The sequence below is a fragment of the Serratia sp. CY56464 genome (genome assembly GCF_052168435.1).
Taxonomy (GTDB): Bacteria; Pseudomonadota; Gammaproteobacteria; order Enterobacterales; family Enterobacteriaceae; genus Serratia; species Serratia marcescens.
In genome coordinates, this window is record NZ_JBJNMV010000003.1 from 338,534 (window position 1) to 396,204 (window position 57,671).

Below are 57,671 nucleotides of genomic sequence, written 5' to 3' on the forward strand. Positions count from 1 at the left end.
CCGGTGGCGCTCAATGACCACATCATTCAAATCTACACGCAGGTGCTGCCCGAAATGGGGCTGGCCCGCGGCGACGGGCCGGACATGACGGTGTTCAGCTATTCGCTGAGCGGGAAAGAGGAGCTGCACCTGGAGCTGCAACATCTGGTGCCGGTGGTGCCGCTGCACTGATCCCGTCGGCGGCCGGCCGCCGGTTTTTTTGCTGCACGATCGCCGCCATCACCGCCAGAGCGATCTCCGCCGGGGTTTTGCTGCCGAGCGGCAGGCCGATCGGCGCGTGAATGCGTTCCAACTCCTGCGGCGTGAATTCGGCGATCTGCTGCAACCGCTGGCGCCGCCGCGCGCTGTTTCTGAGCGAGCCCATGGCGCCGATGTAAAACGCCGGGGTGTGGATCGCTTCCATCAGCGTCAGATCGTCCATACGCGGATCGTGGGTCAGCGCCACGACGGCGGTATTGGCGTGGCAACCGCCGTCCTCAATGAACTTGGCCGGAAACTGGCGCAGCAGCGTCACGCCCGGTTTTAACTCGGCGGCGAAGTTATCCAGCGCCTCCGGGCGGTTCTCGCACACCAGCACCTCAAACCCCAGCGCTACGGCGAAATCGGCGCAGTACAGCGCCACGCTGGACAGCCCGGCGATCAGCAGGCGCGGCGCGGCCGCGATATGCAGGGTAATCTGTTCGAGCCGGCGTTCAACCTGAGTGGCGCTGGTGAAATGGCTCTGCTCAAGGCTATGGCAGGCGTTGGGCAACGTCAGGCGTTTGAGCAACGCATGATGCCCTTCCAGCGCGCCGGCGATGCGCCGCAGGTAAGCGACGCTGGCTTCTCCCGCCGGCAGATACTCGATCAGCACGTCCAGCACGCCGCCGCACGGCAGCGCCACATTGGGCGTCATGCCGCCTTCGCCGTAGCGGATCACCTGGCTGGCCGCTTGATACTCCCCGGCGGCCACGCGCCGCAGAAAGTCCTCCTCCACGCACCCGCCCGACAATGAGCCGCTGTAGCGGCCGTCGCGGGTCGCGGCCATCAACGCGCCCGGCGACCGCGGCGAAGAGCCATAGGTGCTGAGCACGGTGCATAACCAGACCGGCTGTTGTTGCAGCCAGCTTATCGCCTGGCTGACCACGGTGACATCAAGATGTTGCATAGGTGAATTTACTCGCTGGCCGGGAGTTGCGATGGAAGATCAATATCCCGCACGACGCCGGGGTGTTCAAGCGGCAGCAGGTGCACCGCTGCGCCTTGCAGCAGTTCACGCGCGCCATTATCGCCGCGCAGTTGGCAAAGTGGTTTGCGCAATCGGGCGGAAAAGCCGACCGGGTGGCCGGGCTGTTGCGCATAGCTGGGGCGCACGATCGGGTGCTGCCGCAAGGCATCCGCCACCTGTCGGAAAACGTCGGCGCCGACGAACGGCATATCGGCCAGGTGGATCAGCCAGCCTTGCCAGTGCGGCGTGGCCGCAACGCCCGCGGCGATTGAGTCGCCGAGGCCCGCGCTGGCGAGCAGGGTGACCGGCACCTGGTTGGCGGCGCAGGCTGCCAGCACCGGCAGATTATCCGGCCGGGCCACCACATGTACCGGCAGGCCGGAGGCCAATGCCCGGCGCAGGGTGTGTTCAAACAGCGATCTCTGCTCGCCCGCCGCATCGGCAAATCCGGCGTTCAATTTGTTGCCCTGGCCGCCGGCCTGAATAAAGCGCTCTCCGCGTCCGGCGGCGGTAATGACAATGCCCGTGGTCATGGTTGAAGTCCGCGTTTGCGCAAATTATTTATTAGCCTACAAACTACCTGTGTTTTGTAAATGTTTTTTTGTTGAAAACAACCTGTTAATCATCACATAATTTTAGTTATAAGCATATGCTTATGACGTCTACGGCAAGGTCGTCAGCGTTTGCGCAACAACACCGCGAACAAAAACCAATTACAAGAAAGACGTGAAGGACTTATTTATGAGCAATTTCAACCCGTCGCGGCGCCGCTTTATCAAAAGCGCCGTGATTGCGGGGGTCTCCGTGTACCTCGCCCCCCTGTACAGCCGTGCCTACGCCGCGCTGTTCGAGCAAAAAATCCTCCAGTCGCCCAACTGGGATCCGCAGGCCAAGCGCGTCCGTTTCCGTATCGATGGCCGCGCCAAGGTCATGGGGCAGAAGGTGTTCGCGCGCGATATCCGCGCGGTGGACATGCCGCACTGGCCGCAGAAACAGGCGCACGCCTTCATTCTGCGCGTGACCAAAGCCGACCGGCTGTTCGAAGGCGTCGATCTGTCGCTGCTGGGGGACGATCTGCAGCCCGATCGCCTGGTGACGGCGGAAGATCTGGCGCGCGACGGCCTGGCCTTTCCGGCGTTCTACGGTGACGACATGCTGCTGCCGAGCGGCAAAACCCCGGCCTACCTCGGCCAGGCGGTGGCGATCCTGATCTATCACGACTTCGCCCGTTTCCGCTTCGCCAAGGACAGGCTGAAATTCCGCGAAGAAACCATCAAATACGGCGCGGTCACCGGCCCGCTGGAGCGCGATCCCTGGGGCAGCTTCCGCTATGTGCGGGTGGGGGGAGAACAGCCGTTCGACGACGACCGCTTCTCCAGCCTGAAGGACACGCCGATCTTCCCGGTGTCGATGAAAAAACACCTGCCGGTGTGGCCGGAAGGGCGTGAGGGCGGCAAGCTGGATCAGGAAGGCATGCGCTATGCGGGGATGATCGCCGACGAGATGGCGAACCCGCCGGCCGACTGGCTGGTAATGTCGCGCCGCTACACCACGCAGTCGATCGACACCTCGGCGCTGGAGCCGGACAACGCCAACGGCTGGTTCGACGCGCAGACGCAAACCCTGCATCTGGTGGTACCGACTCAGTCGCCGCAGGAAGTGGCCGACGAGATGCCGCGCATGCTGGCCAAGCGCAACCCGCCGGTGAAACAGCTGATCCTGCACCCGTGCTACACCGTGGGCTACGGCTCGAAAGACCACTACAACTTCCCGTATTACGGCGCGGTGGCGGCGATGTATGGCGACGGCCACCCGGTGCGCCTGGCCAATGATCGCTTCGAACAGTTCCAGACGGCGTTGAAGCGCCACGCGTTCGACATGAACTACCGCATCGCGGTGAATAAGCAGACCGGCGTCATGCAGTCGTTCCTCGGTGACATGACCGCGGACGGCGGCGGCCGCAGCAACTTTACCCCTTCGGTGGTGATGGTCGGCGCAACCGCCGCCCAGTCGATTTACTACTTCCCGAAAAGCGATCTGTCGTCGGTCGGGTTGGCTTCACGCGCCATCGACGCCGGTTCGGCGCGCGGTTACGGCACGCTGCAAAGCATGGCCGCCACCGAGATGATGGTGGATGAGCTGGCCGCCGAGCTGAAGATCGACCCGATCGAGTTTCGCCTGCGCAACGTGCTGAAATCCGGCATGAAAAACACCCAGGGGGCGATCCCGGCCGGTGCGATCCGCGCCGATGAAGTGCTGGAGAAGGCGGCGAAGCACGAGATGTGGCTCAAGCGCGCCGAACGCAAGGCCGAGTTTGAGAGCCGCCATCCCGGCAAGCGCTATGGCGTCGGCTTCGGCTGCGTGCAGAAAGACTTCGGCACCGGGGCGGAAACTTCGTTCGCCCGGGTGGAGCTGAGCGAAGATGGCCGCATCACCCTGCATCACAGCGGCGCGGAGATGGGCACCGGCATGTCGACCTCGCAGTCGGTATTGTGCGCGCAGTGGCTGGGCAAACCGGCCGACGAAGCGCACTTCTCGGTCACCGACTGGTCGGTATTGCCGATGGTCACCAGCGGCGATCCTTACCTGATGTCGCAGGAAGAGCAGGACAAGCTGCAAACCAACCCCAACTGGACGCCGAGCTACTGTTCGCCGTCCAGCGCCAGCAACTCGGCCTATTACTTCTCGCACAGCACTCGCGAAGCGGCGCGCCTGATCTTCGATCACGGCCTGTGGCCGGCGGCGATGGCGCTGTGGCAGGCCGGTATCGGCGGCGGCCAGGCGGCGCCGCTGGTGGTGCGGCGCGAAGATGCGCGTTGGGTCGAAGGCGGCCTGACGGCGGCGGGCATGTCGGTGCTGAGCCTTGAGCTGCTGGCCAAGACGGCTTATCAGATGGGCGGCGTCACCGGTGCCGCGGTGCACGTGTTCAACCGCTGGCAGTGGGCGGAGGCCGATTTCACGTTGAACGGCAAAAGCGAACGCCTGCCGATCGACGGCATGGCGCTGCGCAACGCCGGCGGCGAATTCAAACCGCTGGCGCGCGGGCAGGTCTACTACCCGCCGACCCAGCGCAACAATGCGGCGGTGACCTACTACAGCGCCGTCGGCACGTTGGCGGAAGTGGCGGTGGATATCGCCACCGGCCAGGTGGAGTTGTTGAATCACCACTCGATCATGGAGTGCGGCAACCTGATCGTGCCGGAACTGGTTTCCGGCCAGCTGCAGGGCGGGCTGGCGATGGGCATCGGCCATGCGCTGCACGAATATTTACCGCTGTACGAAGACGGCCCGGGCAACGGCACCTGGAACTTCAACCGTTACCACCTGCCGCGCGCCAGTGATGTGGCGGTGTGGAAACAGAGCGGCGACATCCTGCCGGCGCTGTCGGAAACCGATCCGCCGAAAGGCATGGCGGAGGTGGTGATGATCCCGATCGTGGCCGCGCTGGTCAACGCCATCGCCGACGCCACCGGCCACCGTTTCCGTGATTTGCCCGTTCGTGCAGAAAATATTCGTGAGGTATTACAATGAGCATTAAAACCCAGCCGATTTCCCTGACCATCAACGAAAAGCAGTACGGCCCGATCGAGGTGCCGGAAGGCCTGATGATGATCGATTTCCTGCACGAGTATCTCGATTTGACCGGTTCGCGCCTCGGCTGCGGGCAGGGCATTTGCCACGCCTGCGTGGCAATCGTCGATCACCCGAGCGGCACCAGCGAAGAGGTGCGCACCTGCATCACCGGCGCGCATTTCTTCAACGGCAAGAAAGTGCGCACTGTCGAAGGCCACGCCAGGGTGGACGAGCAGGGCGAGGTGGTTGAGCTGTCGCCGATCCAGCAGGCGTTTCTGGAACACTACAGCTTCCAGTGCGGCTACTGCACGCCGGGCTTCGTCAACGCCGCCACCATTTTCGTGGAAAAGCTCAAGCGTGAGCCGATCGCCCGCGATCAGCTGGAGAATGCCATCGAGCAGGCGCTGGATAGCCACATCTGCCGCTGCACCGGCTACGTGCGCTACTACGAAGCGGTGCGCGACGTAGTGCTGAAAACGCCGGGCCTGCTGAAGGAGACGGCGCAATGAAAAAACGTCTCGCAGTGTTGATTGTGCTGGTGGCGATCGTGGTGATTGCGCTGCTGTGGTGGCGGGAAAACCGCCGTTACGACGGCCCGGTGCAGCAGGTAACCGCCAGCGCCGAACAGATCGCCCGCGGCCGCTATCTGGCGCAGGCCGCCGACTGCGCCGCCTGCCATACCGCCAGCGGTGGGGCGCCGTTGGCCGGTGGCTATCCGCTGGACACGCCGTTCGGCACGATTTACGGCAGTAACCTGACACCGTCGGCCGACCACGGCATCGGGCGCTGGAGCAAGGACGACTTCTTCCTGGCGTTGACGCAGGGCGTGGCGCCGGGCGGGCGGCACCTGTACCCGGCGATGCCTTACACTTCGTATAAGGGCATGTCGCGTCAGGACGCCGACGACATCTACGCTTACCTGATGACGCGCCCGGCGGTGGACGTGGCCATTCCGGCCAACGACATGCCATTTCCGTTTAACCAGCGCATGGCGCTGATCGGCTGGAATCTGTTGTTCCGCAGTCAGGATCCGTTGCCGGCCAGCTCGCACGGCAGCTCGCCGCAATGGCAGCGCGGCCGCTATCTGGCCGACGTGCTGGGCCACTGTGGCGAATGCCACACGCCGCGCGGCGCGCTGGGGCAGATGGATCTCGGCAAACCGATGCAGGGCGGCGATCTCGGCCGCTTCATGGCGCCGGACATTACGCCGCACGGTCTGGCGCAGCGCGGCTGGACGCCGCAGGACGTCAGCCGCTTCCTCAGCACCGGCCTCGCACCGCAGGGTTCCGCCTTCAGCGAGATGCACATGGTGGTGGATCTCAGCACCCGTCATTTGACGCCGGAAGACCATCAGGCGCTGGCGCTGTATCTGATGGGCGAGCAGCCGCCGGCGGCAGTGCCGGTGAAAATGGGGCAGGGCAGCGATGCCGGGCGCATGACCTATCTGGATCAGTGCGCCGGCTGCCATGCGCGCGAAGGCGAAGGCAAACCGCACGTCGCACCGGCGATGCGCGATAACGCCACGCTGCGCCAGGCGGACGGCAAGAACCTGATCGTGTCGGTGCTGGACGGCCTGCCGGCCCAGCAGTTCCCGAACGGTGAAAGCATGCAGAGCATGCCGGGCTTCGGCGAGCGTCTGAGCGATGCTGAAGTGGCGGAACTGGTGAATTACCTGCGGGTGACCTGGGGCGGTTTGCCGGCGGACGTCACCGCCGAGCAGGTGAAAGCGCTGCGCAAGTAAGCGGCGTTCAGGCGAAAAAAATGGCCCGCATCTGCGGGCCATTTTATTGCGCGGTCACGGGGTTCAACGGCTGGTGACGCCGTCGACGCGCTGGCTGCGCTGTTTGATGGCGTAACCGACGGCCAGGATCGCTACCCACACCGGGATCAGCAGCACCGAGATTTGAATGCCCGGCGTCAGGTACATGATCACCAGGATGCCGGCCATGAACAGCAGGCACAGGTAGTTGCTGAACGGATACCAGAACGCTTTGAACTTCGGCACCACGCCTTCGCGATTTTTGGCGGCGCGGAACTTCAGGTGCGCCAGGCTGATCATCGCCCAGTTGATCACCAGCGCCGATACCACCAACGCCATCAGCAGTTCGAAGGCGCGGCCCGGGATCAGGTAGTTAATCAGCACGCACAGCGCGGTGGCGAGGGCGGAAATGCCGATGGCCACCACCGGCACGCCGCGGCCGTCGACCTTAAGCAGGCTTTTCGGGCCGTTGCCCTGCTGCGCCAGGCCGTACAGCATGCGGCTGTTGCAGTAGACGCAGCTGTTGTAGACCGACAGCGCGGCGGTGAGCACCACGATGTTCAGCACGGTCGCCACCAGGTTGCTGTTCAGCGCGTGGAAGATCAGCACGAACGGGCTGCCGCCTTCGACCACTTTGCCCCACGGGTACAGCGACAGCAGAATGGCCAGCGAACCGATATAGAAGATCAGGATGCGGTAGATCACCTGATTGGTCGCTTTCGGAATGCTTTTTTGCGGGTTGTCGGCTTCGGCTGCGGTGATGCCGACCAGCTCGAGGCCGCCGAAGGAGAACATGATCACCGCCATCGCCATCACCAGGCCCATGACGCCGTTCGGGAAGAACCCGCCCTGCGCCCACAGGTTGGTGACGGTGGCTTCCGGGCCGCCCATGCCGCTGAACAGCAGGTAGGCGCCGAACACGATCATGCCGATAATCGCCACCACTTTGATGATGGCGAACCAGAACTCCATCTCGCCGTAAACTTTGACGTTGGCCAGGTTGATGGCGTTGATCGCCAGGAAGAACACCGCGGCGGAAACCCAGGTGGGGATCTCCGGCCACCAGTACTGCACGTAGATGCCGACCGCGGTCAACTCCGCCATCGCCACCAGGACATACAGCACCCAGTAGTTCCAGCCGGAGGCGAAGCCGGCGAAGTTGCCCCAGTATTTGTAGGCGAAGTGGCTGAAGGAGCCGGCGACCGGCTCTTCCACCACCATTTCCCCCAGCTGGCGCATGATCAGAAACGCGATGAAGCCGCCGATGGCGTAGCCGAGAAGCACTGACGGGCCGGCCATTTTTATTGTTTGAGCGATACCGAGAAATAACCCGGTGCCGATTGCGCCACCTAAGGCGATGAGCTGAATATGGCGGTTTTTCAGGCCGCGTTTCAGCTGGTCACCATGCTGTTGACCATCCATCAATCTAACCCTCTGTCGTTGTGAATGCCCATCTGCTTGTAAAGCAGTGGTTACGATGTGTGTTTTGTTTTATTTACGGCGTTATAGCTATTAATTCCACGGCGCCGCTACCGTTTGGCAGAGAATAATGTTATGTGCGTCGGTTTGCACCTGCTTTGTCGTGTGAGTGATTAAGATTGCAGCAGTTTAGGAAACAAAATGCGGGTTGTGTGACGGCGGGGGGGATTCAGTGCATGAAATAAGCAACAAATCACATAATGCGCAAAAATAACGTAGATCTGAACGGTGGGGCGCATTCAAATAATGAACGAACCACCGTTGCGCCGCTCGCCAAATAGCCATTCATTAAAGCGTCATAACCATGCAATAAAACTCGGGCAAAAAGTTTGCACTCTGCCTTGCGTAAGGTTTGGTAAAAGTTAAATCCCCAACCCGCCGCGTAAATGGTAATACCATCACGGCGTTACCGGTTTGCAGCGGGGTTTTCAGCGGGGTGTTAAAATGTGCGGGTAACCTGATTTCGATCAAGGCCCGTATGGACAGGAGGTGAATACTTTGTTACTTTACCGTCACGTTTTTGAAATTGGTATTACCAATTGACTCCGCGCCATTCGCAGAGAAGAATTCACTCATGGCCTACAGCAAAATCCGCCAACCCAAGTTGTCAGATGTTATCGAGCAACAGCTCGAATACCTGATCCTCGAGGGGACACTGCGCCCAGGCGAAAAACTGCCTCCGGAGCGCGAGCTGGCGAAACAATTTGATGTCTCCCGTCCTTCTCTGAGAGAGGCCATTCAGCGCCTTGAAGCGAAAGGGCTGCTCCTGCGCCGTCAGGGCGGCGGCACCTTCGTGCAAACTAATCTGTGGCAGAGCTTCAGCGATCCGCTGGCCGAGCTGCTGGCCGACCATCCCGAATCACAGTTCGATCTGCTGGAAACCCGTCACGCGCTGGAAGGCATTGCCGCCTATTACGCGGCGCTGCGCGGCACCGATGAAGATCTGGCGCGCATCCGCGATTGCCACATCGTGATTCAACAGGCTCAAGACAGCGGCGATCTCGACGCCGAAGCCGATGCGGTCATGCAGTATCAAATCGCCGTGACCGAAGCCGCTCACAACGTTGTGTTACTTCACCTGCTACGCTGCATGGGGCCGATGCTGGAACAGAACGTGCGTCAGAACTTTGAATTGCTCTACTCGCGCCGTGAGATGTTGGCAAAAGTGAGCAGCCACCGCGCCGGAATTTTTGAGGCGATTGTGGCACGCGAGCCGGAAAAGGCCCGTGAAGCCTCGCATCGCCACTTGGCGTTTATCGAGGAAATCTTGCTGGATCTCAGCCGGGAGCATACTCGGCGCGAGAGATCGCTACGGCGTCTCCAGCAACGCAAGGATTAAGAGCTGTCCTCTTCAGGGTACACCAGCCTGCGGGGGTTAAGTTCGAGGTACTTAGTTAAGTACTTAAGCGGCAACTAAACTGATGGGCCTGTCTTCGTGTGTTTTTGCACAGAACACAGGAAGACAGGCTCCAAACAAACCATTAGACAGATAAGGAATACCACCATGTCAGAACGTTTAAACAATGACGTGGATCCGATCGAAACCCGCGACTGGCTGCAGGCGATCGAATCGGTCATCCGTGAAGAGGGTGTTGAGCGAGCTCAGTTTCTGATTGATCAGGTATTGGGAGAAGCCCGCAAAGGCGGCGTTAACGTTGCGGCCGGTGCTGCAGCGCACAACTACGTCAACACCATCGCGGTAGAAGACGAACCGGCTTACCCAGGCAACCTGGATCTGGAACGCCGCATTCGCTCTGCGATCCGTTGGAACGCGATCATGACCGTTCTGCGCGCATCCAAAAAAGACCTGGAACTGGGCGGCCACATGGCTTCCTTCCAGTCTTCCGCGACCTTCTATGAAGTCTGCTTTAACCACTTCTTCCGCGCACGCAACGAGAAAGACGGCGGCGACCTGGTGTACTTCCAGGGCCACATCTCTCCGGGCGTTTACGCGCGCGCCTTCCTTGAAGGCCGCCTGACCGAAGAACAGATGAACAACTTCCGTCAGGAAGTGCACGGCAACGGTCTGTCCTCTTACCCGCATCCTAAGCTGATGCCGGAATTCTGGCAGTTCCCGACCGTATCCATGGGCCTGGGCCCAATCAGCGCCATCTATCAGGCGAAGTTCCTGAAATACCTGGAACACCGCGGCCTGAAAGACACCTCTGAGCAGACCGTTTACGCCTTCCTGGGCGACGGTGAGATGGATGAGCCGGAATCCAAAGGCGCCATCACCATCGCGACTCGCGAGAAGCTGGACAACCTGGTGTTCGTCATCAACTGCAACCTGCAGCGCCTGGACGGCCCGGTCACCGGTAACGGCAAGATCATCAACGAACTGGAAGGCATCTTCTCCGGCGCAGGCTGGCAGGTGCTGAAAGTGATCTGGGGCGGCCGTTGGGATGAGCTGCTGCGCAAAGACACCAGCGGTAAACTGGTTCAACTGATGAACGAGACCCTGGACGGCGACTACCAGACCTTCAAATCCAAAGACGGCGCTTACGTGCGCGAGCACTTCTTCGGCCGTTACCCGGAAACCGCGGCGCTGGTCAAAGACATGACCGACGACGAAATCTGGGCGCTGAACCGTGGTGGTCACGATCCGAAGAAAATCTTCGCTGCACTGAAAAAAGCGCAGGACACCAAAGGCAAACCGACCGTTATCCTGGCCCACACCATCAAAGGTTACGGCATGGGTGAAACCGCGGAAGGTAAAAACATCGCTCACCAGGTGAAGAAAATGAACATGGAAGGGGTTCACCACTTCCGCGATCGTTTCAATGTGCCGGTTGCCGATGCTGACATCGAAAAACTGCCGTACATCACCTTCGAGAAAGATTCCGAAGAGTACAAGTACCTGCACGAACGTCGCCAGGCGCTGAAAGGCTACGTGCCTACCCGTCTGCCGGAGTTCACCCAGAAGCTGGAAATGCCGGCGCTGGAAGATTTCAGCTCGCTGCTGGAAGAGCAGAACAAAGAGATCTCCACCACTATCGCCTTCGTGCGTGCCCTGAACGTGATGCTGAAGAACAAGTCGATCAAAGATCGCCTGGTGCCAATCATCGCCGACGAAGCGCGTACCTTCGGTATGGAAGGTCTGTTCCGTCAGATCGGTATCTACAGCCCGAACGGCCAGCAGTACACCCCGCAGGACCGTGAGCAGGTTGCTTACTACAAAGAAGACGAGAAAGGCCAAATCCTGCAGGAAGGCATCAACGAACTGGGCGCAGCCTCTTCCTGGCTGGCCGCAGCGACCTCCTACAGCACCAACGATCTGCCGATGATTCCGTTCTACATCTACTACTCGATGTTCGGTTTCCAACGCATCGGCGACCTGTGCTGGGCAGCGGGCGACCAACAGGCGCGCGGCTTCCTGATCGGCGGGACCTCGGGCCGTACTACCCTGAACGGCGAAGGTCTGCAGCACGAAGATGGCCACAGCCACATTCAGTCTCTGACCATTCCTAACTGCATCTCTTACGATCCGGCTTACGCGTACGAAGTGGCGGTGATCATGCACGACGGTCTGGTGCGCATGTATGGCGACAACCCGGAAAACGTGTACTACTACCTGACCACGCTGAACGAAAACTACCACATGCCTGCGATGCCGCAGGGTGCGGAAGAAGGTATCCGCAAGGGTATCTACAAGCTGGAAACGCTGGAAGGCAGCAAAGGCAAGGTGCAGCTGTTGGGCTCCGGCGCCATCCTGCGCCACGTGCGCGAAGCTGCGCAGATCCTGGCGAAGGACTACGGCGTGGGTTCCGACACCTACAGCGTGACCTCGTTCACCGAACTGGCGCGCGACGGCCAGGATTGCGAGCGCTGGAACATGCTGCACCCAACCGAAACGCCACGCGTGCCTTACATCGCTCAGGTGATGAGCGACGCGCCTGCGGTAGCGTCTACCGACTACATGAAACTGTTCGCCGAACAGGTTCGTACTTATGTGCCGGCCAGCGATTATCGCGTACTGGGCACCGACGGCTTTGGTCGTTCGGACAGCCGCGAAAACCTGCGTCACCACTTCGAAGTCGATGCATCTTACGTGGTGGTTGCTGCTCTGGGTGAACTGGCTAAACGCGGTGAGATCGAAGCTTCTGTGGTTGCTGATGCAATCAAGAAATTCGACATCAACCCGGAAAAAGTTAACCCGCGTCTGGCCTAAGAGGTACTGAATAATGTCTATCGAAATCAACGTACCGGACATCGGTGCAGATGAAGTCGAAATCACCGAGATTCTGGTGAAGGTCGGCGATAAAGTTGAAGCGGAACAATCGCTGATCACCGTGGAAGGCGACAAGGCTTCCATGGAAGTGCCCTCCCCGCAGGCGGGCGTGGTGAAAGAGATCAAAGTGTCGGTCGGCGATAAAACCGAAACCGGCAAACTGATCATGATCTTCGAAGCGGCAGGCGCAGCGGAAGCTGCACCGGCGGCGAAAGCGGAAGAAAAACCGGCAGCAGCGGAAGCTGCCCCGGCTGCCGCTGCGGCCAAAGACGTTGCCGTGCCGGACATCGGCGCCGACGAAGTCGAAGTGACCGAGATCCTGGTGAAAGTGGGCGACAAGGTGGAAGCCGAGCAGTCCCTGATCACTGTGGAAGGCGACAAGGCTTCCATGGAAGTCCCTGCGCCGTTCGCGGGCACCGTGAAAGAGATCAAGATCGCGACCGGCGACAAAGTGAAAACCGGTTCCCTGATCATGGTGTTCGAAGTGGCTGGCGCCGCTTCCGCTGCGGCCCCGGCTGCGGCTGAAGCATCGGCTGCCGCTGCAGCGCCTGCGGCCTCTGCGGCCAAAGACGTCGCCGTGCCGGACATCGGCGGTGATGAAGTCGAAGTGACCGAGGTGATGGTCAAGGTGGGCGACAAGGTTGCCGCCGAGCAGTCTCTGATCACCGTGGAAGGCGACAAGGCCTCCATGGAAGTGCCAGCGCCGTTCGCGGGCACCGTGAAAGAGATCAAGATCGCGACCGGCGATAAAGTGAAAACCGGCTCCCTGATCATGGTGTTCGAAGTGGAAGGCGCTGCGCCTGCCGCTGCCGCCGCTCCAGCCGCTAAAGCGGACGCTGCGCCGGCGCCGGCCGCCGCTAAAGCCGCCGCGCCGGCTGCGAAAGCTGAAGACAAAGGCGAGTTCGCCGAGAACGCGGCCTACGTGCACGCGACTCCGGTCATTCGTCGTCTGGCGCGCGAATTCGGCGTTAACCTGGCGAAAGTGAAAGGCACCGGTCGTAAAGGCCGCATCCTGCGCGAAGACGTTCAGGCTTACGTGAAAGACGCGGTGAAACGCGCTGAAGCGGCTCCGGCTGCTGCCGGCGGCGGTCTGCCGGGCATGCTGCCATGGCCGAAAGTGGACTTCAGCAAGTTCGGCGAGATCGAAGAAGTCGAGATGGGCCGCATCCAGAAGATCTCTGGCGCGAACCTGAGCCGCAACTGGGTGATGATCCCGCACGTGACTCACTTCGACAAAACCGACATCACCGATCTGGAAGCGTTCCGCAAGCAGCAGAACGAAGAAGCGGCCAAGCGCAAGCTGGACGTGAAGTTCACGCCTGTCGTGTTCATCATGAAAGCCGTCGCTGCCGCTCTGGAGCAGATGCCGCGCTTCAACAGCTCGCTGTCCGAAGATGGCCAGAAGCTGACGCTGAAGAAATACATCAACATCGGCGTGGCGGTAGATACCCCGAACGGCTTGGTGGTTCCGGTGTTCAAGGACGTGAACAAGAAGAGCATCACCGAGTTGTCTCGCGAGCTGATGACCATCTCCAAGAAAGCGCGCGACGGCAAGCTGACCGCGGGCGAGATGCAGGGCGGCTGCTTCACCATCTCCAGCCTGGGCGGCATCGGGACGACTCACTTCGCGCCGATCGTCAACGCGCCGGAAGTGGCTATCCTGGGCGTCTCCAAGTCTGCGATGGAGCCGGTCTGGAACGGTAAAGAGTTCATGCCGCGCCTGATGATGCCGATGTCGCTGTCCTTCGACCACCGCGTTATCGACGGTGCCGATGGTGCGCGCTTCATCACCATCATCAACAACATGTTGTCCGACATTCGCCGTCTGGTGATGTAATGCAAAAGGGGCGCAGCATGCTGCGCCCCTGACGATTCTGTAGCAGTTTTGTCGGATTTTGCATAACTCGACAAAATTGTTGAGACACGGGTCACTCGAACACGCTTTGCAGATTATTAACAATTCTGTAAACTGCTCGCGGTGTAAGCGTCCCGGTGGATGAAGGGCGTTATGAGATCGATTAGCAATAAAAATGACGTCTGACCCGCCGGACAATCAATTAAGAGGTCATGATGAGTACTGAAATTAAAACTCAGGTCGTGGTACTTGGGGCGGGCCCGGCAGGTTACTCTGCAGCCTTTCGTTGCGCTGACTTAGGTCTTGAAACCGTTCTGGTTGAACGTTATTCCACTCTGGGCGGGGTTTGCCTGAACGTGGGATGTATCCCTTCCAAAGCACTGCTGCACGTTGCCAAAGTGATCGAAGAAGCCAAAGCGCTGGCCGAACACGGCATCGTTTTCGGCGAGCCGAAAACCGACATCGACAAAGTGCGCGTCTGGAAAGAAAAAGTCATCACTCAGCTGACCGGCGGTCTGGCTGGCATGGCGAAAGGCCGTAAAGTGAAAGTGGTCAACGGCCTGGGCAAGTTCACCGGCGCTAACACCCTGGTTGTGGAAGGCGAAAACGGCCCAACCACCATCAACTTCGACAACGCCATCATCGCTGCAGGCTCTCGTCCGATCCAACTGCCATTCATTCCTCATGAAGATCCACGCGTGTGGGATTCCACCGATGCGCTGGAGCTGAAAACCGTCCCAGAGCGTCTGCTGGTTATGGGCGGCGGCATCATCGGCCTGGAAATGGGCACCGTATACCATGCGCTGGGTTCACAGATCGACGTCGTTGAAATGTTCGATCAGGTTATCCCGGCGGCAGATAAAGACGTGGTGAAAGTCTTCACCAAACGTATCAGCAAGCAGTTCAACCTGATGCTGGAAACCAAAGTGACCGCGGTAGAAGCCAAAGAAGACGGCATCTACGTCACGATGGAAGGTAAAAAAGCGCCGGCAGAACCACAGCGTTACGACGCGGTGCTGGTGGCGATCGGCCGCGTGCCGAACGGCAAACTGCTGGATGCCGGCAAAGCCGGTGTGGAAGTTGACGAGCGTGGCTTCATCAACGTCGACAAACAGCTGCGCACCAACGTGCCGCACATCTTCGCCATCGGCGACATCGTCGGGCAGCCGATGCTGGCGCACAAAGGCGTGCACGAAGGCCACGTTGCCGCAGAAGTTATCGCCGGCATGAAGCACTACTTCGATCCGAAAGTGATCCCATCCATCGCTTACACCGAGCCGGAAGTGGCGTGGGTGGGTCTGACCGAGAAAGAAGCGAAAGAGAAAGGCATCAGCTACGAAACCTCCACCTTCCCGTGGGCGGCTTCCGGCCGTGCGATCGCTTCCGACTGTGCAGACGGCATGACCAAACTGATCTTCGACAAAGAAACTCACCGCATCATCGGTGGCGCGATTGTCGGCACCAACGGCGGCGAACTGCTGGGTGAAATCGGTCTGGCCATCGAGATGGGCTGCGACGCGGAAGACATCGCGCTGACCATCCACGCTCACCCGACCCTGCACGAATCCGTGGGCCTGGCGGCGGAAATCTACGAAGGCAGCATCACCGACCTGCCTAACCCGAAAGCCAAGAAGAAGTAATTCTGCTGGCTTGACCGGTTAACAAGCGGCTCCTGAGAAGGGGCCGTTTTTTTTTGCCCAGATGCACAAAACGGTTTTTTGTGGCCGCTGCGCCAAATTCCGATCCTCATGCTTATATCCGTTTTAATTATGTGGATATAATACCCTGTTTGTCCGGCAGCCGATTACGCTGCGCTCAACGATTCAGCAAAGATTTAATGTTGCTTTTATGTGAACGAATTAACAACCGTTTCAAATCCTGATATGCTGGCTGAGCGGAACCGGGCACTGTACCTTACAGTCCAGGACATCGACAGCAGTGCCCCGTCAGGATAGATGGCATCAATATCGCCGTGCGCTCTACCCATCAGTCTTTCATGCTGTAACGCTGTTTGACCGCGCTTGTTTGCCCCAGTCACCGTTTCGGGGCCTTTACGGGCCGATCGCCTAGCCACAGAGTGAAACCCAAAGGGTATAAACCCGGTTTGCATATACGCCAGGCACAATAAATGACAATGAGAGCGAGGAGAACGTCGTGCTAGAAGAATACCGTAAGCACGTAGCCGAGCGTGCTGCTGAGGGCATCGCCCCTAAGCCGCTAGACGCCACCCAAATGGCCGCGCTGGTCGAACTACTGAAGAATCCGCCAAAAGGCGAAGAAGAATTCCTGTTAGACCTGCTGATTAACCGTGTTCCACCGGGCGTCGACGAAGCCGCCTACGTCAAAGCAGGTTTCCTGGCGGCCATCGCCAAAGGTGAAGCGACATCCCCCCTGGTTACCCCCGAGAAAGCCATTGAATTGTTAGGCACCATGCAGGGCGGCTATAACATTCATCCGCTGATCGAAGCGCTGGACAACGAGAAGCTGGCGCCGATCGCCGCCAAAGCGCTGTCCCACACGCTGCTGATGTTCGACAACTTCTACGACGTGGAAGAGAAGGCCAAGGCCGGCAACCCGCACGCCAAGCAGATCATGCAGTCCTGGGCTGACGCCGAATGGTACCTGTCGCGTCCGGAGCTGGCGGAAAAGATCACCGTCACCGTGTTCAAAGTGACCGGCGAAACCAACACCGACGACCTTTCTCCGGCGCCGGACGCCTGGTCGCGCCCGGACATCCCGCTGCACGCGCTGGCGATGCTGAAAAACGAACGTGAAGGCATCGTGCCGGATCAGCCTGGCAGCGTCGGCCCGATCAAACAGATCGAGCTGCTGAACAAGAAAGGCTTCCCGCTGGCCTACGTCGGCGACGTGGTCGGCACCGGTTCCTCCCGTAAATCCGCCACCAACTCGGTGCTGTGGTTCATGGGCGACGACATCCCGCACGTGCCGAACAAACGTGGCGGCGGCGTGGTGCTGGGCGGCAAGATTGCGCCTATCTTCTTCAATACCATGGAAGATGCCGGCGCCTTGCCGATCGAAGTGGACGTGTCCGAGCTGAACATGGGCGACGTGATCGACGTTTACCCGTACAAAGGTGAAGTGCGCAACCACGAAACCGGCGCGCTGATCGCCAACTTCGAGCTGAAAACCGACGTGCTGCTGGATGAAGTGCGCGCCGGCGGCCGTATCCCGCTGATCATCGGCCGCGGCCTGACCACCAAGGCGCGCGAAGCGCTGGGTCTGCCGCACAGCGACGTGTTCCGCATCGCCAAACCGGTAGCCGCCAGCAGCAAAGGCTTCTCGCTGGCGCAGAAAATGGTCGGCCGCGCCTGCGGCGTCGCCGGCATTCGCCCAGGCGAATACTGCGAACCGAAGATGACCTCCGTCGGCTCTCAGGACACCACCGGCCCGATGACCCGCGATGAGCTGAAAGACCTGGCCTGCCTCGGCTTCTCCGCCGATCTGGTCATGCAGTCGTTCTGCCACACCGCCGCGTACCCGAAACCGGTCGACGTGACCACGCACCACACGCTGCCTGACTTCATCATGAACCGCGGCGGCGTATCGCTGCGTCCGGGCGACGGCGTGATCCACTCCTGGCTGAACCGCATGCTGCTGCCTGACACCGTCGGCACCGGCGGCGATTCCCACACCCGCTTCCCGATCGGCATCTCCTTCCCGGCCGGTTCCGGTCTGGTGGCGTTTGCCGCCGCGACCGGCGTGATGCCGCTGGATATGCCAGAGTCGGTGCTGGTGCGCTTCAAAGGCAAAATGCAGCCGGGCATCACCCTGCGCGATCTGGTGCACGCCATCCCTTACTACGCGATCCAGCAAGGGCTGCTGACCGTCGAGAAGAAGGGCAAGAAAAACATCTTCTCCGGCCGCATTCTGGAGATCGAAGGCCTGCCGGACCTGAAGGTCGAGCAGGCGTTTGAGCTGACCGATGCGTCCGCCGAACGTTCCGCCGCCGGTTGTACCATCAAGCTGGACAAGGCGCCGATCGAAGAGTACCTGAACTCCAACATCGTGCTGCTGAAGTGGATGATCTCCGAAGGCTACGGCGATCGCCGTACGCTGGAGCGCCGTATTCAGGGCATGGAAAAATGGCTGGCGGATCCGCAACTGCTGGAAGGCGATGCAGATGCGGAATACGCGGCGGTGATCGACATCGATCTGAACGAGATCAAAGAGCCGATCCTGTGCGCGCCGAACGATCCTGACGACGCGCGCCTGCTGTCCGACGTGGCCAACAGCAAAATCGATGAGGTATTCATCGGTTCTTGCATGACCAACATCGGCCACTTCCGCGCGGCCGGCAAGCTGCTGGATCAGCACAAGGGCCAGCTGCCGACCCGTCTGTGGGTGGCGCCGCCAACCAAGATGGATGCGGCTCAGCTGACCGAAGAAGGCTACTACAGCGTCTTCGGCAAGAGCGGCGCGCGTATCGAGATCCCGGGCTGCTCGCTGTGCATGGGCAACCAGGCGCGCGTGGCGGACGGCGCGACGGTGGTTTCCACCTCAACCCGTAACTTCCCGAACCGTCTGGGCACCGGCGCCAACGTCTATCTGGCGTCTGCCGAACTGGCCGCGGTAGCGTCCCTGCTGGGCCGCCTGCCGACGCCGGACGAGTACCAGACCTATATGGCGCAGGTCGACAAGACGGCGGCGGATACCTACCGCTACCTGAATTTTGACCAGCTGGGTCAGTACACCGAAAAAGCCGACGGCGTGATCTTCCAAACCGCCGTGTAAGCCGCTATATTGCGCAACTGTTTAACGGGAGGCCTTGGCCTCCCGTTTTATTTTGCTCAGTTGCCAACTTTGCGAGCGCTCACTGAGTTAGTCAGCCATTTATGTTTACACTAAGAAAAAGGGCTCAGGAGGGCATGCTATGGATTACGAATTTCTGCGTGACGTCACCGGTCAGGTGATCGTCAGATTTTCGATGGGGCATGAAGCGATTGGCCACTGGATCAATGAAGAAGTCAAAGGCGATTTTAACCTGCTGGACCGGATTGAAGCCGGTGCGGCCGAGGTCAAAGGCAGCGAGCGTCAATGGCAGCTGGAAGGCCATGAATATACGCTGCTGATGGACGGTGAAGAAGTGATGATCCGCGCCAATCAGCTGGAGTTCGAGGGCGATGAAATGGAAGAGGGGATGAACTACTACGATGAAGAAAGCCTCTCATTCTGCGGCGTTGAGGACTTCCTGCGGGTGTTGAAGGCCTATCGTTCTTTCATGCTGAAGTACTAAGCATCAGGGCGCGGCGTGCCGCGCCCTTTCCATCATAGATGCGGAATATTGCGGCCGTAATAGATTTCCTGCATCTCTTTCCATAACAGATCGGTGATCTGCTTGCGCTCGGCGGCGCTCAACGCCTCCGGCTCCGCGTTAAACAGGTAGTGCTTCAGATCGAAATCCTTCAGCAACATCTTGGTATGGAAGATATTTTCCTGGTAAACGTTCACGTCCATCATGTGGTACAGCGCCTTGATGTCTTCCGACATAAAGTTCTGGATCGAATTGATCTCATGATCGATGTAATGTTTCACGCCGTTCACGTCGCGGGTAAAACCGCGCACGCGATAGTCCATGGTGACGATGTCGGATTCCAACTGGTGAATTAAATAGTTCAGCGCCTTGAGGGGCGAAATGACGCCGCAGGTCGAGACCTCGATATCGGCGCGAAAGGTGCACAGCCCGCCTTCCGGATGGCTTTCCGGGTAGGTGTGTACGCAGATATGGCTTTTGTCCAGGTGCGCGACGACCGTATTCGGCAGCGGGCCTGGGTGTTCCGACGTATCGACGTCTTTCGGATCGATCGGCTCTTCGCTGACCAGGATGGTGACGCTGGCGCCCTGCGGCTCGTAGTCCTGACGCGCGATGTTCAGAATATTGGCGCCGATGATCGAGCAGGTTTCGCTCAGGATCTCGGTCAGCCGGTTGGCGTTATATTGTTCGTCTATGTAGGCGATATAGCCATCGCGATCGTCCGCGGTTTTGGCGTAACAAATATCGTAAATACAAAAACTCAGGCTCTTGGTCAGGTTGTTGAAGCCGTGCAGTTTTAGCTTATGCAATTTGGGCCACCTCCTTTATCTTCTCGCTTAACGTGTTACGTTCAGGGCATTGAGCAAATATTGCGGCAGGGCAAAGCTGCCGACGTGAATTGCCGGGTTGTAATAACGGCAGTGTAGGCCGCTTTGGTTAAAGCGCTGTTGCAGGGTAGGCAGATCGCGCTGGCGCAGCGCCGGGTTCTGGCTCGCCCAGGCAAAGGTCATGATGCCGCCGTAATAGGTCGGGATCGCCGCCTGATAGAAGCTGACGTCGCTAAAGTAGCGGCTCAGTTTGGCGTGGCTGTTGACCGCCTCGTCCTGTTGCAGGAAGCAGACGCCGTTCTGCGCAACGAAAATGCCGCCCTCATTCAGGCAGCGGGCGCAGCCTTCATAAAACGCCGAGGTGAACAGGCTTTCGCCGGGGCCGATCGGATCGGTGCAGTCGGAGATGATCACATCGAACGTTTCGTCGGTTTGATTCACGAAGTTGACGCCGTCGTCGATCACCAACTTGAAGCGCGGATCGTCATAGGCGCCGGCGCTGTGGTTGGGCAGGTATTGGCGGCAGAACTCGACGACGCCGGCGTCGATCTCGACCATGGTGATCTGCTCCACGCCAGGGTGCCGGCTGACTTCGCGCAGCATGCCGCCGTCGCCGCCGCCGATGATCAGCACTTTCTTCGCCTGGCCATGCGCCAGCAGCGGCACGTGGGTCAGCATTTCGTGATAGATGAACTCGTCACGCTCGGTGGTTTGCACCACGCCGTCGAGCGCCATCACGCGCCCCAGCACCGGGTTCTCGAAGATCACCAGATCCTGATGATCGGTCTTCTCGCGGTACAGCACCTTCTCTACCGAGAAGTACTGGCCGAAGCCCGTATGCAGCGTTTCGTACCAAATTTCTTTCTGGGTCATGTGCGGGAAACTCCGTAATAACAGCCATGAAAAATCGGCGCAACATCATAGCTAACTCTGTCTGGCGATGCACGGTTGAATTTCAGACAGAGAGAGCGAAAGGCGGGTGGGGGAGAGGGGCGGAATTAGTTGGCGTAGGCCAGCAGGCTCAACGAGTCGCGCGCCAGCGATTTGCACTTCTTAGGCGTTGGAATGGCGATGCCGCTGAGATCGCGATAGCTGTCTTCGCCCAGCGCCTTCATGTTAAAGCTGTTGTAGTTGCTCAAATCCCAGCGGTTTTGTTGTGCGAAATAGACGATAGCGCGTTTGATTTGCACATTTGGCAAATCGTTGTAGCCGCAATCATTTTTCAAATAAATAAATACCGCCGTCAGATCGGCCAGATCTTCCGCCTCGGATTCATTCAGCGCCAGACTGGCGTTGGAGAAGCCCAGCATCGCCAGCAACAGCATCGATAACGTTGTTTTTTTCATCATGAAATAGGCCTGTTTGTCGTCTGTTGACGTTACCACACTTGCCTGTAAAGGCACCAAATTTTATTGCTGCCGGGCCGGCGTCGCGTGTGTCAGTCACACTCTCTGATTGTGAGGCATAGCTTAAAATACCGCCAGGAAAGGCTTGACCTTCCGCCTGGGGGAAGGTTTAGGCTGGCGGCATTGAGTTATGTCACTGAGAAAAGGGAGTCAGCGATGTTACGCCGTGATTTTATTAAATTAACCGCTGCGCTGGGCGCGGCGAGCGCATTGCCGTTATGGAGCCGGGCGGCTTGGGCGGCCGATCGGCCGGCCCTGCCGGTACCGCCGCTGTTGACGCCGGGCGCGCAGGGAAAGATTGCGCTGGCGCTGCAGGCGGGGGAAACCCGCTGGTTGCCCGGCGCTGCCACCAAAACCTGGGGATTCAACGGCGCGCTGCTCGGGCCGGCGGTGAAGCTGCAGCGTGGCCAGCCGGTGACGGTCGATATCAAAAACAGCCTGGCGGAGGCCAGTACCGTCCACTGGCACGGGCTGGAAATTCCCGGCGACGTCGATGGCGGCCCGCAGGCGCTGATCCACCCCGGCGCGACGCGCACGGTGAATTTCACCGTCGATCAACCGGCGGCCACCTGCTGGTTCCACCCGCACACGCACGGTAAAACCGGCAGCCAGGTGATGATGGGGCTGGCGGGGTTGGTACTGCTGGAAGACGATGAAAGCGCCAAACTGCCGCTGCCGAAAACCTGGGGGCAGGATGATATTCCGGTGATCCTGCAGGATAAGCGGCTGGATAAAGACGCGCAGATCGAATACCGCCTGGACGTGATGAGCGCGGCGGTGGGCTGGTTTGGCGATCGCATGTTCACCAATGGCGCGCAGTATCCGCAACATCTGGCGCCGCGCGGCTGGTTGCGTCTACGTTTTCTCAACGGCTGCAACGCCCGCTCGTTGAATCTGGCGGCCAGTGACAACCGTCCGCTGTATGTTATCGCCAGCGACGGCGGTTTCCTGGCGGAGCCGGTGAAGCTGACCGAGCTGCCGATGCTGATGGGCGAACGCTTTGAAGTGCTGGTCGATGCCTCCGACGGGAAAGCGTTTGATATCGTGACGCTGCCGGTGAAGCAGATGGGCATGACGTTGGCGCCGTTCGATCAACCGCTGCCGGTGCTGCGCATTCAGCCGTCGTTGGCGCAGGGTATCAAAACCATGCCGGACAGCCTGGTGAAGCTGCCGACATTGCCTGCCACCACCGGCATCCAGGAGCGTTGGCTGCAGCTGATGATGGATCCGCAGCTGGATAGGCTCGGCATGCAGGCGCTGATGGATCGCTATGGCCACCAGGCGATGGCCGGCATGAGCATGAATCATGGCGCGACGGGCGCTGGAGACATGAAAGGCATGGAGAAGGGCGGCATGCAGGGCATGGACCACGGCAACATGAAGGGCATGGATCATGGCAAGATGGCCGGGATGGATCACGGCGGCGCGCAGAGCAAAGCCAAACCGTTCGACTTCAGCCACGGCAACATGATCAACGGCAAGGCCTTCGATATGACCAAGCCGATGTTCGCCGCCAAACGAGGCCAGTATGAGAAATGGACCATTTCCGGTGAGGGCGACATGATGTTGCACCCGTTCCACATTCACGGCACCCAGTTCCGTATCTTGTCGGAAAACGGCAAACCGCCGGCGGCGCATCGCAGCGGTTGGAAGGACACGGTGCGCGTCGAAGGGTGGCGCAGCGAAGTGCTGGTACGCTTCGATCATCCGGCAAGCAGCGAACATGCGTATATGGCCCACTGCCACCTGTTGGAACACGAAGATACCGGCATGATGATGGGCTTTACCGTCGACGAATGATCGCGGTCCATCGCTCAGGTGGCGGTGCGCTCGCGTCGCCACCGCTTGGTTCAATGAAAGGAAGCCGTTATACTGATTAAAATATCAGCTTTTGAGGAGTGCGTCATGCCGACAAAATTGGATCCCATCGTTTCTGAGTTTGAGACTCAAGAGCAGGCTGATAGCTACGATCGTTGGTTCAGAAGCACCGTGGAATCTTCCATCAATAGCGACTCCTCCCGTATCCCCCATGACGAAGTCATGGCCGGCGCTCGTCACATTATCGAGCAGGCGAAAGCCAAAAGGAAATCGGCCTGACCCTTATGTTAACCGTCAAATGGACTGACGAAGCAAAAACGGGTTTATATACGCTGCTGGCTTTTATCGCTGAGCGAAATCCACTTACCGCTGAGGCTTTGTTACAACGCATTGAAGAGTCGGTTATCCCGTTAGCGGAACATCCTTATCTATTCCGGCCAGGCAGGGTGAACGGGACTCGTGAAATGGTTGTTCATCCTAATTACATTGTGGTTTACCGCGTGCTGGCTGCACATATTGAAATAGTGAGTGTCCTGCACGCTCGTCAGGAATACCCTTAATAAAGAAAACTCCCCTGTCCGGGAGAGAGGCAAGTCGTAACGGCCTATGCTAAACTCTGCGCCTTTCTTCCGGCAACTGACCTGAATACTATGAAACACACTGTAGACGTAATGATTTCCGAGCAGGAAGTTAAGACCCGTATCGCCGAACTTGGCCGCCAGATCACCGAACATTACCGCGACAGCGGCAGCGACATGGTGCTGGTCGGGCTGCTGCGCGGCTCCTTCATGTTCATGGCCGATCTCTGCCGCGCGATCGAGGTGCCGCACGAAGTCGACTTTATGACCGCCTCCAGCTACGGCAGCGGCATGTCCACCACCCGCGACGTGAAGATCCTCAAGGATCTGGACGAAGACATTCGCGGCAAAGACGTGCTGATCGTGGAAGACATCATCGATTCCGGCAACACGCTGAACAAAGTGCGCGAGATTTTGGCGCTGCGCGGGCCGAAGTCGCTGGCGATTTGCACCTTGCTGGACAAACCTGAGCGCCGTGAAGTACAGGTGCCGGTCGAATATGTCGGCTTCTCGATCCCGGATGAGTTCGTGGTGGGGTATGGCATCGACTACGCTCAGCGCTACCGTCACCTGCCGTACGTCGGCAAAGTGGTGCTGCTGGACGAGTAATTGGATGTGGGGCGCGGCAAGCCGCGCCCGCGGCGGGGTTATACGCCTTTATCCTGCTTCAGTTTGGCTATCGCTTTGCGGTAGCCCATCTCCAGGCTCTCGCGGCTGGTCGCCAGCACTTCCATATCGCGCAGACGGCCGTCCTGAATGCCGTACACCCAACCGTGGATCATCACCTTCTGGCCGCGCTTCCAGGCGGACTGCATGATGGTGGAGTGGCCCAGGTTGTACACCTGTTCAATGACGTTGATCTCGCACAGCATGTCGAAACGCTGTTCCGGCGGCAGCTCGCCCAGCAGCGAGCTGTGCTTGTACCACAGATCGCGAATGTGCAGCAGCCAGTTGTCGATCAATCCCAGCTCCGGGTTTTCCACCGCCGCCTGCACGCCGCCGCAGCCCAGGTGGCCGCAGATGATGATGTGTTCGACTTCCAGCACATCTACCGCATACTGCACCACCGACAGGCAGTTAAGATCGGTGTGGATCACGAGGTTCGCCACGTTGCGATGGACGAACAGTTCACCCGGCTCGAGGCCGGTCAGGCGTTCTGCGGGAACGCGGCTGTCAGAGCAACCAATCCATAAGAAGCGGGGCTTTTGCGCCTGGGCTAAACGTTCAAAAAATTCCGGGTCTTCCTGACTGATATTGGCCGACCAGGCCTGGTTGTTGGCGATAAGCTCTTCGATTTCTTTCATGAAGGTGATTGACCCGTAACGGACAGATTGCGTTGGGGTAATATAGGGTAAGCGTCACAATTTGGAAATCGGAACAGTGGTGCAGCCTCATTTACCGCACGGATTCGACGCAGTGAAAACGCCGTCGATGCTAGGATTATTGTTAGTGTTTCAAGCCTCGCAAACAGGGGCGCGGCGGCATACTCATCGTTATAAGGTACTATTTTACATATGAATTATGCACTGGAATTAGCGCAGCTGACCAAGACTTACGCCGGTGGCGTCAAGGCGCTGCGCGGCATCGACCTGAGCGTCGAAGCGGGGGACTTTTATGCCCTGCTGGGGCCAAACGGCGCCGGAAAGTCCACCACCATCGGCATCATCAGCTCGCTGGTGAACAAAACCGCCGGCAGCGTGCGGGTGTTCGGTTACGACATCGATAAAGACATCGTCAACGCCAAGCGCCAGCTCGGCCTGGTGCCGCAGGAGTTCAACTTCAACCCGTTCGAGACCGTGTTGCAGATCGTGGTGAACCAGGCGGGTTACTACGGCGTCACGCGGCGTGAAGCGATGGCGCGCGCCGAAAAATACCTCAATCAGCTGGATCTGTGGGGCAAGCGCAACGAGCGCGCCCGCATGCTGTCCGGCGGCATGAAGCGCCGCCTGATGATCGCCCGCGCGTTGATGCATCAGCCGAAGCTGCTGATTCTCGATGAGCCGACCGCCGGGGTGGATATTGAGCTGCGTCGCTCGATGTGGGGCTTCCTGAAAGAGCTGAACGCCCAGGGCACCACCATTATCCTCACCACCCACTATCTGGAAGAGGCGGAAATGCTGTGCCGCAACATCGGCATCATCCAGAACGGGGAACTGGTGGAAAACACCTCGATGAAGGGGCTGCTGGCCAAGCTGAAGTCGGAAACCTTCATCCTCGATCTGGCGGCGAAGAGCCCGCTGCCGAAGCTGGACGGTTACCACAGCCGCCTGACGGATACCTCGACGCTGGAAGTGGAGGTGATGCGCGAGCAGGGGCTGAACGGCCTGTTCGCCCAGCTGAGCGCGCAGGGCGTGCAGGTGCTGAGCATGCGCAATAAGGCGAACCGCCTGGAAGAGCTGTTTGTCACCCTGGTTAACGGCAATGGAGAGAAAGCATGACGCGTTTGTATTGGGTGGCCTTACAGAGCATCTGGGCCAAAGAGGTAAACCGGTTCGCGCGCATCTGGATCCAGACCCTGGTGCCGCCGGTGATCACCATGACGCTGTACTTCATCATCTTCGGTAACCTGATCGGCTCGCGCATCGGCGATATGCACGGCTTCAGCTACATGCAGTTCATCGTGCCCGGCCTTATCATGATGGCGGTGATCACCAACTCCTATGCCAACGTCGCCTCGTCGTTCTTCAGCGCCAAGTTTCAGCGCAACATTGAAGAACTGCTGGTGGCGCCGGTGCCGACCCATGTGGTGATCGCCGGCTATGTCGGCGGCGGCGTGGCGCGCGGCATCTGCGTCGGCGTGCTGGTGACCATCATCTCGCTGTTCTTCGTGCCGCTGCAGGTGCACGCCTGGTGGGTGATTGCGCTGACGCTGCTGCTGACGGCGATCCTGTTCTCGCTGGCGGGGCTGATCAATGCGGTGTTCGCCACCACTTTCGACGACATCAGCCTGATCCCGACCTTCGTGCTGACGCCGCTGACTTACCTGGGCGGGGTGTTCTACTCGCTGTCGCTGCTGCCGCCATTCTGGCAGGCGGTGTCCAAGCTGAACCCCATCGTTTATATGATCAGCGGCTTCCGCTACGGTTTCCTCGGCATCAACGATGTGCCGCTGGCGTTCACCATGGCGGTGCTGGTGGCGTTTATCGCGGTGTTTTACCTGCTGTCCTGGTACCTGATCGAGCGCGGCCGCGGCCTGCGCAGCTGATTGTATCGCGCCCTCGCTTTCCCGGCGGGGGCGCTTTTCTTGATTTGGCGCAGGCGGCGCATAAATCAATAGAATTGCTCAAATAACCGCTAGTTCCCCGCTGTTCAAATCGTGCTATGCTGGCGCTCCACATTTCCTCCACTTTTGTCATTACGCACTCGTAAGCAGAACATCATCATGCGGTCTCAATACACGTTAACGGCTGGGTTGCTCGGCATTCTGATGTCGTTGGTTTCCCCTGTGAGCCTGGCTAGTTTGCTGTCGGAAGACAGCGCGGTTAAATCTGAATACATGGAAGCGCAGCGCGATAGCGAAGTCTATGCGTTGGTGGGCGAGCATGTGATCCCGGTAGGGGAGGTGAAGCGCGGGCAACTGATCCAAGTCTTCCCGGCGGATGCGGAATACTACGAATTCAAATTTGGGCATGGTACCGGCTTTATCGATAAAGACGACGTGCGTGAATTGAAGAAGTCGCGCAAGGTGCAAGACGATCTGGGCGAGCTGAACAAACCGCTGACCAACCAGAATCTGATCACGCAAAAAACGATCGACGTATACACCGCAGCGGACAAGGACAGCGAGGTCTTGGGCACGCTGGAAGGCAACCTGCGCTATCCGATCATCGGCAAGCTGAAGGATCGCCTGAACAACACTTGGTACGAGGTCAACATCGGCGAGCGGCTGGGGTTCATTAATGAGTTGGACTGCGAGATCGATAACGGCATACCGGTGCTGACTTACCACCACCTGCTGAAAAACGAAGAGAACAAACGCTTCCGCCACACCTCGACCACCACTTCAGACGTGGCGTTCAGCAACCAGATGACCTACCTGAAGCAGGCGGGCTACGACACCATTTCGCTGTACCAGCTGGAAGCCTACCTGAAAAATCAGATCAACCTGCCGGGCAAGGCGATCGTGCTGACTTTTGACGACGGCCTGAAATCGGTGTATCGCTACGCTTATCCGGTGCTGAAGGATTACGGTTTCCGCGCCACGGCGTTCATCATTTCTTCGCGCATCAAACGCCACCCGCAGAAATGGAACCCGGACTCGCTGCAGTTTATGAGCGTCTCGGAGCTCAAGCAGATTCAGGACGTGTTCGACGTGCAGTCGCATACCCATTTCCTGCACCGCACCGACGGCAATCGCCAGCCGATTTTGCTGAGCCGTTCGCTGCACAATATCGAGTTCGATTTTGAGCGCTCGCGCCGCGCGCTGTCGCAGTTCAATCCGCACGTGCTGTATCTGTCCTACCCGTTCGGCGGCTATAACCAACGGGCGATTCAGGCGGCGCAGGACGCCGGTTTCCATCTGGCGGTGACCACGGTGCAGGGCAAGGTAAAGCCGGGGGATAACCCCTATACGCTGAAGCGGCTGTATATTCTGCGCACCGACTCGATCCAGACCATGGCGGATCGGATAGCCAACAAGCCGGGCACGGTGGTGGTGCAATAAGGAAGAACGGGCGCGCAAGGCGCCCGTTTTATTGTCAGGCGACCTGAACCGGCACGGCTTTCGCCTTGCGCTGCAGGTTGTTGTCACCTTCGAAATAGGCGACTTTCGGGTGGTGCTGGCGGGCGTCGGCGTCGGTCATTTGCACATAGGAGCAGATGATCAGTTTGTCGCCGACGCAGGCGCAGCGCGCGGCGGCGCCGTTGACCGATATGATGCGCGAACCGCGCTCGGCGGCGATGGCGTAGGTGGAGAAGCGCTGGCCGTTATCCACGTTGTAAATATCGATCGCTTCATATTCCAGAATGCCGGCGGCCTCCAGGAAATCCTGGTCGATGGCGCAGGATCCTTCATAGTGCAAGTCAGCCTGAGTGACTTTGACGCGATGCAGCTTGCCTTGCAGCATAGTACGTATCATAGCTTTACCTAACTGAATATCGGCCTTCACAGGCGCTGGGGTTGAACATCTCTCCTGCATCCCTGCAATCTCTATCGTCACCGATTGCTTCGCCATTGTCTACCAATGGCCAGGGCTTCAGGGTGACGACAGTATAAAAAACGGCTTACAGCGTCAGGTCGACCTGCTGGTTGTCGATAAGACGCGCCTTGCCCAGCCAGGCGGCCATCAGCACCACCGCCCGCTGGCTGTCCACCGTCAGCGGCTGCAGGCTGTCGGCGTCGCGAATAAACAACTCATCCGGCGTAAAGCCGGCGGCGCGCAGCTGCTCGGCGGTCTGCTCCAGCAGCGCTTCGACCTGGCGCTCGCCATTGGCCAACTGTTGCGCCAGCGCGTTCATGATTTTGCTCAGTTGCGGCGCAACCTTGCGCTCTTCGGCGGTCAGGTAACCGTTGCGCGAGCTGAGGGCCAGGCCGTCTTTGGCGCGCACGGTCGGCACGCCGACGATATCGATGTCGTAACCCATGTCCGCCACCATTTTGCGGATCAGCGCCAGCTGTTGGTAATCCTTCTCGCCGAAACAGGCCAAATCAGGCTGCACCAGGTTGAACAGCTTGCTGACGATGGTGGAAACGCCGCGGAAGTGGCCCGGACGGCTTGCGCCTTCCAGGATGGTGGAGATGCCCGGCACATCGACGTAGGTCTGCTGCTCCAGGCCCTGCGGATAAACCGCGGCCGGGGCCGGCGCAAACACCAGATCGACGCCGCGGCGAGTCAGCTTCTCGCTGTCTTCCTGCAGCGTGCGCGGGTAGCGCGCCAGATCGTCCGGCCGATCGAACTGCATCGGGTTAACGAAGATGCTCACCACCACCACGTCGGCGCGCGCGCGCGCTTCATCGACCAGCGTCATGTGGCCGTCGTGCAGGTTGCCCATAGTCGGCACCAGCGCGATGCGTTTGCCTTCCTGGCGCCAGCGGCGGATCTGCTGACGCAGCATCGGCAGGGTTTCGATAATAATCATTGGGGGACTCCTGGAACCATCGCTTAGTTAAAAGAGTGTTCAGCCGCCGGGTAGAGGCCTTGCTCCACTTCCTGAATGTAATGCTGCACCGCCGTGCGGATATCGCCGCCCTGCGCCAGGAAGTTCTTGGCGAACTTCGGCGTGTGGCCGCCGGTGATGCCGAAGGCGTCATGCATCACCAGGATCTGGCCGTCGGTGCCGTTGCCGGCGCCAATGCCGATGACCGGAATGGACAGCGCTTCGGTGATCTGGCGCGCCAGCTCGGTCGGCACGCATTCCAGCACCAGCAGCTGAATGCCGGCCAGTTCCAGATTCTGCGCGTCCTGCAACAGCTGTTTGGCGGCCAGTTCGTCGCGTCCTTGCACCTTATAGCCGCCGAACACGTTGACCGACTGCGGCGTCAGGCCCAGGTGTCCGCACACCGGTACCGCGCGTTCAGCGAGCATTTTCACCGTGTCGCACAGCCAGCTGCCGCCTTCCAGTTTCACCATGTTGGCGCCGGCGCGCATCAGCTCGGCGGCGTTGGCGAAGGTCTGTTCCGGGGTGGCGTAACTCATGAACGGCAGATCGGCCAGCAGCAGGCAGGCCGGCGCGCCGCGGCGCACGGCGCGCGTGTGGTAGGCCACGTCGGCGACGGTGACCGGCAGCGTGGAGTCGTGGCCCTGCAGCGTCATGCCCAGCGAATCGCCCACCAACAGGACTTTGATGCCTTGCTCTTCAAACAGTTTGGCAAAGCTGGCATCGTAGGCGGTAAGGGTAGCAAACTTGCGCTGCTCCTGTTTCCACTGGCGCAAATGGGTCACGGTGGTGGGTTTCATCACAACGTCTCCTGAAAGGGCCGTGCGGCTTACGCAGGCCCAGGCTGCAAAAAAGTGCAGCCATTCTACTGTAACCCGATCGGGGTGGGTAGCGCGGATCGCCATGCTTAAGCGGTTCTTAAGAACCTTGTGGTGCAATGGCGTCATGACTCAAAAGGGATACTCATGCGAATTCTGTTGATCGAAGATGACAAATTGATCGGGGACGGCATCAAGGTCGGGCTGACCAAACTTGGCTTTAACCTGGACTGGTTCACCGACGGCGCCGTCGGCAAAAATGCGCTGGACAGCGCACCGTATGACGCGGTGATCCTCGATCTCAGCCTGCCGGGCCTCGACGGCCTGGATCTGCTGCGCCAGTGGCGCCAGGCGGGGCAGGACGTGCCGGTGCTGATCCTCACCGCCCGCGACGCGCTGGAGCAGCGGGTCAGCGGGCTGCAAAGCGGCGCCGACGATTATCTGTGCAAGCCGTTCGCGCTGGCCGAAGTGGCGGCGCGCCTGCAGGCGCTGATCCGGCGTCGTCACGGCCAACTGATGCCGCAGCTGACGCACGGCAACGTAGTGTTCGACAGCGCCACCCGCAGCGTGAGCTGCAACGGCGAACCGGTGACGCTGACGCCGCGCGAATTGGCGGTGCTGGAGCTGTTTTTGCACAACAAGGGGCGGGTGCTGGCGCGGCCGTTGATTCAGGAGAAACTGTACAACTGGGACGACGAGGTGAGCAGCAACGCGGTGGAGGTGCATATTCACCACCTGCGGCGCAAGCTGGGCAACGGCTTCATCCGCACCATCCACGGCGTGGGTTACACGCTGGGGGATGCGCCGTGAAGCGTCTCAGCCTGCGGCTGCGCCTGATCCTGATCTTCAGCCTGTTGGCGCTGCTGACCTGGAGCACCGCCAGCGTGGTGGCCTGGGTGATGTCGCGCAACACCATCAACGAAGTGTTCGACACCCAACAGATGCTGTTCGCCAAACGGCTGGCGACCGCCAACCTCGGCGATCTGTTGGCCGATGAAAGCGCGCGCAGCCTGCCGAAAACCAAGAAGCTGGTGCATCACGGCAAGCGCGGCGAGCAGGACGACGACGCGCTGGCGTTCGCCATCTTCGATCGCCAAGGCAAGATGCTGCTCAACGACGGCGAGAACGGTGCTGATTTCCTGTTTGACGGGGAGCGTGAAGGTTTTACCGACGGTGAGCGCAAAGGCGATGACGACAGCTGGCGCCTGGTATGGTTGACCAGCCCCGACGGGCGCTATCGCATTGTCGTGGGGCAGGAGTGGGATTACCGGCGCGATATGGCGCTGGGCATGGTGACCGGCCAGTTGGTGCCCTGGCTGGCGACGCTGCCGGTGCTGATGTTGCTGATCGCGCTGATGGTCGGGCGCGAGCTGCGGCCGCTGCGCGCGGTGGCGGCCGGTTTGCGCCGGCGCGCGCCCGATGACGCCACGCCGCTGGATGCGCGCCAGGTGCCGACCGAGGTGCGCCCGCTGGTGGATGCGCTCAATGCGCTGTTCGCCCGCATCAACGCTTTGCTGGTGCGGGAGCGGCGCTTCACCTCCGATGCTGCGCACGAGTTGCGCAGCCCGCTGGCGGCGCTGCGGGTGCAGACTGAAGTGGTGCAGCTGGCGGGGGACGATGCGCCGATGCGTGAGCACGCGCTGGACAATCTGACGCTCGGCATCGACCGCGCCACCCGGCTGGTGGATCAACTGCTGACGCTGTCGCGGCTGGATTCGCTGTCGGATCTGGCCGAACTTGCGCCGGTCGACTGGAACGATCTGGTGACGATGACCCTGGCGGAGCAGGATCGGCAGGCCCATGCGGCGGGCGTGACGCTACGCTATGAACATCAGGGAACGCCACCGCCGAGTCAGGGAGAAACCTTGCTGCTGTCGTTGCTGTTGCGCAATCTGCTGGACAACGCGGTGCGCTATACCCCGCAGGGCGGCGTCGTCACCGTGACGTTGAGCGAACGTTCGCTGACGGTGGCGGACGACGGTCCGGGTGTCACCACGGAGCATCTGGCGCGGCTCGGAGAACGTTTCTACCGCCCGCCGGGACAGGAACAAACCGGCAGCGGTCTGGGGTTATCTATCGTGCAGCGTATCGCCGGCTTGCATGGTTTGCAGGTCAGTTTCGCCAATCGCCCGGCGGGGGGATTTGTAGCGCGGTTGGCGCTGTAGGTGGGTCAGGACTTGAGTTTTGGCTGATGCCACAGCGCCATGCCGTTTTCCGGCACGCGCTTGAGGCAGCTGGCGAGCGGTTCGCCATCGGGGAAAATCAGATCGGGGGCGATTTCCGCCAGCGGGTAGAGCATGAATTCGCGCTCTTTCAGGCCGTAATGCGGCACCGTCAGGCGCTCGGTATGGATCACCTTGTCGCCGTACAGCATGATATCCAGATCGAGCGTGCGTGGACCCCAACGCTCATCCTTGCGCACGCGCCCCTGATTGCGTTCTATCGCCTGGGTATGGTCGAGCAGCTGTTCGGGCGGCAACAGGGTATCCAGCGCCACCACCGCGTTGAGAAAGTCCGGCTGGTTTTGCGGCCCCAGCGGCTTGGTGCGGTAAAACGAAGAACAGATGACCAGCCGGGTGCGCGGGAGATGCTCCAGCGCCTCCAGCGCGGCGTTAACCTGTTGCAGCGGCTGCGCCAGGTTGCTGCCCAGCGCGATATAAACGCGGATCATTATGCCCCTTCTTTGCGCGGTGCCCGGCGGCGAGGGCGGCGTTGGCGCGCGCGGCGCGGCGCGGGATCGTCGCCCAAGGTGCTCAGCATGGCTTTCTGCCGCGCCGGCGTGGCGTCCTGGAACTCGCCCCACCACTCGGCCAGACGCAGCATCTCCTGATTGTCTTCCACTTCCGCACGCAGCGCCAGCAGGTCATAGGCGGCGCGGAATTTCGGATGTTCCATCAGTTTGTGCGCGCGTTTGCCCTGACGGCGAGACAGGCGCAGCTGCAGCTGCCAGATATCGCGCACCAGCGTGGTGATGCGTTTCGGGATCGCCAACGAGCGGCACTGCTCGTCGAGCACATCGTTCATCGCCAGCGCGAAGGCGTCGTAGTAGGCCAGGCCGCTTTCCTGCGCCAGCTTCTGCGCGTGCTCCAGCAGCGGGTACCACAGCATGGCGGCGAACAGGAACGCCGGGTTGACGCGCATGTCGTTCTGTAGGCGATGATCGGTGTTCTTCAGCACCTGCACCAGAATGCGCTCCATCGGCGTATCGTGGTTCGGCGTGAAGTTGCGGGCGATCAGCGGGAACAGCGGTTGGAACAGCTGATATTCGCACAGCTTCAGATAGGTTTGGAAACCGTAACCCGCCTGCAGCAGCTTGAGGGATTCTTCGAACAGACGCGCCGGCGGGATCTCATGCAGCAGCGAGGCCAGGCGAGGGATCGGCTCGGCGGTCTCTTCGCTGATGCGCATGTCCAGCTTGGCGGCGAAGCGCACCGCGCGCAGCATGCGCACCGGATCTTCGCGGTAGCGGGTTTCCGGATCGCCGATCAGGCGGATCACGCCTTGTTTCAGATCGTTCAGGCCGCCGACGTAATCGCGCAGGGTGAAATCCGCCACGCCGTAGTACAGGCTGTTGATGGTGAAATCACGGCGCTGGGCGTCTTCCTCGATCGAACCGAAGATGTTGTCGCGCAGCAGCATGCCGTTTTGCGCCTGCTGGGAGGAATTCTTGTCGGATTCCTGATTCTGTTCGTGGTGACCGCGGAAGGTGGCCACTTCGATGATCTCCGGCCCAAACATCACGTGCGCCAGACGGAAGCGGCGGCCGACCAGGCGGCAGTTGCGGAACAGTTTGCGCACTTGTTCCGGCGTGGCGTTGGTGGTGATGTCGAAGTCTTTCGGCTTTTTGCCGAGCAACAGATCGCGCACCCCGCCGCCGACCAGATAAGCCTCGTAGCCGGACTTGTTCAGGCGATAAAGCACTTTTAGCGCATTCTCGCTGATGTCTTTGCGCGAAATCGAGTGTTGTTCGCGCGGGATCACGGTCATCGAGTCGTTGCTCTCGGCGAGAGGGAAAGGCGGACGCTTGCGCGGCGTTGAGCGGCGGGCAGGGGCGTTGCTGCCGTTATCGGCGGCGCGCGGCTGCGGCGCAGGGCGGCTTGGTGCCGCGGCACGCTCTTCGCGGACTACGTTTTTATCGCCGGCCGCCGCGTCGTCGCGGGGCAGCTTGTCATCGCGGGTCAGTACCTTACGACAGAAGTTGGCTACTCGGGTAAAAATGGTACACCTCGATAGTGACTGATAAAAATGGAGCTAACAAAAAATAGCGGCTAATCATAGCTCACCATGGCTCCTTTGAGAATGCCGGCGTGTTTTCATCCAGAGGGATAGCCTCCTGACGCGGCACGTTTTCCAACCGCCAGTGTTCGATCGCCCAGCTCAATAATAATGGCAGGTCAAGATCTTGCCAGCTTTCCGGCAGCGGTTGGCGCAGAAATTTCAGCGCGGCGATCAGCACCGGCCGCGGATCGCCTGCGGGCAACGCCGGCGCATGATTTTGCTTCGACAGCTTGATGCCGTTGGCACCCAGCGCCAACGGCAGATGCACATAAGCGGGCACCGGCGCCTGCAGCTGGCGGTAGAGGGCAATTTGGCGCACCGTCGGTTCGATCAGATCGGCGCCGCGGACAATCTCGGTCACGCCCTGAAAATGGTCGTCGATCACCACCGCCAGGTTGTAGGCGAACAGCCCATCGCGGCGGCGAATGATAAAGTCTTCCCCCGCCAGCGCCGGATCGGCCTGCAATTCTCCCTGCAGGCGATCGTGGAACCGGTAAACGGGCGCGGTCTGGCGCAAGCGGATGGCGGCGCCCTGCGGGCCGAGCTGCAAGTCACGACAGTGGCCGTCGTACAATCCGCCGATGTGCTGGATGCGGCTGCGGGTGCAGGTGCAGTAATAGCTGAGCCCCTGACGCTGCAACAGATCCAGCGCGGCGCGGTAGGCGTCGTGACGTTGGGATTGATAGATGACCTGGCCGTCCCAGTGGAGACCATAATGTTCCAGCGCGGACAGGATGCGAGCGGCGGCGCCGGGGACTTCACGCGGCGGGTCGATATCTTCGATGCGAACCAGCCACTGCCCGCGTTGGGCGCGAGCCTGAAGGTAGCTTCCCAGAGCGGCAATCAGCGAGCCGAAATGCAGATCCCCGGAAGGCGATGGGGCAAAACGCCCCACATAATGACTTTCTTGCATATCAGAGGGGAGGGGTTCCCTTTTCTCTGTGCGGCGCACGCGGGTACGCACGCCGCAGCGGTAACATACTCGTTATGCTTGAAACTGCATCTGTGTTAGCTGCGCCTGCTTACCCGAATCACTTACTTGAGTAAGCTCATCGGGATGCGCATTCTTGCCGCCTTGATGCAGCTCCAATCATTTAGAGTAGCGGTATTAGCCGGCCATCTGCTTTTCGCGGATCTCGGCCAGCGTCTTGCAGTCGATGCACAGATCGGCGGTCGGACGCGCTTCGAGGCGACGAATACCGATCTCCACGCCACAAGATTCGCAGTAGCCGAAATCATCGTCTTCCACTTTCTTCAGCGTTTTCTCGATCTTTTTGATCAGTTTGCGTTCACGGTCACGGTTACGCAGTTCAAGGCTGAACTCTTCTTCCTGAGTGGCACGGTCGGCCGGATCAGGGAAGTTGGCTGCCTCTTCTTGCATATGCGATACAGTACGGTCCACTTCGTCCCTGAGCTGGTTGCGCCACGCTTCAAGAATGCGCTTGAAATGCGACAACTGGGCGTCGTTCATGTACTCTTCGCCCGGCTTCTCTTGGTACGGCTCCACCCCAGCGATGGCGAGAATGCTCAAGGACGAGGTTTTACGGTTTTGCCCTTCTTGCATGTTGCTTCTCCTACATACACACGCACTATCGAATCCCCAATGCGGGGGAAAAACAGGCCGCTATAAATAACAGAAGGAAGGTAGGTTGGCAATTATTCCTGTCGCCCGCTTGACAATCGTGTGAAGGAGGGCGTATTTGGCGATCGTGCTGGCCGGTTGTCTATTTATAGGGACCCGACTGCGCTAATCGATAAAAAACGGCAGCTTATCGCAGAGATAAATACCGTCAGGTGATAATTTTGCCCCGTAGCAAACCACTTCCACTCCCAACTGCCGGACCTGTGCCAACAGCGCCGCATAGCGCTCATCTATATGATGTGCCGGTGCGACCTGCTCAATACCGCTGTGTAACACGGCAAAGAACAACACCGCCCGTTGCCCGCTTTCAACCACGCTGAGCAACTCACGCAGGTGCTTTTGCCCTCTGAGCGTTACCGCATCAGGAAAGTAACCACGTTGTTGTTGCAGTAATGTGACTGACTTAACTTCAATATAGCAGTTAACCCGATTTTCTGCCTGTAATAACAAATCGATACGGCTGTTTTCACCGCCGTATTTCACCTCGCCGCTGATTTTACTGTAACCGGATAATTCATTGATTAAATTGTGTTCAATCGCCTCGCGCACCAGCGCGTTGGCGCGCAGGGTATTGACGCAGATCCAGTGCCCCTGTTGGGTATGGGTCAACTCCCAGCTGTGAGCGTATTTGCGCTTGGGATTGTCCGAGGTGGAGTACCAAACGGTGTCGCCGGGCGTGGCGCAGCCGGTCATGGCGCCGGTATTGGCGCAGTGCAGCGTAAAGGTTTCCCCTTCCGGGGTGATCACGTCCGCCAGAAAGCGTTTGTAACGTTTGATCAGCGTGGCGGAACGCAGCGGTGGAGAAAAAATCATGCGGATGCCTGTTTGGCCAGCGGCCACTGTTCGAGGTGTTGATAGCGGGTGCGGCCGTTTTCGAACACCGACTCATATAAGGAAAAGGCGTCGGCGCTGAATGCCCAGCCCGGCGTCGCCGGCGGGATCGCCACCGGCTGGGTGGCGGCGCGCAGCAGCGTGACATGCGGATGGAACGGCAGCGCGCTTTGATGGCAGCCGCTGCGGGCGGCCTGCGATCGCAGCAGCTCGGCTAGCTGCAGCAGCCCGCGCGGCGCGCGGCGGGTGCCGAGCCAGACCACGCCGGGGCGCGGCCAATGGCCGAGATCGTCGAGCCGCATGCTGAACCCGGGTTGTACGATGCGGCCGGCCAGCTTGCGCAGCGCTTGCTCTTTCTGCGCGGTGACCTCGCCGAGAAACGCCAGCGTCAGATGCAAATTGGCCGCCGCCACCGGCCGGCCGGCCTCCGGCGCAAACGCCTCGGCGCGCCAGCGGATCACCTGCTGTTGCAGGGCGTCAGGCAAGGACAGGGCGAAAAACAGGCGGCGCGAATTGGACATAAGGGCTCGGCAAATGCATGACAAAACGGTCGGGAACAGCGGTAAACGTTGCTGGCAGCGGCCCCGCGAGGGGCGCGGCGCACGAATGAGCTCCGTACTATAGCTAACGACGCCGCAGTTTGAAAGGCTACGGGGACAAAGCTAATGCTACACTGTACGCCGTTTAACGTTAACCACCACGGAGAGTTCAGTGTCTTCATTGCCCGTCAGCGCGGTGCTTGATGAGTTGCTGGCTGCGTTGCAGTCCGCTCCTCAGGTGCTGTTGCACGCCCCGACCGGCGCCGGTAAATCCACCTGGCTGCCGCTGCAGCTCCTGGCGAAGGCCGGGTTGCCGGGGCGCATTATCATGCTGGAGCCGCGGCGGCTGGCGGCGAAAAACGTCGCTTACCGCCTGGCACAGCAACTGGGGGAGGAGCCCGGCCAGACCGTGGGCTACCGCATGCGCGCCGAAAGTAAAAGCGGGCCGCAGACCCGGCTGGAAGTGGTGACGGAAGGCATTCTCACCCGCATGTTGCAGCAGGATGCCGAGCTGCAGGGCGTGTCGTTGGTGATCCTCGATGAATTCCACGAACGCAGCCTGCAGGCCGATCTGGCGCTGGCGTTGCTGCTCGATGTGCAGCAAGGGCTGCGCGACGATCTGAAGCTGCTGATCATGTCGGCCACCTTGGATAACGCTCGCCTGTCGCAGTTGCTGCCGGAAGCGCCGGTAGTGGTGTCCGAGGGGAGAAGCTTCCCGGTTGAGCGTTTATATCAGCCGTTGGCCAGCCATCAGCGGCTGGAGGACGGCGTAGCGGCGGCGGTGAAGCGGTTGCTGGCCGAACAGCCGGGATCTTTGCTGCTGTTCCTGCCGGGCGTGGCGGAGATCAATCGGGTGCTGGAGCGATTGACCGGCGAGGTGGCGAGCGATACCGATCTTTGCCCGCTGTATGGCGCCTTGCCTCTGGCGCAACAGCAAAAAGCGATTCAGCCGGCGGCGCCTGGTCGCCGCAAGGTGGTGCTGGCGACCAACATCGCCGAAACCAGCCTGACGATCGAGGGCATTCGGCTGGTGGTGGACAGCGGTCTGGAGCGCGTGGCGCGTTACGACGTGCGCAACGGTTTGACGAGGCTGGCGACGCAGCGCATCAGTCAGGCCTCGATGGTGCAGCGCGCCGGGCGCGCCGGGCGGCTGGAGCCGGGCCTTTGCTGGCATCTGTTCGCCAAAGAACAGGCGGAACGCGCGGCGGAACATGCCGAACCGGACATTTTGCAGAGCGATCTCACCGGCTTCTGGCTCGAACTGTTGCAGTGGGGTTGCCACGATCCGGCGCAACTGACCTGGCTGGATGCGCCTCCGGCGGCGGCATTGACGGCGGCCAGGGCGCTGTTGCGCCGGTTGGGGGCTACGGATGACGGCGACAAACTCACCGCGCCGGGGCGCCAGATGGCTGCGTTGGGGTGCGAGCCGCGGTTGGCGGCGATGCTGGTTGCCGGCGCGACGCTGAGCGCCGACGGCCTGGCGACGGCGGCATTGTTGGCGGCATTGCTGGAAGAACCGCCGCGCGGCGGGCAGATGGATATCGGTTATTGGCTGAGCCGCCCGCAAGCGAACTGGCGGCAGCGCGCCGCGCAGTTGGCCAAACGCCTGCCGCAACGTGCGGGGCAAGTCGACGTCGAGCTGGCGCCGCGTCTGTTGGCACAGGCATTTACCGATCGCATCGCCCAGCGGCGTGGCCAGGACGGCCGCTACCTGCTGGCCAACGGCCTGGGCGCGGCGATGAATCAGGACGAGGCGCTGTCGCGCGCCCCCTGGCTGATCGTTCCCAGCCTGTTGCAGGGCCACAACAGCCCCGATGCGCGTATCCTGCTGGCGCTGCCGGTGGACATCGAAGCGCTGGCGGCGCAGCTGCCGGCGATGGTCATGCAGCGCACGGCGGTGGAGTGGGATGAAGAAAAGGGCACGCTGCGCGCCTGGAAACGCCAGCAGATCGGCCGTCTGACGCTGCGCGCTCAGCCGCTGGCCAAACCGGCGGACGAAGAGCTGCAGCAGGCGCTGCTCGACTGGGTGCGCGCGCAGGGGTTGGCGGTGCTCAACTGGGAGGGTGCCGCTGAACAATTGCGGGTGCGCCTGCAGTGCGCGCAAGCCTGGCTGCCGGAGGCGGAATGGCCGGCGATGGATGAAGAGCCGCTGCTGGCGGCGCTGGAGCAGTGGCTGTTGCCGTCGCTGAACGGCGTGCGCGATCTGCGCGGCTTGAAGCAGGTCAACATCGCCGAGGCGCTGTCCCGCCTGCTGGACTGGCAGCAAAAGCAGCGGCTGGATAATGCGTTACCCACTCATTACACTGTGCCGACCGGTAGCCGCCTGCCGATCCGTTATGAGGCCGGTAAACCGCCGGCGCTGGCGGTGCGCTTGCAGGAGGTTTTCGGCGAGCAGCGCAGCCCGATGTTGGCGGAGGGTCGCATCCCGGTGGTGCTTGAGTTACTCTCACCGGCGCACCGGCCGTTGCAAATCACCGGCGATCTGGCGGCCTTCTGGCAAGGCGCCTACCGCGAGGTGCAAAAAGAGATGAAGGGCCGCTACCCGAAACACGTGTGGCCGGACGATCCGGCCACGGCGGTACCGACGCGCCGAACGAAGAAATATCAGTAGGTCGCGATCATTCAAGGTTTGGAATTCAGATGTTTCTTCTGGTCAGCGCTGCGGCGTCGGCACAGATTAAGCGACTAATCATGGCCGGCAGTGTCGGCAAGCTCGGAGAACAACAGCCATGGCTGGGGATGACCGCGAGCCCATCGGGCGCAAAGGAAAACAACCAAAAAGCACCGCGTCGCGCAAGCCGCCGCGCCGTCGCCGAGACGACGATTATGACGATTACGAAGAAGACGAGTATGACGATGATGAGTATGAAGAGGAGGAGGAACGCATGCCGCGTAAGGTAAAAGCGACTCCGCCGCGTAAAAAACGCCGCTGGCTCGGCCTGATTATCAAACTGATCCTGGTGCTCGCCGTCTTGTTGGCGATCTATGGCGTCTACCTGGACTCGCAGATCCGCAGCCGCATCGACGGCAAAGTCTGGCAGCTGCCGGCGGCGGTGTACGGCCGCATGGTCAACCTGGAACCGGGCATGCCGTACAGCAAGAAGGAGATGGTCAACCTGCTGGAAGGCATGCAGTATCGCCAGGTCAGCCGCATGACGCGTCCGGGCGAGTTTACCGTACAGGCCAACAGCATCGAGATGCTGCGTCGCCCGTTCGACTTCCCGGACGGTAAAGAAGGGCAGATCCGCGCCCGCCTCGATTTCCAGAACAACCGTTTGGCGAAGATCGAAAACCTGGACAGCGGCCGCAGCTTCGGCTTCTTCCGCCTCGATCCGCGTCTTATCACCATGCTGCAGTCGCCGAACGGTGAACAGCGCCTGTTCGTGCCGCGTTCCGGTTTCCCGGATCTGTTGGTGGACACGCTGATCGCCACGGAAGACCGCCACTTCTACGAGCATGACGGCATCAGCCCATACTCCATCGGCCGCGCGGTGCTGGCCAACCTGACCGCCGGCCGTGCGGTGCAGGGCGGCAGTACCCTGACGCAGCAGCTGGTGAAGAACCTGTTCCTGACCAACGAACGTTCGCTGTGGCGTAAGGCCAACGAAGCCTATATGGCGCTGTTGGTGGATTACCGTTACAGCAAAGACCGCATCCTGGAGCTGTATCTGAACGAGGTGTACCTCGGCCAGAGCGGCAGCGACCAGATCCGCGGTTTCCCGCTGGCCAGCCTGTATTACTTCGGCCGCCCGGTGGATGAGCTGAGCCTCGATCAACAGGCGTTGCTGGTTGGCATGGTCAAGGGCGCGTCGCTGTATAACCCGTGGCGTAACCCGAAACTGGCGCTGGAACGCCGCAATCTGGTGCTCAAACTGCTGCAGAACCAGGGGGTGATCGACGGCGAGCTGTATGACATGCTGAGCGCGCGTCCGCTGGGCGTACAGCCGAAAGGCGGCGTCATTACGCCACAACCGGCGTTTATGCAGATGGTGCGTCAGGAACTGCAAACCAGGCTGGGCGATAAGGTCAATGACCTGTCCGGCGTGAAGATCTTCACCACGCTGGATCCGGTGTCGCAAGACGCGGCGGAAAAAGCGGTTGAAGACGGCATCCCGGCGCTGCGCGCCGCGCGTCACCTGCAGGATCTGGAAGCGGCGATGGTGATCGTCGATCGCTTCAGCGGTGAAGTGCGCGCCATGGTCGGCGGCGCCAACCCGCAGTTCGCCGGTTTCAACCGCGCCATGCAGGCGCGACGCCTGGTCGGCTCGCTGGCCAAACCGCCGACGTACCTGACCGCGCTGTCCGAGCCGGACAAATACCGCCTCAACACCTGGCTGGCGGATGCGCCGCTGTCGCTGAAACAGCCCAACGGCGCCGTCTGGCAGCCGAACAACTACGATCGCAAATTCCGCGGTCAGGTGATGCTGGTGGATGCGTTGGCCAACTCGCTGAACGTGCCGACGGTGAACCTCGGCCTGTCGGTCGGGCTGGATCAGATCAGCGCCACGCTGCAACGCCTGGGGATCCCGAAAGCGGAGATCAATCCGGTGCCTTCGATGCTGCTGGGGGCGATCGGCCTGACGCCGATGGAAGTGGCGCAGGAATACCAGACCATCGCCAGCGGCGGTAACCGTGCGCCGCTGTCGGCGGTGCGTTCGGTGATCGCCGAAGACGGCACCGTGCTGTACCAGAGCTTCCCACAGGCGGAGCGCATGGTGCCGGCGCAGGCCGCTTACCTGACGCTGTACGCGATGCAGCAGGGCGTGGCGCGCGGGACCTCCCGCTCGCTGTCGGTGAAGTTCCCGAACTACAACCTGGCGGCGAAAACCGGTACCACCAACGATCTGCGCGACAGCTGGTTCGCCGGCATCGACGGCAAGGAAGTGGCGATCGCCTGGGTCGGGCGCGATAACAACGGCCCGGCCAAGCTGACCGGCGCCAACGGCGCGTTGACCCTGTATCGCCGCTATCTGGAAAACCAGACGCCGCTGCCGCTGATGCTGCAGCCGCCGGAAGGCATTAACCAGATGAGCATCGACTCTGCCGGCAACTTTATCTGCGGCGGCGGCAGCTGGCGCACCATCCCGGTCTGGACCGACAATCCGCAGGGATTGTGCCAGGCCAGCCAGGCGGCGGTGCAGCAACAGCAGCAACAGCAACAGCAACAACCGGCGGCGGGTGAGCAAAAAGATGGCGATGGCGTCGCCGGCTGGATCAAGGATATGTTCGGCCAGTAATCGCTACCGGGGCGTCGGCCCCGGTGAAAGTTTTTTCTTTGTTATTAAGCCCGTAACCTTGGTTGCGGGCTTTTTTATTTTTCTGCTCGTTTTATTTCCCTGCTAACCGCAAGGCTAAGCGTCTAATCCTTAACCTATTTGCCCTATGAATTCGGCTTGCAGTTTAATTTGGCTTCTGCATAAAATGCGACGCTTATAATAATTATTATCGTTTACATTCGTCATTTAATTATTCATCAGAGAAATCAACTATGCCGACCAAGCGTCTTCCATCATTCGCGGCCAAGCAGGGCCGCCTCCCCGTCAGCGCGTTAGCGATCACCGTCGCCGCGGCGCTGGGCACGCTGGCGATGCCGGCATTTTCCGCCGACGCCAAGTCGTCCGCCAAGGAAGACACGATTACCGTTGTGGGCGGCAGCAATACCGCCCAGCAGGAAAGCGCCTGGGGGCCGGTCGGCACCTATGTCGCCAAACGCAGCGCTACCGGCACCAAAACCGATACGCCGATCGAAAAGAACCCGCAGTCCGTTTCCGTGGTGACGCGTGAAGAGATGGACATGCGCCAGCCGGATACGGTGAAGGGCGCGCTGGCCTATGCGCCGGGCGTATTCGCCAGCCGCGGCAGCTCCACGACCTATGATGCGGTGGCAATCCGCGGCTTCCCGGCTACCAACACCACCCAGTATCTGGATGGCCTGCGGTTGCTGGGCGACAACTACAGCGAAGCGTCCATCGATCCTTATTTCCTCGAACGTGCCGAGCTGCTGCGCGGCCCGGTTTCGGTGCTGTACGGTAAAAGCAACCCGGGCGGTTTGGTCTCGATGGTCAGCAAGCGGCCAACCACCGAGCCGCTGCGCGAAATCCAGTTCAAAATGGGTACCGATAACCTGTTCCAGACCGGTTTCGATTTCAGCGACGCGCTGGACGATCAGGGCATTTATTCCTATCGCCTGACCGGCCTGGCGAAAGACAGCGATACGCAGCAGAACATGAGCAAAGAGAAGCGCTATGCGATCGCGCCGTCCTTTAGCTGGCGCCCGGATGACAAAACCAACTTCACGCTGCTGGCCAACATTCAAAACGATCCCTATACCGGTTATTACGGCTGGTTGCCGAAGCAGGGCACGCTGATCCCGTTGCCGGACGGCAGCAAACTGCCGACCGATTTCAACGAAGGCGAAGCCAGCAACTATATGGCGCGCAAGCAGCGGATGATCGGGTACAGCTTCGAACACGCCTTCAACGATACCTGGGCGGTGCGCCAGAACCTGCGTTATATGCAGGTGGACACCGATATGAAGAGCATTTACGGATTCGGCTTGTCATCACCGACGACGATCAATCGTGCTTACGTTCAGTCGAAAGAACACCTGAACAATTTTGCGGTGGATACTCAGGCACAGGCGAAGGTGAAAACCGGCGATATCGACCATACGCTGTTGTTTGGCGTAGATTATTCGCGTATGCGCAACGATATCAATTCCGACTATGGTTCCGCAGACGGCCTGAGCATGACCCAGCCGCAGTATGGCAATGATGTGGTCAATATCAACTTCCCATACAAGTACTTGAACCGTCAGGAGCAAACCGGCCTGTATGTGCAGGAGCAAGGGGAGTGGAACCAGTGGCTGTTGACGCTGGGCGGGCGCTATGACTGGGCGAAAACGTCGGCCAATAACCGCGTTCTCGGGTACACCAACGAACGCTCCGATGGGCAGTTTACCTGGCGCGGCGGATTGAATTACCTGTTCGACAACGGCGTGACGCCGTATTTCAGCTACAGCGAGTCGTTTGAACCGACCCTCGATACGTCAATCAATGGCCAGACCTTTAAGCCCTCGATCGGCAAGCAGTATGAAGCCGGTGTGAAATACGTGCCGAAGGATCGCCCAATCGTGCTGACCGGCGCGCTGTACCAGCTGACCAAGAACAACAACCTGACGCCGGATCCGGATAACGCGCAGTTCAGCGTGCAGAGCGGCGAGATCCGTTCGCGCGGTGTGGAGCTGGAAGCCAAGGCGGCATTGAATGCCAACGTCAACCTGATCGCCTCCTATACCTATACCGATGCGAAGTACACCAAGGACAATACCTATCAGGGCAAACCGACCGTCGAGGTGCCGAAACATATGGCGTCGCTGTGGGCGGATTATACCTTCCACGAAACGGCGGTGAGCGGCCTGACGCTGGGTTCCGGCGTGCGTTACGTCGGCTCCAGCTCGAGCTTCAACAGCGATAACACCACCTTCAAGGTGCCGGACTACACGCTGGTGGACGCGACCATTAAATACGATCTGGCGCGCTTTGGCCTGCCGGGCTCGTCCGTGGGCGTCAACATCAATAACCTGTTCGACAAGACCTACGTGTCGAGCTGCTACCGCGACTACGCCTGCTACTGGGGCGCAGAACGCCAGGTGGTCGCCACCGCAACCTTCCGTTTCTAACCGGATAGCCGGGGCGGCGCCGCGTCGCCCCGGACAAAGCAGGATCTATGCAGGACAAACTTCTTAATCCCGGCGCGACCTTCGCGCTGGATAACGCCAGTTTCGCCGTCCCCGGCCGGGTGCTGCTGCAACCGCTGTCGCTCAGTTTTCCCCAGGGCAACGTCTGCGGCCTGATCGGCCATAACGGTTCCGGTAAATCCACCCTGTTGAAACTGCTCGGGCGGCACCATGCGCCCAGCGGCGGCCAGGTACTGCTCAATCGGCAGCCGTTGGCGCAGTGGGACAGCAAATCCTTCGCCCGCCAGGTGGCCTACCTGCCGCAGCAGTTGCCGGCGGCGGAAGGCATGACGGTGCGCGAACTGGTGGCCGTCGGGCGCTATCCGTGGCATGGCGCGCTGGGGCGGTTTGGCGCCAACGATCGCCAATTGGTGGAAGAGGCCATTTCACTGGTGGGGCTGAAGCCGTTCGCCAACCGCCTGGTGGACAGCCTGTCCGGCGGCGAGCGCCAACGCGCCTGGCTGGCGATGATGGTGGCGCAGGACAGCCGCTGCCTGCTGCTCGACGAACCGACCTCGGCGCTGGACATCGCGCATCAGGTTGAGGTGTTGGCGCTGATCCAGCGCTTGAGCCGCGAACGCGATCTCACGGTGATCGCCGTGCTGCACGACATCAACATGGCGGCGCGCTACTGCGACCATTTGGTGGCGCTGCGCGGCGGTGAAATGATCGCCCAGGGCGGCCCGCTGGAACTGATGCAGGGGCCGGTGCTGGAGCAAATTTACGGTATTCCTATGGGCACGTTGCCGCACCCGAGCGGCGGCGCGCCGGTGAGTTTTGTCTACTGATGTCCTCTGCATTCACTTCTTCTCACGATCCGCTGCGCCGCCGTCTGTTGATGGCGCTGGCGCTGTCGCCGCTGTTGGGATCGTGGCCCGGGCGAGCGGCGGATACGCCGCCGGATATCGCGCGCGTTGCGGCGTTGGAATGGCTGCCGATCGAGCTGCTGTTGGCATTGGGCGTAACGCCGCTGGCGGTGGCCGATGTGCATAACTACAACCTGTGGGTGGCGGAGCCGAAGCTGCCGGCGACGGTGGTCGACGTCGGCCAGCGCACCGAACCTAACCTCGAACTGCTGCAGCAGCTCCAGCCTTCGCTGGTGTTGCTGTCGCAGGGCTATGGCCCGACGCCGCGTAAAATCCAACCCATCGCGCCAACCATGAGCTTCGGCTTCAACGACGGCAGCGGCAAACCGCTGACCGTCGCCCGTCAGTCGCTGCTGGCGCTGGGCCAGCGGTTGGGCATAGAAAGCCGGGCGGTAAACCACCTGGCGCAGTTCGACAGTTTTATGCAGGACGCGCGTCAGCGCCTGCAAAGCTACACCCGCCAACCGTTGCTGCTGTTTTCACTGATCGACACGCGTCATGCGTTGATCATCGGCCAGAAAAGCCTGTTCCAGGAAGCGATGGACCAACTGGGCATCCGCAATGCCTGGCAGGAGCCAACCGACTTTTGGGGCACGGCGGTGGTGGGGATTGAACGGTTGGCCTCGGTGCGTAACGCCCGGGTCATCTATCTCGATCACGGCAATCAGGCGATGATGGACAAGGTCAGCGCGACGCCGCTGTGGCAGTCATTGCCCTTCGTGCGGCAAAACCAGCTGCGGCAGGTGCCGGCGGTGTGGTTCTATGGCGCCACGCTGTCGACGATGCGGTTTTGCCGCCTGTTGGCGCAGGCTCAGGGGAGTGCGTCATGAATGCGGGCATCCGGAAATTGCCGCTGACGCTGATCCTGCTGTTGCTGGCGGCGGCAGGTGGCCTGACGATATACAACCTGACGCAGCAGCTGCCGCCGGCGCAATGGGCGCGGGCGCTCAGCGCGCCGGACATCGACGACGTGCGGCAAATGCTGTTCCATTACAGCCTGCTGCCGCGGTTGACGGTGTCGCTGTTGGCCGGCGCCGGCCTGGGCTTGGTCGGCGTGCTGTTCCAGCAGGTGTTGCGCAATCCGTTGGCGGAACCGTCGACGCTCGGCGTGGCCGCCGGCGCGCAGCTCGGCCTGACCATCGCCACGCTGTGGGTGCTGCCGGGGGGCGAATTCACCCGCCAGCTGGCCGCTATGGTGGGCGCGATTGTGGTGGGCGGGCTGGTGTTCGGCGTCGCCTGGGGCAAGCGTATGTCGCCGGTCACGCTGATTCTGGCCGGGTTGGTGCTGGGGCTGTACTGCGGCGCGGTCAACAGCCTGTTGGCGCTGTTTCATTACGATCAGCTGCAGGGCATGTTCCTGTGGGGCACCGGCGCGCTGAACCAACAGGATTGGAGCGCTGTACAGTTCCTCCTGCCGCGTTTGCTGGTGGCAGGCCTGCTGGCGGCGCTGTTGCTGCGCCCGCTGACGCTGCTGGGGCTGGACGACGGCGTGGCGCGCAACCTGGGGCTGGGGCTGTCGATGGCGCGCTTTTGCGCCCTGGGGGTGGCCATTATCTTCAGCGCCATGCTGGTGAGTGCGGTGGGCGTTATCGGCTTTATCGGCCTGTTTGCGCCGCTGATGGCGAAGATGCTGGGCGCGCGCCGCCTGGCGCACCGCATGATGCTGGCGCCGTTGCTGGGGGCGCTGCTGCTGTGGCTGACCGATCAGGTGATGCTCGGGGTGACGCAGGTGTGGCGCGAGATCCCGACCGGTGCGGCCACCGCACTGTTCGGCGCGCCGCTGCTGTTGTGGCTGCTGCCGCGTTTGCGCAGCGCCGCTACGCCGCCGCCGATGAACCTTGGCGACAAGGTGCCTGCCGAACGCGGGAATCTGCCTGGCTGGGCAGCGCTGGCCGGCGTCGTGCTATTGATCGGCCTGACGCTGGCGCTGATGCTGGGCAAAAACGCCGGCGGCTGGCACTGGAGCCTGGGTGCGGAGCTGGACGCGTTGCTGCCGTGGCGTTGGCCGCGGGCGCTGTCGGCGCTGGCGGCGGGCATGATGCTGGCGGTCGCCGGCACGCTGATCCAGAAGCTGACCGGCAACCCGATGGCCAGCCCGGAAGTGTTGGGCATCAGTTCCGGCGCCGCTTTTGGCGTCGTGATGATGCTGTTTATGGTGCCGGGCGACGCCTTCGTTTGGCTGCTGCCCGCCGGCAGTTTGGGGGCGGCCGCGACGCTGCTGATCATCATGATCGCCGCAGGCCGCGGCGGTTTCTCGACTGAGCGCATGTTGCTCGCCGGTATCGCGCTCAGCACCGCCTTTACCACCGTCATCTTCCTGCTGTTGGCCAGCGGCGATCCGCGTATGGGGGGCTTGCTGACCTGGCTCTCCGGTTCAACCTATTCGGTTGAGCCGGCGCAGGCGCTGCGCACCGCGCTGGTGGCCGCCGGCCTGATGGTATTGGCGCCGCTGTGCCGCCGTTGGTTGACCATTCTGCCGCTCGGCGGCGCCACCGCCCGCTCGGTGGGGATTGCGCTGACGCCGGCGCGGTTGACCATTCTGTTGCTGGCCGCCACGCTGACCGCCATGGCGACCCTGACCGTGGGGCCGCTGAGCTTTGTCGGGCTGATGGCGCCGCATATGGCGCGCATGTTGGGCTTCCGCCGCGCGCTGCCGCAGATGGTGATCGCCGCGCTGTTGGGCGGTTTGCTGATGGTATTTGCCGACTGGTGCGGGCGGATGCTGCTGTTTCCGTATCAGATCCCCGCGGGGTTACTGGCGACCTTTATCGGCGCGCCGTACTTCGTTTATCTGTTGCGTAAGCAGACGTCGTAAGCTTCATCCCTACTTTGCTTTCTCCGCCATCAAGGGCCCAGCGTTGCTGGGCCTTTTTTCAACGCCTTGCAAGGCGTTGCGTGTCGCTGCGCAAGAAAGACATTTAACGTGAAAAGGAACGCGGGAAGAGAGGGGGAGGTGAATATACTGCGTGCGGGTGCTCTGGATCTTTGTCTCTGGAGCCTGCGTGAAAGATACAAAGAGAAAAGCCCCGAGTCGATATCCATCAACCCGAGGCCTACTCTAACGCGTGACAACGTTAAGTTAGCCTCTTACCCGCCGCGAGGCAAGGAGAAGAAGGCATGATGCCGAACAAACGGAGCCTGTTAAAACTGGTGGTTATTTGTGCCACGGTAATATCACTGGCATGGATAACCCGTAGCACGCTGTGCGAGCTGCGGATCCGATCGGGCACTACGGAGGTTGCGGCCATTTTGGCTTACGAATCCGAACGGTAAGACAACCCGGCGGCGGGGGCTTTGCCTCCGCCGGCCGGCAGTTGATGCGTTGATCCATGAGCACCCATCTGCTCAAAAAAAACGGCGAGCCCAGGCTCGCCGTTTTCATGTTGATGTCGGGGCTTATTTCAGGCCGGCGGCATCGCGCAGCAGTGCGGCTTTGTCGGTCGCTTCCCATGGGAAGTGTTCGCGGCCGAAGTGGCCGTAGGCGGCGGTTTCGCGGTAGATCGGCTGCAGCAGATCCATCATCTGGATCAGGCCGTATGGGCGCAGATCGAAGAATTCGCGCACCAGCAGCGTCAGCTGTTCGGTTGGCACTTTCTCGGTACCGAAGGTTTCCACCATGATGGAGGTCGGTTCCGCTACGCCGATAGCGTAAGACACCTGAATCTCGCAGCGATCGGCCAGGCCGGCGGCAACGATGTTTTTCGCCACATAGCGCGCCGCGTAAGCCGCGGAACGGTCAACCTTGGACGGATCCTTACCGGAGAAGGCGCCGCCGCCGTGGCGCGCCATGCCGCCGTAGGTGTCGACGATGATCTTACGGCCGGTCAGGCCGCAGTCGCCCATCGGGCCGCCGATAACGAAACGGCCGGTCGGGTTAATGTGGTATTTGGTGCCCGCCGTCAGCCATTCCGCCGGCAGTACCGGCTTGATGATCTCTTCCATCACCGCTTCTTGCAGATCTTTCAGCGAGATGTCTTCAGAGTGCTGGGTGGACAGCACCACGGCGTCGATGCCGACGATTTTGCCGTCGTCGTACTGGAAGGTCACCTGGCTCTTCGCATCCGGGCGCAGCCACGGCAGGGTGCCGTTTTTACGCACTTCGGACTGGCGCTGCACCAGACGGTGCGCGTAGGTGACAGGTGCAGGCATCAGCACGTCGGTTTCGTTGGTGGCGTAGCCAAACATCAAGCCCTGATCGCCGGCGCCCTGCTCGAGAGGATCGGTACGATCAACGCCCTGATTGATATCCGGGGATTGCTTGCCGATAGCGCTCAATACTGCACAGGAGTTGGCGTCAAAGCCCATGTCCGAATGAACGTAGCCGATCTCGCGCACGGTCTTGCGGGTAATCTCTTCGATATCGACCCAGGCGCTGGTGGTGATTTCACCGCCGACCAAGACCATGCCGGTTTTCACGTAGGTTTCGCAGGCGACGCGCGCCTTCGGATCTTGTTCCAGGATGGCGTCGAGGACGGCATCGGAGATCTGATCGGCGATTTTATCGGGATGTCCTTCGGAGACGGATTCGGACGTGAAGAGGTGTTTAGCCATTGTGTTCTTTACCTTGCATAAGACGGGTTAGAAATTACTGCACAGCGCTGGAGATCCGGCATCGAAGCGAAGGGTCTTCCGCTGATGGCGCGAGATGCATCCTGCAACGCCCCTCAGGCAAAGCCGTTAAGCAGTTTATCAGTTAACCAGTATAGATGGATTAACATCTGGACGTCTATTTTAGGTCAGGGTTTAGCCAGATTGCCAGTAATTTTTTGCGCTTTCGCTCTTTTGCGCAAACGGGTTGGCGCCATTTTCATCGCTTGAAACAGTTTTCGGCGAATTTTCATTTTGCTTTTTCACCTGCTTACCGGTATAAACTGCGCGCGCGGTTCATTTGCTGCACAGTACGGCGGTCTGGCGTGGTGGAAGGTGCGATTAACTTCCGCTTTGCATTCGCCGGCGTTGCGCTATTATCCGTCGCGGGCGTTCGCCGTAAGCGCCGCCGCTTCATCGAACGGTCACGTTCTTACACTATTTTAGAGGCTGGGTCGTTCACTCCGAACGGCGCGCGTGGAGGTGGTTGGATTAATGATCCGTTGTCTACCGGTTGTTGGTTCTCAACAGCAGTGCCGTTCTGGCGCACATTCTTCTGCTATTTCCCGTCTTGTCTCTCTGTCACTTACCAGGTGCGATAAACACTTGGCCGCTACTCAGGATTCTCGGGCCGGCTAACGGTCGTCTGAAGAACTGAACAAGGGTAGCCTGCAGCCTTCCTGTGGGATGTTTCTTGGCCCGATTCACGAGGTTTGAACAGGGTGTCTTACAATTATATGAGTGATAAACCGATCGCTGACCGCGAACGGCAGTTCTCTTCGCTGCCGCCGGCGCGGCTTGTTGGGTTGTTCTCGCGGGTTGTAGCTGCGATAGTGGCTGACGGTTTCGTCAGTAGGGAATGTGAGGCGAACCATGTCTGATGATCTGTTGATTCACCGTCCGCCGGTTGCGGGCGAGTCTTTATCTTTGCGCTCCATGCAGGAGGTTGCCATGAATGATCGTAATGCCAGCAAGATGCTGCGTACTTATAACGTCGCCTACTGGGGCAACAATTACTATGACGTCAACGAGCTGGGCCATATCAGCGTGTGCCCGGATCCGGATGTCCCGCAGGCGCGCGTCGATCTGGCAGAACTGGTGAAAACGCGCCAGAAAGACGGCCAACGTCTGCCGGCGCTGTTCTGCTTCCCGCAGATCCTTCAGCATCGCCTGCGTTCGATCAACGCCGCGTTCAAACGCGCGCGTGAATCCTTCGGCTACCAGGGCGGTTATTTCCTGGTGTATCCGATCAAGGTGAACCAACACCGCCGCGTGATTGAATCGCTGGTGAATTCCGGCGAACCGCTGGGGCTGGAAGCCGGCTCCAAGGCCGAGCTGATGGCGGTGCTGGCGCATGCCGGCATGACCCGCTCGGTGATTGTCTGTAATGGTTATAAAGATCGTGAATACATTCGCCTGGCGTTGATCGGGGAAAAGCTGGGGCACAAGGTGTACCTGGTGATCGAGAAAATGTCCGAGATCAACCTGGTGCTGGAAGAGGCCGAACGGCTGAACGTCATACCGCGCCTGGGCGTGCGTGCGCGTCTGGCATCGCAAGGCTCCGGCAAATGGCAGTCGAGCGGCGGCGAAAAATCCAAGTTCGGTCTGGCGGCGGTGCAGGTGCTGAAGCTGGTAGAAACCCTGCGTGAAGCGGGCCGCCTCGACAGCTTGCAGCTGCTGCACTTCCACCTGGGTTCGCAGCTGGCCAACATTCGCGACATCGCCACCGGCGTGCGCGAATCGGCGCGCTTCTACGTTGAGCTGCACAAGCTGGGCGTCAACATTCAGTGCTTCGACGTGGGCGGCGGCTTGGGCGTCGACTACGAAGGCACCCGTTCGCAGTCCGATTGCTCGGTCAACTACGGCCTGAACGAATATGCCAACAACGTGATTTGGGGCATCGGCGACGCCTGTAACGAACACGGCCTGCCGCACCCGACGGTGATCACCGAGTCCGGCCGCGCCGTGACCGCGCACCACACGGTGCTGGTCTCCAACGTGATCGGCGTCGAGCGTAACGAATTCAGCGAACCGCAGCCGCCGGAAGCCGACGCGCCGCGCGCGCTGGAAAGCATGTGGGAAACCTGGCTGGAAATGAACGAGCCGGAGAACCGCCGCTCGCTGCGCGAATGGCTGCACGACAGCCAGATGGATCTGCACGATGTGCACACCCAATACGCGCACGGCATGCTGGACTTGACCAAGCGCGCCTGGGCCGAGCAGCTGTATCTGAACATCTGCAACAAGATCCAGCAGCAGCTCGATCCGAGCAACCGCGCACACCGCCCGATCATCGACGAGCTGCAAGAGCGCATGGCGGACAAGTTCTACGTCAACTTCTCACTGTTCCAGTCGATGCCGGATGCCTGGGGTATCGACCAGCTGTTCCCGGTGCTGCCGCTGGAAGGGCTGGATAAACCGCCGGAAGGCCGCGCTGTGCTGCTCGATATCACCTGCGACTCCGACGGCACCATCGACCATTACGTCGACGGCGACGGCGTGGCGACCACCATGCCGATGCCGCCGTACGATCCGGAGAACCCGCCGGCGCTGGGCTTCTTCATGGTCGGTGCGTATCAGGAGATCCTCGGCAACATGCACAACCTGTTCGGCGACACCGCCTCGGTTGACGTGTACGTGTTCCCGGACGGCAGCGTCGAGACCGAGCTGTCCGACGAGGGCGACACCGTGGCGGATATGCTGGAGTATGTGCAACTCGATCCGAGCGCGCTGCTGTCAAAATTCCGCGATCAGGTCAAAGAAACCGATCTGGACAGCGAGCTGCAGGCGCAGTTCCTGGAAGAGTTTGAGGCCGGTCTGTACGGTTATACGTATCTGGAAGACGAGTAACCGCCTTCTTCATGGGGGGCGATATCGGCCCTCTTGAAGCATGGATAAAATGCGGCCATAATCTGCCGTATCGGTAGCACCGAAACACACATCGAATAAATCCCTTTCTCGTCGGGCTAACGACGCGGGAGGGATTTTTTTTTGTAACGGCCCGGCGTCTGCGCCCGGCAACTTGTTGAACTACGAGGGTTTACTATGAGCACCTTAGGCCATCAGTCCGATAATTCATTAGTGTCCAACGCCTTTGGTTTCCTGCGCTTTCCGCTGAACTTCATGCCTTACGACAGCGATGCAGAGTGGGTCATCACCGGCATTCCGTTTGACATGGCGACCTCCGGTCGCGCCGGCGGCCGTCATGGCCCGGCGGCCATCCGTCAGGTGTCCACCAACCTGGCCTGGGAAGGCAACCGTTGGCCGTGGAGCTTCGATCTGCGCGATCGCCTGAACGTGGTTGACTGCGGCGACATCGTGTTCAACTTCGGCGATGCGCAGGACATGAGCGACAAGCTGCAGGCGCACGCGGAGAAACTGCTGAAGGCCGGTAAGCGCATGCTCTCGTTCGGCGGCGATCACTTTGTCACCCTGCCGCTGCTGCGCGCGCACGCCAAGCATTTCGGCAAGCTGGCGCTGGTACACTTCGACGCCCATACCGATACCTACGCCAACGGCAGCAAGTTCGACCACGGTACCATGTTCTATCATGCGCCGAACGAAGGCCTGATCGACCCGCATCACTCGGTGCAGATCGGCATTCGCACCGAGTTCGATCACGACAATGGCTTTACCGTACTGGACGCCGCGCAGGTGAACGATCGCAGCGTGGACGACCTGCTGACCCAGATCAAAGGCATCGTCGGCGATATGCCGGTGTACCTGACCTTCGACATCGACTGCCTGGATCCGGCGTTCGCACCGGGCACTGGCACGCCGGTGATCGGCGGCCTGACCTCCGATCGCGCGCTGAAACTGGTGCGCGGCATGCAGTCGCTGAACATCGTCGGCATGGACGTGGTGGAAGTGGCGCCGGCCTATGATCAGTCCGAGATCACCGCGCTGGCCGCGGCGACCCTGGGTCTGGAAATGCTGTACCTGCAGGCGGCCAAGAAACACGCCTGACGCCAGACCACGCCTCGCTGAAAAAGCGGCTCCCATCGTATGGGGGCCGCTTTTTTTTATTTCATTTGTCGCCATCCGCGCGGCGATTTTCAGTCTGTTGCAACGCCTTTGCGCAATTTTGCGCAGAAATGAAACGGAGTCAGTAAAAAGGAACCGGGATAACGGGGAGGATGAATATACTGCGCGCGGGTGCTCTGGATCTTTGTATCTAGAGCCTGCGTGAAAGGTACAAAGAGAAAAGCCCCGAGTCGATATTCATCAACCCGAGGCCTACTCTAACGCCAGCAACGTTAAGTTAGCCTCTTACCCGCCGCGAGGCAAGGAGAAGAAGGCATGATGCCGAACAAACGGAGCCTGTTAAAACTGGTGGTTATTTGTGCCACGGTAATATCACTGGCATGGATAACCCGTAGCACGCTGTGCGAGCTGCGGATCCGATCGGGCACTACGGAGGTTGCGGCCATTTTGGCTTACGAATCCGAACGGTAAGGCAACCCGGCGACGGGGGATGTCCCCCGTCTGCTGGTTGTTGGCGTCCAGATCCATGAGCACCCTCTCAAGGCCATTGGCTTTCTCTGCCGCAACGGTGCGGGAACAGACTATGCCCGTTTCACCTGCCGCGTCAGCAACATACGGCTAAACAGCGCGCCGCCCGCCAGCAGCGTCAACAGCTGTGAGGCAATCAGCACCGCAAAGCCCGAGGACACCTTGCCCTGGCTGGCCATCACCATGCCCATGGCCATCGGCACGAACGCCGAGAACAGATTGCCGATGCCGTTGATCAGCCCATAGGCGCTGCCGACCGCCTCCGGCCGCGCATAATGCTGGAGCAGCGTGGGGATCGCCGCGCCCTGCGCACCCCAACAGGCGTTGGCCGCCAGCAGGAAGAAGGCGATCCAACCAAGCTGATGGCTGTTCATTACGCCATAGATGCACAGTGCGGTCGCCGCGCCGCCAAAGACGAAGATCAGCGGCGCCTGATAGGGGCGGATACGATCGAGCAACGCGCCGCCGAGGTATTTGGAGGCGATGCTGACGATGAACGGCAGCGCCGCCATCCAGCCCATTTGCTTGATGGAGAACCCCTTTTCATCGGTCAGGTAAGCCGGCAGCCAGGCGCTGGAGCCCCACAGGTAGCTGAGCGTGGCGATCTCGATCAGCAGGATCCAGCCGAGCATCGGCGTGCGCCAGGCCAGCGCAAAGGTGTGCCAGACGCGGCTTAGCACCGGTTGCGAATCGGCAGGGCGTGAAGAAGATGAGGGTAAGGCGAGCGGATGAACGAACAACCGCACCAGCGCCAGGCCCAGCAGCAGGTTGAGCAGCGCCAGCAGGTGAAACGACATCGCCCAGCCGAAGTGCGCCATCAGAAAACTCACCAGCGGAAAGCCGAGCACCAGCCCCAACGAGACGCCCAGCGCGCTGACCGCGTTGGGCTTGCCGCGCTCGTCGGCGGCGAAATGATCGCTGATGTACATGGTTTTCAGCGAGAACAGCGGCCCTTCGCTGACGCCAAGCAGCGCGCGCACCGCGCACAGCAACAGCAGCGATCCCGCCAGCGGCGAGGCGGCGGTGAGCAGCGCCCACAGCACCACGCTCAGCGTCAGCGCGCGGCGGTAACCCATCAGCGTTTCCAGAAACGGCGTCAGCAACATGGCGGACAGGCCGTAACCGAGTAAAAACACCGTCATCAGCGTGCCCTGGTGAGCGCGGTCACCGCCGAGTTGAAAGTGTTGCAGGAAGTCGGGATTGACCAACATCACGGCGATATTAACCCGATCCGCATAGGCGATAACGATCAGAAACAGCAGGGCGATCACCCCAAACCAGCGTTGACGTTGTTGCACGGCGCGTTCCTCAGTGCGAGCGGTTGACGAATTCAGGCAGCAGTAAACTCACCCGAGGATGCCATTTGGCGCAAACGCGGGGATGGGGCTGATTGATGTAAATTTATTGTTATCAAATAGGGTGTAAATGACAGAGGGAAAACACTTTTACGCGCAATTCGCCGCAGAGATCAACGCGTTTTTTGCCATAAATTAGCGAGGGAGCGCACAACTGACATAGGTTTTTCATATTGGTGCATGATTTCGTGATCCTTCCCACATTTGTCATTTTTAAACAACCTTTCATTAACATTTGCCGTTCCGCTCGCTTGACGAAAGTTTCGCCAGACTTATAGTGGCTGTATTAAATAAGAAACTGAGTTTCATATATGAAACAATCAGATAGAGGATAAAAGCAATGAGCTGGAAGAATGTGTGCGAAGTGTCTCAGGTGAAAGAAGATTTTCCTTTCTCCGGCAAAGTGG

The 57,671-nt window shown here is 60.4% G+C and carries 48 protein-coding genes (2 of these 48 running past the window's edge); 30 read left to right on the forward strand and 18 right to left on the reverse strand.

All coding sequences use genetic code 11. The annotated features are described in order from the left end of the window. Nucleotides 1-171: the 3' end of a helix-turn-helix domain-containing protein gene (locus tag ACJ8KE_RS17780; protein WP_016930080.1), read on the forward strand. Its footprint begins 696 nt before the window's first position; 171 of the gene's 867 nt are visible here — the last part of the coding sequence; the start codon falls outside the window, past its left edge; its stop codon occupies nt 169-171. On the opposite strand, the gene ACJ8KE_RS17785 is transcribed toward ACJ8KE_RS17780, so the two are convergent. Together ACJ8KE_RS17785 and ACJ8KE_RS17790 are read right to left on the reverse strand one after the other, a co-directional pair. Beyond that, complete coding sequence (locus ACJ8KE_RS17785) at nt 95-1,147, reverse strand: XdhC family protein (RefSeq protein ID WP_049300545.1); 1,053 nt, start codon at nt 1,145-1,147, stop codon at nt 95-97. The two genes, ACJ8KE_RS17780 and ACJ8KE_RS17785, sit on opposite strands and share 77 nt — an antisense overlap. 8 nt (nt 1,148-1,155) lie before the next feature. Beyond that, nucleotides 1,156-1,740: a nucleotidyltransferase family protein gene (locus ACJ8KE_RS17790; protein ID WP_016930078.1), complete on the reverse strand. Its 585-nt coding sequence runs from the start codon at nt 1,738-1,740 to the stop codon at nt 1,156-1,158. Between the two features lie 208 nt (nt 1,741-1,948). Here ACJ8KE_RS17790 and ACJ8KE_RS17795 point away from each other — a divergent pair, with 208 nt between their 5' ends. The 3 genes from ACJ8KE_RS17795 to ACJ8KE_RS17805 are packed head-to-tail and all read left to right on the forward strand — an operon-like array spanning nt 1,949 to nt 6,521. Next, nucleotides 1,949-4,738: a xanthine dehydrogenase family protein molybdopterin-binding subunit gene (locus ACJ8KE_RS17795; protein ID WP_117287305.1), complete on the forward strand. Its 2,790-nt coding sequence runs from the start codon at nt 1,949-1,951 to the stop codon at nt 4,736-4,738. Further along, nucleotides 4,735-5,289, forward strand: coding sequence for a (2Fe-2S)-binding protein (locus ACJ8KE_RS17800; protein WP_015379038.1), 555 nt, complete (start codon nt 4,735-4,737; stop codon nt 5,287-5,289). The genes ACJ8KE_RS17795 and ACJ8KE_RS17800 overlap by 4 nt, the downstream gene beginning before the upstream one ends. Then, nucleotides 5,286-6,521 carry a cytochrome c gene (locus ACJ8KE_RS17805; protein WP_016930076.1) on the forward strand — a complete coding sequence of 412 codons (1,236 nt, stop codon included), beginning with the start codon at nt 5,286-5,288 and terminating at the stop codon, nt 6,519-6,521. The genes ACJ8KE_RS17800 and ACJ8KE_RS17805 overlap by 4 nt, the downstream gene beginning before the upstream one ends. Nucleotides 6,522-6,584: 63 nt before the next feature. On the opposite strand, the gene ACJ8KE_RS17810 is transcribed toward ACJ8KE_RS17805, so the two are convergent. After that, nucleotides 6,585-7,961 carry an amino acid permease gene (locus tag ACJ8KE_RS17810; RefSeq protein ID WP_004937488.1) on the reverse strand — a complete coding sequence of 459 codons (1,377 nt, stop codon included), beginning with the start codon at nt 7,959-7,961 and terminating at the stop codon, nt 6,585-6,587. Nucleotides 7,962-8,592: 631 nt separating this feature from the next. On the opposite strand from ACJ8KE_RS17810, the gene pdhR reads away from it, so the two are divergent. The 6 genes from pdhR (at nt 8,593) to yacL (ending at nt 19,355) form a co-directional block, all read left to right on the forward strand. Then, nucleotides 8,593-9,357 (forward strand): pyruvate dehydrogenase complex transcriptional repressor PdhR, encoded by a 765-nt coding sequence (pdhR, locus tag ACJ8KE_RS17815; protein ID WP_004937490.1) that lies wholly within the window; start codon nt 8,593-8,595, stop codon nt 9,355-9,357. 165 nt (nt 9,358-9,522) lie between these two features. Next, nucleotides 9,523-12,186 carry a pyruvate dehydrogenase (acetyl-transferring), homodimeric type gene (gene aceE, locus ACJ8KE_RS17820; protein WP_004937495.1) on the forward strand — a complete coding sequence of 888 codons (2,664 nt, stop codon included), beginning with the start codon at nt 9,523-9,525 and terminating at the stop codon, nt 12,184-12,186. Between the two features lie 13 nt (nt 12,187-12,199). Next, nucleotides 12,200-14,083, forward strand: a complete 1,884-nt coding sequence (aceF, locus tag ACJ8KE_RS17825) for a pyruvate dehydrogenase complex dihydrolipoyllysine-residue acetyltransferase (RefSeq protein ID WP_306376949.1) — start codon at nt 12,200-12,202, stop codon at nt 14,081-14,083. A gap of 233 nt (nt 14,084-14,316) precedes the next feature. Continuing rightward, nucleotides 14,317-15,741 carry a dihydrolipoyl dehydrogenase gene (lpdA, locus tag ACJ8KE_RS17830; protein WP_004937500.1) on the forward strand — a complete coding sequence of 475 codons (1,425 nt, stop codon included), beginning with the start codon at nt 14,317-14,319 and terminating at the stop codon, nt 15,739-15,741. 514 nt (nt 15,742-16,255) lie between these two features. Next, entirely contained in the window at nt 16,256-18,853 is a 2,598-nt protein-coding gene (gene acnB, locus ACJ8KE_RS17835; RefSeq protein WP_004937504.1) for a bifunctional aconitate hydratase 2/2-methylisocitrate dehydratase, read from the forward strand. Nucleotides 18,854-18,992: 139 nt separating this feature from the next. Continuing rightward, a complete protein-coding gene (gene yacL, locus ACJ8KE_RS17840; protein WP_016930072.1) occupies nt 18,993-19,355 on the forward strand; it encodes a protein YacL in 363 nt (120 codons plus the stop codon). Nucleotides 19,356-19,387: 32 nt separating this feature from the next. On the opposite strand, the gene speD is transcribed toward yacL, so the two are convergent. The 3 genes from speD to ACJ8KE_RS17855 all read right to left on the reverse strand — a co-directional run bounded on the left by speD (nt 19,388) and on the right by ACJ8KE_RS17855 (nt 21,546). Further along, nucleotides 19,388-20,182, reverse strand: a complete 795-nt coding sequence (gene speD / locus ACJ8KE_RS17845) for an adenosylmethionine decarboxylase (RefSeq protein WP_004937510.1) — start codon at nt 20,180-20,182, stop codon at nt 19,388-19,390. 27 nt (nt 20,183-20,209) lie between these two features. After that, nucleotides 20,210-21,073, reverse strand: a complete 864-nt coding sequence (speE, locus tag ACJ8KE_RS17850) for a polyamine aminopropyltransferase (RefSeq protein WP_016930071.1) — start codon at nt 21,071-21,073, stop codon at nt 20,210-20,212. 125 nt (nt 21,074-21,198) lie between these two features. Next, nucleotides 21,199-21,546 (reverse strand): YacC family pilotin-like protein, encoded by a 348-nt coding sequence (locus ACJ8KE_RS17855; RefSeq protein WP_033634347.1) that lies wholly within the window; start codon nt 21,544-21,546, stop codon nt 21,199-21,201. Between the two features lie 216 nt (nt 21,547-21,762). Here ACJ8KE_RS17855 and cueO point away from each other — a divergent pair, with 216 nt between their 5' ends. From cueO to hpt, 4 genes are all read left to right on the forward strand, one after another. Continuing rightward, nucleotides 21,763-23,406, forward strand: a complete 1,644-nt coding sequence (gene cueO, locus ACJ8KE_RS17860; protein WP_049300404.1) for a multicopper oxidase CueO — start codon at nt 21,763-21,765, stop codon at nt 23,404-23,406. A gap of 105 nt (nt 23,407-23,511) precedes the next feature. Continuing rightward, entirely contained in the window at nt 23,512-23,703 is a 192-nt protein-coding gene (relB, locus tag ACJ8KE_RS17865) for a type II toxin-antitoxin system RelB family antitoxin (RefSeq protein WP_016930068.1), read from the forward strand. A 5-nt stretch (nt 23,704-23,708) separates the two neighbouring features. Next, nucleotides 23,709-23,984 (forward strand): type II toxin-antitoxin system RelE/ParE family toxin, encoded by a 276-nt coding sequence (locus tag ACJ8KE_RS17870; RefSeq protein WP_116403788.1) that lies wholly within the window; start codon nt 23,709-23,711, stop codon nt 23,982-23,984. A gap of 90 nt (nt 23,985-24,074) precedes the next feature. Beyond that, on the forward strand, nt 24,075-24,611 hold the full coding sequence (gene hpt, locus ACJ8KE_RS17875; protein ID WP_004937527.1) for a hypoxanthine phosphoribosyltransferase: 537 nt from the start codon (nt 24,075-24,077) through the stop codon (nt 24,609-24,611). A gap of 38 nt (nt 24,612-24,649) precedes the next feature. On the opposite strand, the gene can is transcribed toward hpt, so the two are convergent. Beyond that, nucleotides 24,650-25,306: a carbonate dehydratase gene (gene can / locus ACJ8KE_RS17880; RefSeq protein WP_016930066.1), complete on the reverse strand. Its 657-nt coding sequence runs from the start codon at nt 25,304-25,306 to the stop codon at nt 24,650-24,652. Nucleotides 25,307-25,516: 210 nt separating this feature from the next. Here can and ACJ8KE_RS17885 point away from each other — a divergent pair, with 210 nt between their 5' ends. The 3 genes from ACJ8KE_RS17885 to ACJ8KE_RS17895 all read left to right on the forward strand — a co-directional run bounded on the left by ACJ8KE_RS17885 (nt 25,517) and on the right by ACJ8KE_RS17895 (nt 28,665). Then, on the forward strand, nt 25,517-26,440 hold the full coding sequence (locus tag ACJ8KE_RS17885) for an ABC transporter ATP-binding protein (RefSeq protein WP_015379030.1): 924 nt from the start codon (nt 25,517-25,519) through the stop codon (nt 26,438-26,440). Next, nucleotides 26,437-27,207: an ABC transporter permease gene (locus ACJ8KE_RS17890; RefSeq protein ID WP_004937535.1), complete on the forward strand. Its 771-nt coding sequence runs from the start codon at nt 26,437-26,439 to the stop codon at nt 27,205-27,207. Before ACJ8KE_RS17885 ends, ACJ8KE_RS17890 begins: the two co-directional genes overlap by 4 nt. A 177-nt stretch (nt 27,208-27,384) precedes the next feature. Further along, nucleotides 27,385-28,665, forward strand: a complete 1,281-nt coding sequence (locus tag ACJ8KE_RS17895) for a polysaccharide deacetylase family protein (RefSeq protein ID WP_028127378.1) — start codon at nt 27,385-27,387, stop codon at nt 28,663-28,665. A 34-nt stretch (nt 28,666-28,699) separates the two neighbouring features. Here ACJ8KE_RS17895 and panD read toward each other — a convergent pair whose 3' ends face one another. From panD to panB, 3 genes are all read right to left on the reverse strand, one after another. Next, a complete protein-coding gene (gene panD / locus ACJ8KE_RS17900) occupies nt 28,700-29,080 on the reverse strand; it encodes an aspartate 1-decarboxylase (protein ID WP_004937544.1) in 381 nt (126 codons plus the stop codon). Nucleotides 29,081-29,225: 145 nt separating this feature from the next. Further along, nucleotides 29,226-30,080 (reverse strand): pantoate--beta-alanine ligase, encoded by an 855-nt coding sequence (panC, locus tag ACJ8KE_RS17905; protein WP_016930063.1) that lies wholly within the window; start codon nt 30,078-30,080, stop codon nt 29,226-29,228. A 23-nt stretch (nt 30,081-30,103) separates the two neighbouring features. Further along, complete coding sequence (panB, locus tag ACJ8KE_RS17910) at nt 30,104-30,898, reverse strand: 3-methyl-2-oxobutanoate hydroxymethyltransferase (RefSeq protein WP_079451758.1); 795 nt, start codon at nt 30,896-30,898, stop codon at nt 30,104-30,106. A gap of 165 nt (nt 30,899-31,063) precedes the next feature. On the opposite strand from panB, the gene qseB reads away from it, so the two are divergent. Together qseB and qseC are read left to right on the forward strand one after the other, a co-directional pair. Further along, a complete protein-coding gene (gene qseB, locus ACJ8KE_RS17915; protein ID WP_097101394.1) occupies nt 31,064-31,726 on the forward strand; it encodes a quorum sensing response regulator transcription factor QseB in 663 nt (220 codons plus the stop codon). Continuing rightward, nucleotides 31,723-33,081, forward strand: a complete 1,359-nt coding sequence (gene qseC / locus ACJ8KE_RS17920) for a quorum sensing histidine kinase QseC (RefSeq protein WP_079450230.1) — start codon at nt 31,723-31,725, stop codon at nt 33,079-33,081. Before qseB ends, qseC begins: the two co-directional genes overlap by 4 nt. Before the next feature lie 5 nt (nt 33,082-33,086). Here the strand turns inward: qseC and folK are convergent, their stop codons facing one another. From folK to thpR, 6 genes are all read right to left on the reverse strand, one after another. Then, nucleotides 33,087-33,587 carry a 2-amino-4-hydroxy-6-hydroxymethyldihydropteridine diphosphokinase gene (gene folK, locus ACJ8KE_RS17925; protein WP_060445100.1) on the reverse strand — a complete coding sequence of 167 codons (501 nt, stop codon included), beginning with the start codon at nt 33,585-33,587 and terminating at the stop codon, nt 33,087-33,089. After that, nucleotides 33,587-35,134, reverse strand: coding sequence for a polynucleotide adenylyltransferase PcnB (gene pcnB, locus ACJ8KE_RS17930; protein WP_071883579.1), 1,548 nt, complete (start codon nt 35,132-35,134; stop codon nt 33,587-33,589). Before pcnB ends, folK begins: the two co-directional genes overlap by 1 nt. A 61-nt stretch (nt 35,135-35,195) precedes the next feature. Then, on the reverse strand, nt 35,196-36,107 hold the full coding sequence (gene gluQRS, locus ACJ8KE_RS17935) for a tRNA glutamyl-Q(34) synthetase GluQRS (RefSeq protein ID WP_016930059.1): 912 nt from the start codon (nt 36,105-36,107) through the stop codon (nt 35,196-35,198). A gap of 195 nt (nt 36,108-36,302) precedes the next feature. Next, nucleotides 36,303-36,758: an RNA polymerase-binding protein DksA gene (dksA, locus tag ACJ8KE_RS17940; RefSeq protein WP_004937569.1), complete on the reverse strand. Its 456-nt coding sequence runs from the start codon at nt 36,756-36,758 to the stop codon at nt 36,303-36,305. Nucleotides 36,759-36,941: 183 nt separating this feature from the next. Then, nucleotides 36,942-37,649 (reverse strand): DNA/RNA nuclease SfsA, encoded by a 708-nt coding sequence (gene sfsA, locus ACJ8KE_RS17945; RefSeq protein ID WP_004937572.1) that lies wholly within the window; start codon nt 37,647-37,649, stop codon nt 36,942-36,944. Further along, nucleotides 37,646-38,188, reverse strand: coding sequence for an RNA 2',3'-cyclic phosphodiesterase (gene thpR, locus ACJ8KE_RS17950; RefSeq protein ID WP_016930058.1), 543 nt, complete (start codon nt 38,186-38,188; stop codon nt 37,646-37,648). The genes sfsA and thpR overlap by 4 nt, the downstream gene beginning before the upstream one ends. A gap of 190 nt (nt 38,189-38,378) precedes the next feature. On the opposite strand from thpR, the gene hrpB reads away from it, so the two are divergent. From hrpB to ACJ8KE_RS17985, 7 genes are all read left to right on the forward strand, one after another. Next, a complete protein-coding gene (gene hrpB / locus ACJ8KE_RS17955; protein ID WP_170913144.1) occupies nt 38,379-40,817 on the forward strand; it encodes an ATP-dependent helicase HrpB in 2,439 nt (812 codons plus the stop codon). Nucleotides 40,818-40,935: 118 nt separating this feature from the next. Next, nucleotides 40,936-43,443, forward strand: coding sequence for a bifunctional glycosyl transferase/transpeptidase (gene mrcB / locus ACJ8KE_RS17960; protein WP_079451764.1), 2,508 nt, complete (start codon nt 40,936-40,938; stop codon nt 43,441-43,443). Between the two features lie 251 nt (nt 43,444-43,694). After that, nucleotides 43,695-45,887, forward strand: a complete 2,193-nt coding sequence (gene fhuA, locus ACJ8KE_RS17965) for a ferrichrome porin FhuA (RefSeq protein ID WP_097101398.1) — start codon at nt 43,695-43,697, stop codon at nt 45,885-45,887. Between the two features lie 47 nt (nt 45,888-45,934). Then, on the forward strand, nt 45,935-46,732 hold the full coding sequence (gene fhuC, locus ACJ8KE_RS17970; RefSeq protein WP_016930054.1) for a Fe3+-hydroxamate ABC transporter ATP-binding protein FhuC: 798 nt from the start codon (nt 45,935-45,937) through the stop codon (nt 46,730-46,732). Then, the gene (gene fhuD, locus ACJ8KE_RS17975; RefSeq protein ID WP_110147402.1) at nt 46,732-47,640 is read left to right on the forward strand and encodes a Fe(3+)-hydroxamate ABC transporter substrate-binding protein FhuD; all 909 of its coding nucleotides are present in this window, start codon (nt 46,732-46,734) and stop codon (nt 47,638-47,640) included. Before fhuC ends, fhuD begins: the two co-directional genes overlap by 1 nt. Beyond that, nucleotides 47,637-49,625, forward strand: coding sequence for a Fe(3+)-hydroxamate ABC transporter permease FhuB (fhuB, locus tag ACJ8KE_RS17980; RefSeq protein WP_016930052.1), 1,989 nt, complete (start codon nt 47,637-47,639; stop codon nt 49,623-49,625). Before fhuD ends, fhuB begins: the two co-directional genes overlap by 4 nt. A 305-nt stretch (nt 49,626-49,930) precedes the next feature. Continuing rightward, a complete protein-coding gene (locus tag ACJ8KE_RS17985) occupies nt 49,931-50,083 on the forward strand; it encodes a Hok/Gef family protein (RefSeq protein WP_004937610.1) in 153 nt (50 codons plus the stop codon). Nucleotides 50,084-50,206: 123 nt separating this feature from the next. Here the strand turns inward: ACJ8KE_RS17985 and metK are convergent, their stop codons facing one another. Continuing rightward, complete coding sequence (metK, locus tag ACJ8KE_RS17990; protein ID WP_016926681.1) at nt 50,207-51,361, reverse strand: methionine adenosyltransferase; 1,155 nt, start codon at nt 51,359-51,361, stop codon at nt 50,207-50,209. A gap of 909 nt (nt 51,362-52,270) precedes the next feature. Here metK and speA point away from each other — a divergent pair. The 3 genes from speA to ACJ8KE_RS18005 all read left to right on the forward strand — a co-directional run bounded on the left by speA (nt 52,271) and on the right by ACJ8KE_RS18005 (nt 55,852). Next, nucleotides 52,271-54,247, forward strand: coding sequence for a biosynthetic arginine decarboxylase (speA, locus tag ACJ8KE_RS17995; RefSeq protein WP_028127388.1), 1,977 nt, complete (start codon nt 52,271-52,273; stop codon nt 54,245-54,247). Between the two features lie 195 nt (nt 54,248-54,442). Further along, nucleotides 54,443-55,363 (forward strand): agmatinase, encoded by a 921-nt coding sequence (speB, locus tag ACJ8KE_RS18000; RefSeq protein WP_004937606.1) that lies wholly within the window; start codon nt 54,443-54,445, stop codon nt 55,361-55,363. 336 nt (nt 55,364-55,699) lie between these two features. Then, nucleotides 55,700-55,852, forward strand: a complete 153-nt coding sequence (locus ACJ8KE_RS18005) for a Hok/Gef family protein (protein WP_004937610.1) — start codon at nt 55,700-55,702, stop codon at nt 55,850-55,852. Nucleotides 55,853-55,962: 110 nt separating this feature from the next. Here the strand turns inward: ACJ8KE_RS18005 and ACJ8KE_RS18010 are convergent, their stop codons facing one another. Further along, nucleotides 55,963-57,207, reverse strand: coding sequence for an MFS transporter (locus tag ACJ8KE_RS18010; protein WP_016930051.1), 1,245 nt, complete (start codon nt 57,205-57,207; stop codon nt 55,963-55,965). A 397-nt stretch (nt 57,208-57,604) separates the two neighbouring features. Between ACJ8KE_RS18010 and ACJ8KE_RS18015 the strand changes: the two genes are divergently transcribed. Further along, nucleotides 57,605-57,671 carry the start of a non-heme iron oxygenase ferredoxin subunit gene (locus tag ACJ8KE_RS18015; RefSeq protein WP_004937614.1) on the forward strand. The gene runs 251 nt beyond the window's last position, so only the first 67 of its 318 coding nucleotides appear in the window; its start codon is at nt 57,605-57,607; its stop codon lies beyond the right edge, outside the window.

What these genes read in the sequence shown, in the direction of transcription:
- ACJ8KE_RS17785 (WP_049300545.1), bottom strand. Translation starts at nt 1,147, where the DNA reads ATGCAACATCTTGATGTCACCGTGGTCAGCCAGGCGATAAGCTGGCTG.
- ACJ8KE_RS17790 (WP_016930078.1), bottom strand. Translation starts at nt 1,740, where the DNA reads ATGACCACGGGCATTGTCATTACCGCCGCCGGACGCGGAGAGCGCTTT.
- ACJ8KE_RS17795 (WP_117287305.1), top strand. Translation starts at nt 1,949, where the DNA reads ATGAGCAATTTCAACCCGTCGCGGCGCCGCTTTATCAAAAGCGCCGTG.
- ACJ8KE_RS17800 (WP_015379038.1), top strand. Translation starts at nt 4,735, where the DNA reads ATGAGCATTAAAACCCAGCCGATTTCCCTGACCATCAACGAAAAGCAG.
- ACJ8KE_RS17805 (WP_016930076.1), top strand. Translation starts at nt 5,286, where the DNA reads ATGAAAAAACGTCTCGCAGTGTTGATTGTGCTGGTGGCGATCGTGGTG.
- ACJ8KE_RS17810 (WP_004937488.1), bottom strand. Translation starts at nt 7,961, where the DNA reads ATGGATGGTCAACAGCATGGTGACCAGCTGAAACGCGGCCTGAAAAAC.
- pdhR (WP_004937490.1), top strand. Translation starts at nt 8,593, where the DNA reads ATGGCCTACAGCAAAATCCGCCAACCCAAGTTGTCAGATGTTATCGAG.
- aceE (WP_004937495.1), top strand. Translation starts at nt 9,523, where the DNA reads ATGTCAGAACGTTTAAACAATGACGTGGATCCGATCGAAACCCGCGAC.
- aceF (WP_306376949.1), top strand. Translation starts at nt 12,200, where the DNA reads ATGTCTATCGAAATCAACGTACCGGACATCGGTGCAGATGAAGTCGAA.
- lpdA (WP_004937500.1), top strand. Translation starts at nt 14,317, where the DNA reads ATGAGTACTGAAATTAAAACTCAGGTCGTGGTACTTGGGGCGGGCCCG.
- yacL (WP_016930072.1), top strand. Translation starts at nt 18,993, where the DNA reads ATGGATTACGAATTTCTGCGTGACGTCACCGGTCAGGTGATCGTCAGA.
- speE (WP_016930071.1), bottom strand. Translation starts at nt 21,073, where the DNA reads ATGACCCAGAAAGAAATTTGGTACGAAACGCTGCATACGGGCTTCGGC.
- ACJ8KE_RS17855 (WP_033634347.1), bottom strand. Translation starts at nt 21,546, where the DNA reads ATGAAAAAAACAACGTTATCGATGCTGTTGCTGGCGATGCTGGGCTTC.
- cueO (WP_049300404.1), top strand. Translation starts at nt 21,763, where the DNA reads ATGTTACGCCGTGATTTTATTAAATTAACCGCTGCGCTGGGCGCGGCG.
- relB (WP_016930068.1), top strand. Translation starts at nt 23,512, where the DNA reads ATGCCGACAAAATTGGATCCCATCGTTTCTGAGTTTGAGACTCAAGAG.
- ACJ8KE_RS17870 (WP_116403788.1), top strand. Translation starts at nt 23,709, where the DNA reads ATGTTAACCGTCAAATGGACTGACGAAGCAAAAACGGGTTTATATACG.
- hpt (WP_004937527.1), top strand. Translation starts at nt 24,075, where the DNA reads ATGAAACACACTGTAGACGTAATGATTTCCGAGCAGGAAGTTAAGACC.
- can (WP_016930066.1), bottom strand. Translation starts at nt 25,306, where the DNA reads ATGAAAGAAATCGAAGAGCTTATCGCCAACAACCAGGCCTGGTCGGCC.
- ACJ8KE_RS17885 (WP_015379030.1), top strand. Translation starts at nt 25,517, where the DNA reads ATGAATTATGCACTGGAATTAGCGCAGCTGACCAAGACTTACGCCGGT.
- ACJ8KE_RS17890 (WP_004937535.1), top strand. Translation starts at nt 26,437, where the DNA reads ATGACGCGTTTGTATTGGGTGGCCTTACAGAGCATCTGGGCCAAAGAG.
- ACJ8KE_RS17895 (WP_028127378.1), top strand. Translation starts at nt 27,385, where the DNA reads ATGCGGTCTCAATACACGTTAACGGCTGGGTTGCTCGGCATTCTGATG.
- panD (WP_004937544.1), bottom strand. Translation starts at nt 29,080, where the DNA reads ATGATACGTACTATGCTGCAAGGCAAGCTGCATCGCGTCAAAGTCACT.
- panC (WP_016930063.1), bottom strand. Translation starts at nt 30,080, where the DNA reads ATGATTATTATCGAAACCCTGCCGATGCTGCGTCAGCAGATCCGCCGC.
- panB (WP_079451758.1), bottom strand. Translation starts at nt 30,898, where the DNA reads ATGAAACCCACCACCGTGACCCATTTGCGCCAGTGGAAACAGGAGCAG.
- qseB (WP_097101394.1), top strand. Translation starts at nt 31,064, where the DNA reads ATGCGAATTCTGTTGATCGAAGATGACAAATTGATCGGGGACGGCATC.
- folK (WP_060445100.1), bottom strand. Translation starts at nt 33,587, where the DNA reads ATGATCCGCGTTTATATCGCGCTGGGCAGCAACCTGGCGCAGCCGCTG.
- gluQRS (WP_016930059.1), bottom strand. Translation starts at nt 36,107, where the DNA reads ATGCAAGAAAGTCATTATGTGGGGCGTTTTGCCCCATCGCCTTCCGGG.
- dksA (WP_004937569.1), bottom strand. Translation starts at nt 36,758, where the DNA reads ATGCAAGAAGGGCAAAACCGTAAAACCTCGTCCTTGAGCATTCTCGCC.
- sfsA (WP_004937572.1), bottom strand. Translation starts at nt 37,649, where the DNA reads ATGATTTTTTCTCCACCGCTGCGTTCCGCCACGCTGATCAAACGTTAC.
- thpR (WP_016930058.1), bottom strand. Translation starts at nt 38,188, where the DNA reads ATGTCCAATTCGCGCCGCCTGTTTTTCGCCCTGTCCTTGCCTGACGCC.
- mrcB (WP_079451764.1), top strand. Translation starts at nt 40,936, where the DNA reads ATGGCTGGGGATGACCGCGAGCCCATCGGGCGCAAAGGAAAACAACCA.
- fhuA (WP_097101398.1), top strand. Translation starts at nt 43,695, where the DNA reads ATGCCGACCAAGCGTCTTCCATCATTCGCGGCCAAGCAGGGCCGCCTC.
- fhuC (WP_016930054.1), top strand. Translation starts at nt 45,935, where the DNA reads ATGCAGGACAAACTTCTTAATCCCGGCGCGACCTTCGCGCTGGATAAC.
- fhuD (WP_110147402.1), top strand. Translation starts at nt 46,732, where the DNA reads ATGTCCTCTGCATTCACTTCTTCTCACGATCCGCTGCGCCGCCGTCTG.
- fhuB (WP_016930052.1), top strand. Translation starts at nt 47,637, where the DNA reads ATGAATGCGGGCATCCGGAAATTGCCGCTGACGCTGATCCTGCTGTTG.
- ACJ8KE_RS17985 (WP_004937610.1), top strand. Translation starts at nt 49,931, where the DNA reads ATGCCGAACAAACGGAGCCTGTTAAAACTGGTGGTTATTTGTGCCACG.
- metK (WP_016926681.1), bottom strand. Translation starts at nt 51,361, where the DNA reads ATGGCTAAACACCTCTTCACGTCCGAATCCGTCTCCGAAGGACATCCC.
- speA (WP_028127388.1), top strand. Translation starts at nt 52,271, where the DNA reads ATGTCTGATGATCTGTTGATTCACCGTCCGCCGGTTGCGGGCGAGTCT.
- speB (WP_004937606.1), top strand. Translation starts at nt 54,443, where the DNA reads ATGAGCACCTTAGGCCATCAGTCCGATAATTCATTAGTGTCCAACGCC.
- ACJ8KE_RS18005 (WP_004937610.1), top strand. Translation starts at nt 55,700, where the DNA reads ATGCCGAACAAACGGAGCCTGTTAAAACTGGTGGTTATTTGTGCCACG.